Origin of the sequence: Pseudomonas sp. PS01300, from assembly GCF_029960155.1 — a bacterium.
GTDB classification, from domain to species: Bacteria; Pseudomonadota; Gammaproteobacteria; order Pseudomonadales; family Pseudomonadaceae; genus Aquipseudomonas; species Aquipseudomonas palmensis.
Genome location: NZ_JASCPN010000001.1, coordinates 167,664 through 224,581 on the forward strand (window position 1 = coordinate 167,664; position 56,918 = coordinate 224,581).

Below are 56,918 nucleotides of genomic sequence, written 5' to 3' on the forward strand. Positions count from 1 at the left end.
CGGAGCGCAGCAGCAGTCGCCTGAACAGGCCCCAGCCGCGGGCGCCCTCCTTGTCTGCGCGCCACATCTCACCAGACAGACCGCCCAGCAATGCCAGGACGATCACCAGCCAGATCGGCATTTCCAGCAACGTCTGTTGCTCGTTTGTCATGCTCGTGCTCCCTTGTTGAACAGCCGATCACTCGGCATTCCAAAAAGCCCGGTCGCCCAGGCTTTTCAGTAATGCGTTGTCGGACCGCCGGCCACTGCTGGTGCGCCGTGCGATCCCGCCTCAAATTTTTCCTCCGACCGCGGCCGCCTGCCCGCCGGATAACTGCTTACGGTGCTTTACGCTGCACACCCGGGTCAGTTGCCAACCCTCTGAACAGTTCAGGCCTGTTCATCGCTGCCTTTGCCACTGCCGGTGTCTGACCGGCTTGAGACAAAGGTTATGCATCAATGCATATGCAGTCAATGCATTTTTGGAAATATTTATGCACGCGGTTTTGCGCTAACGCATGAAAGCCTTGCCCTGCTTGCGCTGCAGTGCTGTCTTGAGGGGTAGATTTTTTGCAGGAACCGGCCTTGCCGGTGAAGGATTCAGTGGAATTGCCGCAAATATTTGGTGCGATCATTCGCCGGCAAGGCCGTCCCCTGCAGGCATTTGCAGGCACAAAAAAACCCGCCGAGGCGGGTTTGATGTAGCGACAGAACCTAGCGGGCGTACATGCCCCACCAGAACACATGCCCGAGGATGCTGATCTGCTCCTCCTGCATCTGCTGGAAGGTGTAGTCCTCGTCCGGGTGCTCGTCGCGGTTGAAGCTGCGCAGGCGGATACCCGTGGGCAGGCGATACAGCTGTTTCACGCGCAACTGGCCATTGTGGTTGATGGCATACAGGTCGCCGTCGACAATGTCGCCGATGCCGCTCTTGCCCGCATTCACCCCCACCGTGGCGCCATCACGCAGCACCGGCAGCATGCTGTTGCCGCGCACCGTCACGCACTTGGCCTGGTCGAACTGCACGCCGTTGTGACGCAGGCTGCGCTTGCCGAAGCGCAGGCTGGCCTTCTCGCTTTCCTCGATGACGAATCGTCCTGATCCTGCTGCCAACTCGACCTCACGAAGAAACGGAATGGACACCTCGTCGTCCTCGACGGGGGTGTCGTCATCCCACAGGCTGATGTCCTGCAGCTGCACGTCGGCGCGCGGAGCGTTCGCCGGGCGGGTAACGCCCAGGTCGGCACGGCCGCGCAACTGATCGGTGCTCACGCCGAAGTACTCGGCGATCTTCGACACATGCTTGTCGGAAGGATCGACGATCTTCTCGCTGAGAATCCGCGACAGGGTGGATTGGGGCACGCCGGTGCGACGGTGAAGCTCCGTGGGGGAGATCCCGTGGCGGTCGAGCAATGCTCTCAAGACGGTAGCTACGTTGCGTTTTTGCATAACGTGCATAGTACTCATCTCGTGCGCAAATGCAAATTCAAATATGCATTAACACAATGCCAGGGGCAAAAGGTCGCTGCGCAGCGTTAGGCCCGGCAACGGGGAAAAAATCCCTGTACCATTGCCCGCTGCCTTTGGTCTAAACGACACTGCGAGCCAAGTTTCTGTAATGAGCGATCTTTCCGCACACACCCCGATGATGCAGCAGTACTGGAAGCTGAAGAACCAGCACCCGGACCAGCTGATGTTCTACCGCATGGGCGATTTCTACGAGATCTTCTACGAAGACGCGAAGAAGGCCGCCAAACTGCTGGATATCACCCTGACCGCCCGCGGGCAGTCGGCGGGCCAGTCGATCCCCATGTGCGGTATCCCCTACCACGCCGCCGAAGGCTACCTGGCCAAGCTGGTGAAGCTGGGTGAATCTGTGGTGATCTGCGAGCAGATCGGCGACCCGGCCACCAGCAAGGGCCCGGTGGAACGCCAGGTGGTGCGCATCATCACCCCAGGCACGGTCAGCGACGAAGCCCTGCTCGACGAGCGCCGCGACAACCTGATCGCCGCCGTACTGGGTGACGAACGCCTGTTCGGCCTGGCCGTGCTGGATATCACCAGCGGCAACTTCACCGTGCAGGAGTTCAAGGGATGGGAAAACCTGCTGGCCGAGCTCGAGCGGGTCAACCCCGTGGAGCTGCTGATCCCCGACGACTGGCCCCAGGGCCTGCCCGCCGAGAAGCGCCGTGGCTCGCGCCGCCGCGCGCCGTGGGACTTCGACCGTGACTCGGCGCGCAAGAGCCTGTGCCAGCAGTTCGCAACCCAGGACCTCAAGGGCTTCGGCTGCGAGAAGCTGACCCTGGCCATCGGCGCCGCCGGCTGCCTGCTCGCCTACGCCAAGGAAACCCAGCGCACCGCCCTGCCGCACCTGCGCAGCCTCAAGCACGAGCGGCTGGACGACACCGTGGTGCTAGACGGCGCCAGCCGGCGCAACCTGGAGCTGGACGTCAACCTGGCCGGGGGCCGCGACAACACCCTGCAATCGGTGATCGACCGCTGTCAGACCGCCATGGGCAGCCGCCTGCTGACCCGCTGGCTGAACCGGCCGCTGCGTGACCTGAAGGTGCTGCAGGCCCGCCAGAGCTCGATTCGCTGCCTGCTCGACGGCTACCGCTTCGAGAAGCTGCAACCGCAACTGAAGGACATCGGCGATATCGAGCGGATTCTCGCCCGTATCGGCCTGCGCAACGCTCGCCCACGGGACCTGGCGCGCCTGCGCGACGCGCTTGGCGCGCTGCCTGAACTGCAGAACGCCATGGCCGAGCTGGAGGCACCGCATCTGGCGCGCCTGGCGGCCATCGCCGGTACCTACCCGGAACTGGCCGACCTGCTGCAGAAGGCGATCATCGACAACCCGCCTGCGGTGATCCGTGATGGCGGCGTGCTCAAGGTCGGCTATGACGCCGAGCTCGACGACCTGCTGTCGATGAGCGAGAACGCCGGGCAGTTCCTGATCGACCTCGAAGCCCGCGAAAAGGCCCGCACGGGCCTTGCCAACCTCAAGGTCGGCTACAACCGCGTGCATGGCTACTTCATCGAGCTGCCGAGCAAGCAGGCCGAACAGGCGCCGGCCGACTACATCCGCCGCCAGACCCTCAAGGGCGCCGAGCGCTTCATCACCCCCGAGCTCAAGACGTTCGAAGACAAGGCGCTGTCGGCCAAGAGCCGCGCCCTGGCGCGCGAGAAGATGCTCTACGATGCGTTGCTCGAAACCCTGATCGGCCACCTGGCCCCGCTGCAGGACACCGCCGCGGCGCTGGCCGAACTGGATGTGGTCAGCAACCTGGCCGAGCGTGCGCTGAACCTTGACCTCAACTGCCCGACATTCGTCGACGAACCGTGCATGCGCATCAGCCAGGGTCGCCACCCGGTGGTCGAGCAGGTGTTGACCACGCCGTTCGTGGCCAACGACCTGGGCCTGGACGACAACACGCGCATGCTGGTGATCACCGGCCCGAACATGGGTGGTAAGTCCACCTATATGCGCCAGACCGCACTGATCGTGCTGCTGGCGCATATCGGCAGCTTCGTGCCGGCCGCCAGCTGCGAGCTGTCGCTGGTGGACCGCATCTTCACCCGTATCGGTTCCAGCGACGACCTGGCCGGTGGGCGCTCTACCTTCATGGTGGAGATGAGCGAAACCGCCAACATCCTGCACAACGCCACAGAACGCAGCCTGGTGCTGATGGACGAAGTGGGCCGCGGCACCAGTACCTTCGACGGCCTCTCGCTGGCCTGGGCCGCCGCCGAGCGCCTGGCCCAGCTGCGCGCCTACACGCTGTTCGCCACGCACTACTTCGAACTGACCGTGCTGCCCGAAAGCGAGCCGCTGGTGGCCAACGTGCACCTGAACGCTACCGAGCACAACGAACGCATCGTGTTCCTGCACCATGTGCTGCCAGGGCCTGCCAGCCAGAGCTACGGCCTGGCAGTGGCACAACTGGCAGGCGTGCCGGCACCGGTGATCCAGCGAGCCCGCGAGCACCTGGGCCGCCTGGAAACCAACAGCCTGCCCCACGAAACCGCGCCAGCAAGCCCGGGAGCGCCCAGCACGCCGCACCAGAGCGACCTGTTCGCCAGCCTGCCGCATCCGGTGATCGAGAAGATCGGCAAGCTCGACGTGGACAACCTGACGCCACGCCAAGCTATCGAAATGCTCTATACACTAAAGACTCTGTTATAACGCCCCATCGCACAAACTGATAGAATCCCGCGCGGTTCGGCGGGGCAGCGAGTTATTAGCCTGGCTCGCTGCCGACCTACCGAACCGAGCGGCCCTGTCTGGAAGGGAACGCTGCCGTCGCCTGAGGAGAAAATTAGAAATGACCTTCGTCGTCACCGACAACTGCATCAAGTGCAAGTACACCGACTGTGTAGAAGTCTGTCCGGTGGACTGCTTCTACGAAGGCCCGAACTTCCTGGTCATTCACCCGGATGAGTGCATCGACTGTGCACTGTGCGAGCCTGAGTGCCCCGCCGTTGCGATCTTCTCGGAAGATGAAGTGCCGGCCGGCATGGAAAACTTCATCGAGCTCAACGCCGAGCTGGCCGAAATCTGGCCGAACATCACCGAGAAGAAGGATTCGATGCCAGACGCTGCAGAGTGGGATGGCAAGCCGGGCAAGATTGCAGATCTGGAGCGTTGATCGACGCCGGATCAATGAAAAAGGCCCTTCGGGGCCTTTTTTATGTTCGCTGCAGGGCCAGCCACTTTTTCGCAGGCAAAAAAAAGGGGCGGTATGACCCGCCCACATTTTTTTCCGTAGTCCCTGTATTCCCTATCATCATCCTGATGAATCGCATCCCGCGATGTCCTTGGCGCTCATCCTTGAGAACCTGTGTCAGTCCGTAGACACAGTTCAGATACTATCCCCCGCAGCCGGCAGAGCAACTGCTAAAAGCTCTCAAAAAAAGTCCGGAAGGTGACGTCACCTCACAATAAACTCTTTCAATATCAACTGGTTAGATAAAATACCACGTCAAAGCCGACTGAAATTTACACCCTCTTGATGTAAAGGCTTACGGATCTTGTAAGCGATAACCTACAAATCCAATAACAATACGCAACCGGGAAAGGTTGCCGCTGTGGAATCGGTGTTTCTGCGCGTGTCTGAGCGCTTGAGACAGCCACGAACAAAAACGCCTCGACTGGGTCGAGGCGCCTTTTCACAGCCGTCGCAGTTACTGGAACAGCGACTCGCTGGACAGACCGTTCTTCTCCAGGATCTCCCGCAGCCGCTTGAGGCCCTCCACCTGGATCTGACGTACCCGCTCCCGGGTAAGACCAATCTCCAGGCCGACATCCTCCAGGGTGCTGCTCTCATGCCCGCGCAGGCCAAAGCGGCGAATCACCACCTCACGCTGCTTGTCGGTCAGTTCGCTCAGCCACAGGTCGATGCTCTGGGACAGGTCGTCGTCCTGCAACAGCTCGCAAGGGTCGGTGGGACGATCGTCGGTGAGGGTATCGAGCAGGGTCTTGTCCGAGTCCGGGCCCAGTGAAACGTCCACCGAAGACACGCGCTCGTTCAGGCCGAGCATGCGCTTGACCTCGCCTACGGGTTTTTCCAGCAGGTTGGCGATCTCTTCCGGTGACGGCTCGTGATCGAGTTTCTGGGTCAGCTCGCGTGCTGCGCGCAGGTAGACGTTCAGTTCCTTGACCACATGGATCGGCAGGCGAATGGTGCGCGTCTGGTTCATGATGGCGCGTTCGATGGTCTGCCGGATCCACCAGGTGGCGTAGGTCGAGAAACGGAACCCACGCTCGGGGTCGAACTTCTCGACTGCGCGAATCAGGCCCAGGTTGCCCTCTTCGATCAGGTCGAGCAGCGATAGACCGCGGTTGACGTAGCGGCGCGCAATCTTCACCACCAGGCGCAGGTTGCTTTCGATCATGCGTTTGCGCCCGGCAGGGTCGCCACTTTGCGACAGACGCGCAAAATGAACTTCTTCTTCCGGGGAAAGCAGGGGCGAAAAGCCGATTTCGTTGAGGTAGAGCTGAGTTGCATCAAGTGCTCGAGTGTAATCGATGTACTTGTGCTGTTTGAGCGGTGAGCCTTGTTTGGCCCGGGTCCGAACCGGAGATACAGCAGGTTCGTCTGACACCACATCCGTTTCCAAAACGATGCCGGTTTCCATAAGGAGCACCTCATCGTCGATGTCAAACTCCGGCACTTCTTTACTGAGAGCCATTGTTATAGTCCTTTGCTGAGTTCGAACTCAGACTCAAGCGGCGCCTTTATCCTTGGCAACGCTGAGCCTGTCCCCACTACGCGAAGGAACAGGCCGGGTACATGCTTATCAACGACGTGGCAGGAATTGCAACGGATCTACAGGTTTGCCCTGGCGGCGAATCTCGAAGTGAAGCTTCACCCGGTCGGTGCCCGTGGACCCCATTTCGGCAATTGTCTGCCCAACCTTGACCTGCTGTCCCTCCCGAACCAACAGCCTGCGGTTGTGACCGTAGGCACTGACGTAGGTATCGCTGTGCTTGATGATTACCAGTTCGCCGTAGCCCCGCAAGCCACTTCCGGCGTACACAACGGAACCATCCGACGCAGCAAAAACAGGCTGTCCCAAATCACCGGCGATATCAATGCCTTTATTCAAACTACCGTTTGAAGCGAATTTTCCAATCAGCACACCGTTGGCCGGCCATGCCCAGCCACCGGCCGAACGCTCCGAAGCCGGCACCTGGACAGGGGTGGTGGCGACGACGGGCGGCGCGCTGGTACCGCCTGAAGACGTGGTTTTTGCCGGTGCCGGGGTACCTGCCGGACGACGGGTGACCGTGGTCTTGCTGGAGGGCGAGGTGGAGGTGACGACCCGCGAGCCGCTGCTGGTAGCCGTGCCGGAGCCGAAGCGGATCGCCTGGCCGGGCCGGATGGTATAGGGCGCCGGGATACCGTTGCGCGCAGCGAGCTCCTTGTAGTCCCAGCCGTAGCGAAAGGCAATCGAGAACAGCGTATCGCCCGGGCGAACCACGTACTGCCCTGTAGTGACCACCGGGCGCTTGGGCGCGGCGCTGTTGCGGTCGACCACCCGCACGCTGCTCGAAGATGAACTGGAACACCCTGAAACCAGGGTTCCCAAGGCGAGTGCAATCACCAGAAGCTTTAAGCTCGATAGACCCATGCGCTGCCGAATGACTGTGTGACTCACCCGCCGCTCCCTTATGTGGTGACCGATGTAGGAATGCAATATTGTTGCAATTATAACCGAGCGCACAGGCAATGCAGATCAACTGCTTGCCAGGTTGTGCGATCGTTCAAGAAACCGCACGCCCCATAGACCCGGCAATGCACCGGGAATTCGACGCCCGCGAAAAAAATCGACTCAGCTCAATGTGCCATTGAGCAACGGCACGAAGCGTACGTCGCACAGTTTGCGCCGCGAGAAGCCCTGTTCTTCGCGCACGATCAACAGCAATTGCTGTGTCTCGCCACTGGCGCCCACCGGTATCACCATGCGCCCGCCCGGTGCCAGCTGGTCGAGCAAGGCCTGGGGCACTTCGGGTGCGCCGGCGGTGACGATGATGCCATTGTAGGGGGCCAGTGCCGGCCACCCCTCGAAACCGTCGCCCCAGCGGAACACCTGGTTGCGCAGGTTCAACTCGACCAGCCGTTCCTTGGCGCGGTCCTGCAGGGGCTTGATGCGCTCTACCGAGAACACCCGCTCCACCAGCCTGGACAGCACTGCGGTCTGGTAGCCAGACCCGGTGCCGATCTCCAGCACCTTGTCCAGCGGACCGTCCTCCAGCAGCACCTCGCTCATGTACGCGACCATGAACGGCTGCGAGATGGTCTGGTTGTTGCCGATGGGCAGCGCGGTATCTTCATACGCACGGTGCGACAGCGCCTCGTCGACGAACATGTGCCGCGGGATGTTGCGCAAGGCCTCGAGCACCCGCTGGTCCTTGATGCCTTCCTCGATCAAACGCTGGATCAGCCGTTCACGGGTTCGCTGCGAAGTAAAACCGATACCATGGCGCATCAGATCCTCCGGCTCTCGCATCAGAGCAGCCCCTCCAGCCAACCCTCGAGACGGTCGAAGGCATCGTTGAAGGTGCGGTCAAGCTGTAGCGGGGTGATCGAGACATAGCCCTGCATCACCGCGTGAAAATCGGTACCCGGGCCGCCATCCTCGGCGTCGCCGGCCACCGCGATCCAGTAGCCTTCCTTGCCGCGCGGGTTGACCACCTTGGTCGGCGCCGCCGCACGTGCACGATGCCCCAGGCGTGTCAGCTGGATGCCACGGATGTGCTCCAGCGGCAGGTTGGGAATGTTCACATTGAGTACGGTGCGCGGTGGCAGCTCAAGGCTTGCATGCGCCTCGACCAGCTTGCGCGCGAAATAGGCGGCAGTGGGCAGGTTGTCCGGCAGGCGCGAGAGCAACGAGAAGGCAAACGAGGTGCCCCCCAGGAATCGACCTTCCAGCGCCGCGGCGACCGTGCCCGAATACAGCACGTCATCGCCCAGGTTGGCGCCCAGGTTGATACCCGAGACGACCATGTCCGGCGGATGCTCCAGCAGCCCGTTCAGGCCCAGGTGCACGCAATCGGTCGGTGTACCGTTGAGGCTGATGTAGCCGTTGGCCAGGGTCTGCGGATGCAGCGGGCGGTCGAGCGTCAGCGAACTGCTGGCGCCGCTCTTGTCCTGGTCCGGGGCAATCACCACGCACTCGGCATAATCCGCCAGCGCAGCATGCAGCGCGGCGAGACCGGGTGCGGTGACCCCGTCGTCGTTCGAAATCAGAATACGCATGGGCTGTCCGTCTGCCCTGCCGGCACCAGATCGACGAGTTCGCGCACCACCACGGTGGCGAAGCATCCGGCCGGAAGGACGAATTCCAGTTGCAGGATATCAGGCTCGGGATAATGCCACGTCAAGCCGCCAATGGGCAGCCGCAGAATGCGCCGTTCCTGTTTGAGGTTGGCATTGCCCAGCCATTGGCACAGGGCTGCCTCCTGTTCGGCCACGCGTTGCTCGATCGCACCGCCTGCCCCACTGGTGGCCGGCAGGCCCTCGCCCCACAGCGGCCCGGTAGGGTGCAGGTCGAGTATTGCCAGGCGCGGATCGCTGCACTCGGCCTCGCCCGCCGCGAAAAAGCTGCGGCTGTCGGTGAACGCCAGCAGGTCGCCGACCTGAGCCTGTTGCCAGCTGCCATCGGCAACCCGCTCGGCCAGCACCCGGTTGAACAGGTAGCTGCGTGCGCTGGACAGCAGCCGCGAGCGCACATTGCGCTGCTCGGGCAGGGCCTTGCGCTCGGCCCACTGGCGCGCATCGTGCACGTTGCCGCCCGCAAAGCCAAATCGCTGGCTGCCGAAGTAGTTGGGCACGCCTTGTATGCGCAATTGCTCGAGGCGTGCGTCCAGGGCCTGGTGATCGGCGCTGAGCGCTGTGAGGCGCAGGGTGAAGCCGTTGGCCGAGTGCGCGCCACGCTGGAGTTTGCGCGAGTGGCGGGTGTGTCTGAGGATGCTCAGGGTTTCGTTTTCAGCCGCGCTCAGGTCAGGGTCGGCCTTGCCCGGCAGGTGCAGGCTGAACCATTGGCGAGTCAGCGCCTGACGGTCCTTGAGGCCGGCATAGCTCACGGTGCGCAGCGGTACGCCGGCGGCGCGGGCCAGGCGGCGGGCGGCCTCCTCGGTATTGAGGTCGCGTTTCTCGACCCACAGCCACAAGTGCTCGCCTTCACCCGACAGGGGAATATCGAGCACTTCATCGACCTGGAAATCTTCGGCCGTGGCCTTGAGGATGGCGCTGCCCAGCGCCGGCCCGGCTGCCTGCGGGCCGAGCAGTTCGAGTTCGGTCATGCGCGCAGCAACAACGCGACGGCGTGAACGGCGATGCCTTCTTCACGGCCGGTGAAGCCGAGCTTCTCTTCGGTGGTGGCCTTGACGTTGACCTGGTCGAGCTCGACCTGCAGGTCCTGGGCGATCAAGGTACGCATGGTTTCGATGTGCGCGGCCATCCGGGGTGCCTGGGCCACGATGGTGGCGTCGACGTTGCCCACCTTCCAGCCCTTGGCATGGATGATCGACAGGATGTGGCGCAGCAGCACGCGGCTGTCGGCGCCCTTGAACTGCGGGTCGGTATCGGGGAAATGCTTGCCGATGTCACCCAGCGCGGCGGCGCCCAGCAGTGCATCGCTCAGCGCGTGCAGCAGCACATCGCCGTCGGAATGGGCCAGCAGGCCGAACTTGTGCGCAATGCGCACCCCACCCAAGGTGATGAAATCGCCTTCCGCGAAGCGGTGCACATCGTAGCCGTGGCCAATACGCATAAAAAAACGCCCTGATTGAGTCAGGGCGTGATTCTACCTGCTTTGCCGGGGGTTTGGCTTATTTGTAGGACTAGCCCTACGCCCGCCCCAGTGCCGCCGCATGATGGCGCAGGTGGTCATCGATGAAGCTGGCGATGAAGTAGTAGCTGTGGTCGTAGCCAGGCTGCAGGCGCAACGTCAGCGGGTAGCCAGCCGCCTGCGCGGCCTGGGCCAGCACTTCGGGCTTGAGCTGGGTTTGCAGGAAGTCGTCGCGATCGCCCTGGTCGACCAGCAGCGGCAGCGTTTCCTGCGCCTGCGCGATCAGCACGCTGGCATCCCATTCGCGCCAGCGCGAACGCTCCTCGCCCAGGTAGCGACTGAACGCCTTCTGGCCCCACGGGCAGTCCATCGGGTTGCCGATGGGCGAGAACGCCGACACCGACACATAGCGCCCGGGGTTGCGCAAGGCGCACACCAGCGCGCCGTGCCCACCCATGGAGTGACCGCTGATGCTGCGCGCAGCGGAGGCCGGGAAATGCGCCTCCACCAGTGCCGGCAGCTCATCCACCACGTAGTCGTGCATGCGGTAGTGCTCGGCCCACGGCTGTTCGGTGGCATTGAGGTAGAACCCCGCGCCCAGGCCGAAGTCCCAGGCGCCGTCCGGGTCGTCCGGTACCTGTGGCCCGCGCGGGCTGGTGTCTGGCGCCACGATGATCAGGCCGAGCTCGGCGGCAAGCTTGTGCGCGCCGGCCTTCTGCATGAAGTTCTCGTCGGTGCAGGTCAGCCCGCTCAGCCAGTACAGCACCGGCAGCTTGCCGCCCTGCTCCGCCTGCGGCGGCAGGTAAACGGCAAACACCATGTCGCACCCCAGCACGCTGGAGCGGTGCCGGTAGCGCTTGTGCCAGCCGCCGAAGCTCTTCTGGCAGGAGATGTTTTCCAGGCTCATGGCAGACCTCAGAAGTGGATGACGCTGCGGATGCTCTTGCCTTCATGCATCAGGTCGAAGGCCTTGTTGATGTCTTCCAGGCCCATGGTGTGGGTAATGAAGGTGTCCAGCGGGATCTCGCCCTGCTCGGCCATGTCCACATAGCTTGGCAGCTCGGTGCGACCACGCACGCCACCGAATGCCGAGCCGCGCCAGACGCGGCCGGTGACCAGCTGGAACGGACGCGTTGCGATCTCCTGGCCGGCACCGGCGACGCCGATGATCACCGACTCGCCCCAGCCCTTGTGGCAGCACTCCAGGGCCGCACGCATCAGTTGCACGTTGCCGATGCACTCGAACGAGAAGTCCACGCCGCCATCGGTCAGGTCCACGATCACTTCCTGGATCGGGCGATCGTAGTCCTTGGGGTTGATGCAGTCGGTGGCACCCAGCTGGCGTGCGATCTCGAACTTGGCCGGGTTGATGTCGATGGCGATGATGCGGCTGGCCTTGGCCTTGACCGCACCGATCACGGCCGACAGGCCGATGCCGCCAAGGCCGAAGATGGCCACGGTGTCACCCGGCTTGACCTTGGCGGTATTGAGTACCGCACCGATGCCGGTGGTCACGCCGCAACCAAGCAGGCACACCTTCTCCAGCGGGGCCTCTTTCTGGATCTTGGCCACGGAAATTTCCGGCAGCACGGTGTATTCGGAGAAGGTCGAGGTGCCCATGTAGTGGAACAGCGGCTGACCCTTGTAGGCAAAACGGGTGGTGCCGTCGGGCATCAGGCCCTTGCCCTGGGTCGCGCGGATGGCCTGGCACAGGTTGGTCTTGCCCGACTTGCAGAACTTGCACTGGCGACATTCCGGGGTGTAGAGCGGGATCACGTGATCGCCCACCGCCACCGAGGTCACGCCCTCACCGATGGCCTCGACGATGGCGCCGCCTTCATGGCCCAGGATGGACGGGAAGATGCCTTCCGGGTCGGCGCCCGACAGCGTGTAGGCGTCGGTGTGGCAGACGCCGCTGGCGACCACGCGCAACAGCACTTCGCCGGCCTTGGGCATGGCCACGTCGACTTCGACGATCTCCAGCGGTTTCTTGGCTTCGAAGGCAACGGCAGCACGGGACTTGATCATCAAGGTTCTCCACAAAGGTTTCAGTTCAGGCGTGAAGTGTAATTCATCGTCTTTTGATTAATAATCGAGTCAAACACAAAACATTATTGCCATGCAGGGATAATCGATGAGCAGCCGCTGGGAAGGGATCGACGAATTCGTCGCGGTGGCCGAATCGGGCCAGTTCACCGCAGCAGCCGAGCGCCTGGGGGTATCGTCGTCGCACGTGAGCCGTGCGGTGGCGCGCCTGGAAGATCGCCTGCAGACGCGCCTTTTGTACCGCAGCACGCGCAAGGTGACCTTGAGCGAGGCCGGGCAGACCTTTCTTCAGCACTGCCAGCGCCTGCAGGATGGCCGCGAAGAGGCCCTGCGCGCCATAGGCGACCTGACCAGCGAGCCCAAGGGGCTGCTGCGCATGACCTGTGCGGTGGCCTATGGCGAGCGCTTCATCGTGCCGCTGGTCACCCGCTTCATGGCGCAGTACCCGCAGTTGCGGGTGGACATCGAGCTGACCAACCGCACCCTCGACCTGCTGCACGAAGGCATGGACATGGCGATTCGCCTGGGTCGGTTGCAGGAGTCACGCCTGGTGGCGGCACGCCTGGCCCCACGGCGCATGTACCTGTGCGCCTCGCCAGCGTACCTGGAGCGCTATGGGCGGCCCCACAGCGTGTCGGAGCTGGCGCGGCACAACTGCCTGATCGGCAGCACGGATATCTGGGCCTTGCAGCAGGAGGGCCGGGAAATCAGTCAGCGGGTGCAGGGCAACTGGCGCTGCAACAGCGGGCAGGCGGTGCTGGATGCGGCGCTGCAGGGGATGGGCCTGTGCCAGTTGCCGGACTACTACGTGCTGGAGCATCTGGGCAGTGGCGCGCTGGTGTCGCTGCTTGAAGCGCATCAGCCGCCGAATACGGCGGTGTGGGCGTTGTACCCGCAACAGCGGCACCTGTCGCCGAAGGTGCGCAAGCTGGTGGATTATCTACGGGAGAAGTTGGGACAGCTGCCTGAGTACCGCAGCGTGTAGAAAACGTCGCGGGCTCCCACAGGCAGTTCACCAGCCCCTGAACGTGCTGCAGTCCCTTGTGTGGGCTGGCTTGCCAGCGAATGGGCCACCGCGGTCAATTGCCGCGATGAGCCCAGCGCTGTCTCAGCCACTCCAGGTCTTCCGGTCGCGTCACCTTGATATTGTCGTTGCGCCCTTCGACCAGGCGCGGCGCCTGCCCCGACCATTCGATGGCAGACGCCTCGTCGGTGATCGCCACGTCCGCCACCAGGCTGTCTGCCAGCGCACGGTGCAATGCCCCCAGGCGGAACATCTGCGGGGTGTACGCCTGCCACACCGTGCTGCGGTCGATAGTGGCGCTTACCCGCCCGTTGGCATCGGCACGCTTGAGCGTGTCGCGCGCCGGCACCGCCAGCAGCCCGCCCACCGGATCATTCGCCAGCTCGCCCAGCAGGCGGTCAAGGTCGTCGCGCGCCAGGTTCGGCCGCGCCGCATCGTGCACCAGCACCCAGTCGTTGTCGGCCGCGCCCTGGGCGTGCAGCAGCAGCAAGGCGTTGAGCACCGAATCGGCACGCTCGCGCCCACCTGCCGCACGCTGGATGCGCGTATCGCTGGCGCAGGCCAGGCCCGGCCAGTAAGGGTCGTCGGCAGCAATGCTGACCACCACGCCCTTGAGGCATGGATGGTCGAGAAAACAGTCGAGGCTATGCTCGAGAATCGTCCGCCCGCCCAGTTGCAGGTACTGCTTGGGACGGTCGGCCGCCATGCGGGCACCAACACCCGCGGCAGGAATCACTGCCCAGAAGGCAGGCAGGGACGCCGTCATTGGGCCAACTGGTAGAGGGTTTCACCCTCCTTGACCATACCCAGCTCATGACGAGCGCGTTCTTCGACGGTTTCCATACCTTTCTTCAACTCCAGCACTTCGGCATCAAGCACGCGATTACGCTCCAGCAGACGCTCGTTTTCAGCGTGCTGGTCGGCGATCTGCTGCTTGAGGTCGGCAACCTGGGCCAGGCTGCCGTTGCCCACCCACAGACGGTACTGCAGGCCACCCAGCAACAGGAGCAAGACGAGGAACAACCAATAGGGACTACGCATCAGGGTATCCACTGGAAAAAGGCCGCCCGTGCACAAGGGGCTGATGGCACGAAGCCTGACCGAAGCCAGGCTTTGTGGGGAAAGCACTTGCTGCACAGGGTTGCTGAAAGATTAGCTGCGTCTTTCAGCCTCACACTGCGGCCTTTTTACCATCTCTGGCTTAGCCGCGAAACTCGCCGCGACCACGGTACACAGCCTTGCTGCCCAGTTGCTCTTCGATACGCAGCAATTGGTTGTACTTGGAGACGCGGTCGGAGCGGCACAGCGAACCGGTCTTGATCTGGCCGGCAGCGGTACCCACGGCCAGGTCGGCAATGGTCGAATCTTCGGTTTCGCCCGAACGGTGCGAGATCACCGCGGTGTAACCGGCGGCCTTGGCCATCTGGATGGCTTCCAGGGTTTCGGTCAGGGTGCCGATCTGGTTGAACTTGATCAGGATCGAGTTGGCGATCTTCTTGTCGATGCCTTCCTTCAGGATCTTGGTGTTGGTCACGAACAGGTCGTCACCGACCAGTTGCACCTTGTCGCCGATCTTGTCGGTCAGGATCTTCCAGCCAGCCCAGTCGGACTCGTCCAGGCCGTCTTCGATCGAGATGATCGGGAAACGCTCGGTCAGGCCCTTGAGGTAGTCGGCAAAACCGGCTGCGTCGAACGACTTGCCTTCACCGGACAGGTTGTACTTGCCGTCCTCGTAGAACTCGCTGGCCGCACAGTCCAGCGCCAGGGTCACGTCGGTGCCCAGGGTGTAGCCGGCGTTGGCGATGGCTTCGGCGATGGCCGACAGCGCGTCTTCGTTGGAAGCCAGGTTAGGTGCGAAACCACCCTCGTCACCCACGGCGGTGTTCAGGCCACGGGCCTTCAGTACTGCCTTGAGGTGGTGGAAGATCTCGGTGCCCATGCGCAGCGCGTCGGAGAAGGTCTTGGCGCCGACCGGCTGCACCATGAACTCCTGGATGTCGACGTTGTTGTCGGCGTGCTCGCCGCCGTTGATGATGTTCATCATCGGGACCGGCATCGAGTACTGGCCAGGGGTGCCATTGAGGTTTGCGATGTGCGCGTACAGCGGCAGGTCCTGGTCCTGTGCAGCGGCCTTGGCGGCAGCCAGGGACACGGCGAGGATGGCGTTGGCGCCCAGGTTGCCTTTGTTTTCAGTACCGTCGAGCTTGATCATCGCCAGGTCGAGCGCTTTCTGCTCGACCGGGTCCTTGCCCAGCAGCAGGTCGCGGATCGGGCCGTTGATGTTGGCGACGGCCTTCAGTACGCCCTTGCCCATGTAACGGCTCTTGTCGCCATCACGCAGCTCCAGCGCTTCGCGCGAGCCAGTGGAAGCACCCGACGGCGCACAGGCGCTGCCGATGATGCCGTTGTCGAGCAGTACGTCCGCTTCGACGGTAGGGTTACCGCGCGAATCGAGAACTTCACGACCTTTGATGTCGACGATTTTTGCCATTGTTGTAAGCACTCCAGAATTGACGAAAACAACGCAGCTGAGAAAAAAACCGGGTCCGTCACAGGCGGTCGGCGCACGGGCAGGCCTGACGAGGACAAGCCCCTGACCCGGGGGTCAGGGGATGAACGGGCGGTACTTTACCGGAGAATCGAGGTTTACGCGGTTTCTACCGTCGGAAAACTCTTGACCAGTTCGTCCAATTGCTTGAGCTGGGCCAGGAATGGCTCCAGTTTGTCCAGGCGCAGGGCGCACGGGCCGTCGCACTTGGCATTGTCTGGGTCCGGGTGGGCCTCGAGGAACAGGCCCGCCAGCCCCTGACTGAGGCCGGCCTTGGCCAGGTCGGTGACCTGGGCACGGCGGCCACCTGCGGAATCGGCGCGACCACCCGGCATCTGCAGGGCATGGGTCACGTCGAAGAACACCGGGTACTCGAACTGCTTCATGATGCCGAAGCCGAGCATGTCCACCACCAGGTTGTTGTAGCCGAAGCTCGAACCACGCTCGCAGAGGATCAGTTGGTCGTTGCCGGCCTCTTCGCACTTGCTCAGGATGTGCTTCATCTCCTGGGGTGCGAGGAACTGCGCCTTCTTGATGTTGATCACCGCGCCGGTTTTGGCCATCGCGACAACAAGATCAGTCTGGCGCGACAGGAAGGCCGGCAGCTGGATGATGTCGCACACGTCGGCCACGGCCTGCGCCTGGTGCGGCTCGTGCACGTCGGTGATCACCGGCACGTTGAAGGTGCGCTTGATCTCTTCGAAGATCTTCATCCCCTCTTCCAGGCCAGGGCCGCGGTAGGAGTTGATCGACGAACGGTTGGCCTTGTCGAAGCTGGCCTTGAACACGTAGGGGATACCGAGCTTCTCGGTAACCCGCACGTACTCTTCGCAGACCTTCAGGGCCAGGTCACGGGATTCCAGCACGTTCATGCCGCCGAACAGGACGAACGGCTTGTCGTTGGCGATCTCGATGTTACCGACGCGAATGATCTTCTGGGTCATGGATCAGGCCTTGTTCTTTTGAGCCAATGCAGCTTTGACGAAGCCGCTGAACAGCGGGTGGCCGTCACGCGGGGTAGAGGTGAACTCCGGGTGGAACTGGCAGGCCACGAACCACGGATGGTCCTTGGACTCGACCACTTCGACCAGTGCGCCGTCGCCGGAACGACCCGAGACCACCAGGCCCGCCTCGATCAGTTGCGGCAGCAGGTTGTTGTTGACCTCGTAGCGGTGACGGTGACGCTCGACGATCACGTCCTTGGCGTAGCAGTCGTGCACCTTGGAGCCGCTTTGCAGCTGGCACTCCTGGGCGCCCAGACGCATGGTGCCGCCAAGGTCCGAGGCTTCGGTACGGGTCTCGACCGCGCCGGTGGCATCTTCCCACTCGGTGATCAGGCCCACCACCGGGTGACCGCTGGCGCGATCGAACTCGGTGGAGTTGGCGTCCTTCCAGCCCATCACGTTGCGGGCGAATTCGATGACCGCCACCTGCATGCCCAGGCAGATACCCAGGTAAGGCACCTTGTTCTCGCGAGCGTATTGAACGGCAGTGATCTTGCCTTCCACGCCGCGCAGGCCGAAACCGCCCGGTACCAGGATGGCGTCCACGCCTTCGAGCAGGCCGGTGCCCTGGTTCTCGATGTCTTCGGAGTCGATGTAGCGCAGGTTGACCTTGGTGCGGTTGCTGATGCCGGCATGGCTCATCGCTTCGATCAGCGACTTGTAGGCATCGAGCAGTTCCATGTACTTGCCGACCATGGCGATGGTGACTTCGTGCTCGGGGTTGAGCTTGGCATCGACCACCGCGTCCCACTCGGACAGGTCGGCGCTGCCGCACTGCAGGCCGAAACGCTCGACGACGAAGTCGTCCAGGCCCTGGGAGTGCAGGATGCCCGGGATCTTGTAGATGGTGTCGGCGTCTTCCAGCGCGATCACCGCACGTTCTTCAACGTTGGTGAACTGCGCGATCTTGCGGCGCGACGAGCTGTCGATCGGGTGATCGGAACGGCACACCAGCACGTCCGGCTGCAGGCCGATGGAGCGCAGCTCCTTGACCGAGTGCTGGGTAGGCTTGGTCTTGGTCTCGCCGGCGGTGGCGATGTACGGCACCAGGGTCAGGTGCATCAGCATCGCGCGCTTGGCGCCCACTTCGAAGCGCAGCTGGCGGATGGCCTCAAGGAACGGTTGCGACTCGATGTCACCCACGGTACCGCCGATCTCGACCATGGCCACGTCGGCATCGCCGGCGCCCTTGATGATGCGGCGCTTGATTTCGTCGGTGATGTGCGGGATCACCTGGATGGTGGCACCCAGGTAGTCACCACGGCGCTCCTTGCGCAGCACGTGCTCGTACACGCGGCCGGTGGTGAAGTTGTTGTTCTGGGTCATGGTCGTGCGGATGAACCGCTCGTAGTGGCCCAGGTCCAGGTCGGTCTCGGCGCCGTCGTGGGTGACGAACACTTCACCGTGCTGGAACGGGCTCATGGTGCCCGGGTCGACGTTGATGTACGGGTCCAGCTTGAGCATGGTGACCTTGAGCCCCCGCGCCTCCAGGATGGCCGCCAATGAAGCCGAGGCAATGCCTTTCCCCAATGAAGAAACAACACCGCCCGTGACGAATATGTAGCGCGTCATGAAAAACCCTAGAAGTCTGCGTTAAAGCGGTCAGTGCCGCCGGGGAAAGCGAAGGAAGGCCGAAGCCCCCGATCACCTGCGTCAATCACAGTGCATCTTAAAAAACTGCCGCGCCTGGTCAGACCGGGGGTTGAAAACCCGGTAAGGAGCTCGCTAAACATTTTTAGAATCGCCCAGCAAAAAACTGCTTGGTAATCGGCAACTGCCGTGATTCAGATGAAGTCACAGAAGTTGTATCAAGAAGGGAGCGTAGTCTACCGGAATGTCCCTTTCATCTCAAACCTTGCGCGCTTGTCGGTACGCACCAGTGCAGTTGCCCGTCGGCAAGCCCCAGCCCCGGCAGGTTGGCCACCGCCAGCAACTGCCCGTCGCGGTACAGCAGCGGCACGCGCTGGCGGGCGAACAAGGGTAGCTGGCGCTCGTTGAGCAACCGCTTGAGGTCGCGATGGCCTCTGCCCTCGACCGCCATCCTCTCGCCGCCCTGGCGATAGCGCACCTGCAGCGGGCCCTGCGGCAACCTGCCGCTGAGTGTCAACTGGCCATTACCGGGCAGTGCAAGCGGCTGGCGCGGGTCGAGCCAAGGCACCGGCTGCGCCGGCGGCGTGAGCCAGTGCGCATCCAGCCAGTAGATGCGCAGGCCACTGCGGTGCAGCTCGCCATCGGCCAGGCGCCATACAGGACGCCCTTCGCCGCCGGCATCGCGCACGTCTTCCCAACCCGACCAGTGGCGGGTGTCCGGCAGGCGCGTGCGCGCCGCCAGCCAGTACTGCAGGGCGTTGCGCTGGCGTGCCGGGGACAGTTGGCGCAGCACCTCCAGATCCAGCGACGGGCAGCCCAACCAGGCGAAGGCATCAGGGGTCGAGGCTTGTGCGAGGTCCTGCTGCGCCACTTCATCGAGCAGGCCCTGCGCCTCGGCCAGGTGCGCGGCGCTGCGCGCCAGGCTGCGCGACGCCTGGGGCCAGCGTCGGGTCAGCGCCGGCAGCACCTGGTGGCGCAGGTAGTTGCGCGAGAACTGGGTGTCATCGTTGCTGGGGTCTTCTATCCAGTGCAGGCCATGCGCGGTGGCGTAGGCCAGCAGTTCATCACGCGGGGTATCCAGCAAGGGTCGCAGCAGGCTGCCCTGCCCCAGCGCCCGCTGCGCCGGCATCCCCGACAGGCCACGCAGGCCGGCCCCGCGCAACAGCCGAAACAGCAGCGTCTCGGCCTGGTCGTCGCGGTGCTGGCCGGTCAGCAGCAGTTCGCCCGGGCGCAGGGCCTGGGCGAAGGCTGCATAGCGCGCGTCCCGGGCGCCCTGCTCCAGGCTGGCGCCAGGGGCGACGTGCACATGGATGATGTCCAGCGGTACGCCCAGGCTGTCGCACAGGCGCTGGCAGTGGGCCGGCCACGCATCGGCAGCGGCTTGCAGACCGTGGTGGACATGGAGGGCACGAAGGGGCGCAGCCGGCTGTTGGGCCAGCAGGTGCAGCAGCACGGTGGAGTCGAGGCCGCCAGAGAGGGCGACGCACCAGCCGGTAGCTTGGTGCCAGGGGGACAGGGTGTTGCGCAGGTCGATCATCGGTGGCCCTTCGCCGGCAAAGCCGGCTCCTACAGAAGCGAAAGGGCCACCGATGAGTTCAGATCAGAGCCCGTAGCTCATCAGGCGATCATAACGGCGCTTGAGCAGCGCGTCGTTGTCGAACGCCTTGAGCATGTCCAACTGCTCGATCAGCGAAGCGCGGATGTTGGCCGAGGCCGCCGCCGGGTCACGGTGTGCGCCGCCCAGTGGTTCGCCGATCACCTTGTCGACGATACCCAGGCCCTTGAGGCGCTCGGCCGTGATGCCCATCGCTTCGGCTGCGTCAGCAGCCTTCTCGGCAGTCTTCCACAGGATCGAGGCGCAGCCTTCCGGCGAAATCACCGCGTAGGTGGAGTACTGCAGCATGTTCAGCTGGTCGCAAACGCCGATGGCCAGTGCACCGCCCGAACCGCCTTCGCCGATCACGGTGGCGATGATCGGCGTTTTCAGGCGAGCCATCACGCGCAGGTTCCAGGCAATCGCTTCGCTCTGGTTGCGCTCTTCGGCGTCGATGCCGGGGTAGGCGCCCGGGGTGTCGATGAAGGTCAGGATCGGCATCTTGAAGCGTTCGGCCATTTCCATCAGGCGGCACGCCTTGCGGTAGCCTTCAGGGCGTGGCATGCCGAAGTTGCGGCGTACCTTCTCGCGCACTTCACGGCCTTTCTGATGACCGATCACCATCACCGGCTGGTCGTCCAGGCGGGCGATGCCGCCAACGATCGCGGCGTCGTCGGAGAAGTGGCGGTCGCCATGCAGCTCGTCGAACTCGGTGAAGATGTGGTCGATGTAGTCCAGGGTGTACGGACGACGCGGGTGACGCGCCAGGCGCGCGATCTGCCAGCTGGTCAGGTTGCCGAAAATGCTCTCGGTCAGCGTGCTGCTCTTGTCTTGCAGACGGGCGATTTCATCGCCGATGTTCAGCGAGTTGTCATTGCCGACCAGGCGCAGCTCTTCGATCTTGGCTTGCAGGTCAGCAATCGGCTGTTCGAAATCCAGAAAATTCGGGTTCATAGGCATCCGTCTTGGGTCGACGGCCAGGCGGCCGGCCGGTTGATCCGTTTGGCGCCCTACCTTAAGGGATCAGGCGCATTCAGGTCGAGATTAAAAATTCATCAATTCATCGATATTGCAGGAAGACGTTCTCACGCCCGAACTGGTCACGCAGGGCCTGAATCAGTCCGTCCGCGGGGTCGATGCGCCAACCTTCGCCAAACTGCAGCAGGGCGCGCGCATCGTTGCCGGTGTATTCCATGCTGATCGGGCACGCGCCGCGATGGCGCTTGAACAGCTCGCCCAGCCACGCCAGGCGGTCGCCCTTGAGGGCGTCGGCATGGATCTTCAGGCGCAGGCTTTCGGCCAGGTTGGTACGTGCATCTTCCATGCTCATCACACGCTTGACCCGCAGGCGCAGGCCACCGGAGAAGTCGTCATTGCTGACCTCCCCTTCGACCACCACCATCGCGTCGGTCTGCAGCAACGGCTGCGCGGCCATGAACGCATCGGCAAACAGCGACGCCTCGATGCGCCCGGAGCGGTCGTCGAGGGTCACGAAGCCCATCTTGTCGCCCTTCTTGTTCTTCATCACGCGCAGCGCAATGATCATGCCGGCCACGGTCTGGGTATCGCGGGCCGGCTTGAGGTCGATGATGCGCTGACGGGCGAAACGGCGGATCTCGCCTTCGTACTCGTCGATCGGGTGGCCGGTCAGGTACAGGCCCAGGGTGTCCTTCTCGCCGCGCAGGCGTTCCTTGAGGGTCAGCTCGCGGGCGTTGCGGTGGTTGGCATAGACGTCGGCGTCGGCCTCCACGAACAACCCGCCGAACAGGTCCGAGTGCCCGCTGTCGTGGGTGCGTGCGGTCTGTTCGGCCGACTTGATCGCCTCTTCCATCGCCCCCAGCAGCACCGCGCGATTACGGTCGATGTTGGCCTGGTAGGCCTTGATTTCGTCGTGGAAGAACGGCCCCAGGCGGTCCAGCGCACCGCTGCGGATCAATGCATCGAGGGTGCGCTTGTTGATGCGTTTGAGGTCGACCCGCTCGCAGAAGTCGAACAGGTCTTTGAACGGCCCGCTGCTGCGCGCCTCGACGATCGCGTCGACAGGGCCCTCGCCCACGCCCTTGATCGCGCCCAGGCCATACACGATGCGGCCGTCGTCGTTGACCGTGAACTTGAAGTCGGAGGTGTTCACATCCGGTGCATCGAGGCGCAGCTTCATGCTGCGCACTTCCTCGATCAGGGTCACCACCTTGTCGGTGTTGTGCATATCCGCCGACAGTACCGCAGCCATGAACGCGGCCGGGTGATGGGTCTTGAGCCAGGCGGTCTGGTACGACACCAGGCCGTAGGCGGCGGAGTGGGACTTGTTGAAGCCGTAACCGGCGAACTTTTCCACCAGATCGAAGATGTTGCCCGCCAGGTCCGGGTCGATGTTGTTGGTGGCGCAGCCTTCGATGAAACCGCCACGCTGCTTGGCCATTTCCTCGGGCTTCTTCTTGCCCATCGCCCGGCGCAGCATGTCCGCACCGCCAAGGGTGTAGCCGGCCATCACCTGGGCGATCTGCATCACCTGTTCCTGGTACAGGATGATGCCGTAGGTCGGCGCCAGTACCGGCTTGAGGCCTTCGTACTGGTAGTCGGAGTGCGGGTAGGCCAGCTCGGCGCGGCCGTGCTTGCGGTTGATGAAGTCGTCCACCATGCCCGATTGCAGTGGGCCCGGGCGGAACAGTGCCACCAGTGCGATAAGGTCTTCCAGGCAGTCGGGCTTGAGCTTCTTGATCAGCTCCTTCATGCCGCGCGACTCGAGCTGGAATACCGCAGTGGTCTCGGCCTTCTGCAGCAGGTCGTAGGTCTTCTTGTCGTCCAGCGGGATGAAGTCGATGTTCAGGTCCGGCAGGCCGGCTTTGGCCTGCTCGCGGTTGATCGTCTCCATTGCCCACTTGATGATGGTCAGGGTACGCAGGCCGAGGAAGTCGAACTTCACCAGGCCGGCCGCCTCCACGTCATCCTTGTCGAACTGGGTTACCAGGCCGCCGCCCTCTTCGTCACAGGCAATCGGCGAGAAGTCGGTGAGTTTGGTCGGCGCGATGACCACGCCACCGGCGTGCTTGCCGGTGCCCCGGGTAACGCCCTCGAGCTTGAGGGCCATGTCCCAGATTTCCTTGGCATCCTCGTCGGTCTTGAGGAAGTCGCGCAGCATTTCCTCCTGCTCGTAGGCCTTCTCCAGGGTCATGCCGACTTCGAACGGAATCATCTTCGACAGGCGGTCGGCCAGGCCGTAGGACTTGCCCTGCACCCGCGCCACGTCACGCACCACCGCCTTGGCCGCCATGGTGCCGAAGGTGATGATCTGGCTCACCGCATTGCGCCCGTAGGCGTCGGCCACGTACTCGATCACGCGGTCGCGACCGTCCATGCAGAAGTCGACGTCGAAGTCGGGCATCGAGACCCGTTCAGGGTTGAGGAAACGTTCGAACAGCAGGTCGTAGGCCAGCGGGTCGAGGTCGGTGATCTTCAGCACGTAGGCCACCAGCGAGCCGGCACCCGACCCCCGGCCCGGACCTACCGGCACGCCGTTGTTCTTGGCCCACTTGATGAAGTCCATAACGATCAGGAAGTAACCGGGGAAGCCCATCTGGATGATGATGTCCAGCTCGAACTTCAGCCGGTCGAGGTAGACCTGGCGCTTCTCTTCATAGTTGGGCGTGGTGTCCTTGGGCCAGAGCACCGCCAGGCGCTCTTCCAGGCCTTCATGGGACACATGGCGCAGGTATTCGTCGATGCCCATGCCGTTGGGCGTGGGGAAGTCGGGCAGGAAGTGCTTGCCCAGCTGCACCTCGATGTTGCAGCGCTTGGCGATCTCGACCGTGTTGGCCAGGGCGTCGGGCAGGTCGCTGAACAGCTCGGCCATTTCTTCCGGGCTTTTCAGGTACTGCTGGTCGCTGTAGTTGCGCGAACGCCGCGGATCGTCCAGGGCACGGCCTTCGCCGATGCACACCCGGGTTTCGTGGGCGTCGTAGTCGGTCTGCTTGATGAAGCGCACGTCGTTGGTGGCCACCAGCGGCGCGCCCAGGCGGTCGGCAAGGGCCACGGCGGCGTGCAGGTACTCTTCGTCGCCGCTGCGGTTGGTGCGCTGCACCTCGACATAGAAGCGATCGGGGAACATCGCCATCCAGTCGCGCAGCAGGGCCTCGGCTTCCTGCGGGTTGTTGCCCAGCAGTGCCATGCCGATATCGCCTTCCCTGGCCGCCGACAAGGCGATCAGGCCCTCGCTGGCCGGGGCGATCCACTCGCGTTCGATGACCACCACGCCATTGCGCTGGCCGTCCATCCAGCCACGGGAGATCAGCTCGGTGAGGTTGCGGTAGCCCTTGGCGTTCATCGCCAACAGGCAGATGCGCGACAGCGGCAGGTCGGGGTCGGCGTTGGACAGCCACAGGTCGGCCCCGCAGATCGGCTTGATCCCGCTGCCCATGGCGGTCTTGTAGAACTTGACCAGCGAGCACATGTTGCTCTGGTCGGTGACGGCCACCGCCGGCATGTTCATCCCGGCCAGGGCCTTGACCAGCGGCTTGATCCGCACCAGGCCATCGACCAGCGAGAATTCGGTGTGCAGGCGAAGATGAACGAAAGAAGCCGACATGATGATCCTATAGCAGCACAAAACAACAAGGCCCGGATTGTACCGGGCCTCGATCAAAACTACAGCCTGCGCGGGAGTGGTCAGGCTGAACGGGGGTTGCCTCTACACCGGCAACAGGCCGTTGGCCTGCAGGCCACGGGCCTCGAATGCAGCCCGTACCGGGGCGAACGAGCGCCGGTGAATCGGCGTAGGGCCAAGCCGGGCCAGGGCTTCAAGGTGCAGCGGGGTCGGGTAGCCCTTGTGCCCGCCGATGCCGTAGCCAGGGTAGATCAGCTCGAAGGCAGCCATTTCCCGGTCACGGGTCACCTTGGCCAGGATAGAGGCCGCAGCGATGGCCGGCACCTGGCTGTCACCCTTGACCACCGGCGCCGATGGCACGTTGAGCTTGGGGCAACGGTTGCCGTCGATCAGTGCCAGCTTGGGCGTGATGTGCAGGCCTTCGACCGCGCGCTGCATGGCCAGCATGGTGGCATGCAGAATGTTCAACTGGTCGATCTCGTCGACCTCGGCGCGGGCGATGTGAAAGCTCAGGGCCTTCTCGCAGATCTCGTCGAAGAGCTTTTCGCGGCGCGCCTCGGTGAGCTTTTTCGAATCGTTCAGGCCCAGGATCGGCCGGCTCGGGTCGAGGATCACGGCAGCGGTCACCACCGCGCCACACAGCGGGCCGCGGCCGACTTCGTCAACCCCGGCGACCAGGTCTTCGACCAGGTTGAAATCCAGTCCGATTTGCATTTATCGATGTTCCAGCAAGGCCAGTACCGCGTCGGCTGCCTGGTTGGAGGCATCGCGGCGCAGGGTACGGTGAATCTGATCGAAGCTCTCGGTCTGCTGCTCGCCACCATTCACCAGTGGTGCCAGGGTCTGCGCCAGGGCCTCGCTGGTGGCGGCCTCCTGCAGCAGTTCGGGCACCAGCAGGCGCTGGGCCAGCAGGTTGGGCAGCGATACATAAGGGCTTTTGACCAGGCGCTTGAGAATCCAGTAGGTCACCGGGGCCACGCGGTACGCCACCACCATGGGTCGCTTGAACAACAGCGCCTCCAGGGTAGCGGTGCCCGAGGCGATCAATACCGCATCGCAGGCCGCCAGGGCCTGGTGCGACTGGCCGTCGAGCAGGGTCAGTGGCAGGTCGCGGCCTTCGAGCATCTGTTCGAGCTGGGCACGGCGCACCGGGTTGGCGCAGGGCGAGACGAAGCGCACCCCCGGCACCAGCTCGCGAAGCCGCTGTGCGGTATCCAGAAACAGTGCACCCAGGCGCCCTACTTCGCCGCCACGGCTGCCTGGCATCAGGGCCACCAAGGGTCCGTCGGGCAGGCCCAGCGCTTCACGCGCTGCAGTGCGGTCGGCCTGCAGCGGGATGGTATCGGCCAGCGGGTGGCCGACGAAACGCACCGGCACGCCCTGCTCTTCATAGAACCGCGCCTCGAACGGAAACAGCGTGAGCATCAGGTCGCAGCCTTCGCGGATCTTCAGCACACGCTTCTGCCGCCAGGCCCATACCGAAGGGCTGACGTAGTGCACGGTCTTGATGCCGGCCTGGCGCAGTTTCAGTTCGATGTTGAGGGTGAAGTCGGGCGCATCGATACCGATGAACACGTCCGGCTTCTGCTCGATCAGCGTCTGGATCAGCAGCTTGCGGCGCTTGAGCAGCTCGCGCAGGCGACCCAGCACTTCGACCAGGCCCATGACGGCCAGGCGCTCCATGGGAAAGTAGGAGCTCAGCCCCTCGGTTTCCATCAATGGGCCGCCGACGCCGATAAAGCGTACCTGCGGATGGCGGGCCTTGAGTGCACGCATCAGGCCGGCGCCAAGAATATCGCCGCTGGCTTCGCCTGCCACCAGCGCTACACAGAGTTGCGCCATGTCAGCGGGTGATGCCGCGGGCAGAGTTCTGGATCGACTTGACGAACAGGTCGACCTCGGGGAACTGCTGGGCGGGCTCGGCCAGTTCGGCGATGGCCTGGTCGACCGTCAGGTTCTGGCGATACACCACCTTGTAGGCGCGGCGCAGGGCATGGATAGCTTCATCGCTGAAACCGCGACGGCGCATGCCTTCGAAGTTCATGCTGCGCGCCTCGGCCGGGTTGCCGAACACGGTGACGAAGGCCGGCACATCCTTGCCGATGGCGGTACCCATGCCGGAAAAGCTGTGGGCGCCGATATGGCAGAACTGGTGCACCAGGGTAAACCCGGACAGTATCGCCCAGTCGCCCACATGCACATGCCCGGCCAGCGCGGTGTTGTTGACCAGGATGCAGTGGTTGCCGATCACGCTGTCGTGCCCGATATGGGCATAGGCCATGACCAGGTTGTGATCACCCAGGGTGGTTTCGCTACGGTCCTGCACGGTGCCACGGTGAATGGTCACGCCTTCGCGGATCACGTTGTGGTCGCCGATCACCAGGCGCGTCGGTTCACCCTTGTACTTGAGGTCAGGGGTGTCTTCGCCGACAGAGGCGAACTGGTAGATGCGGTTGTGCTTGCCGATGCGGGTCGGCCCTTTGAGAATCACATGCGGACCAATCACGGTCCCTTCCCCGATCTCGACCCCGGCACCGACGATCGACCATGGGCCGACCTCGACGCCGTCGGCAATCTTTGCCGATGGATCGATGATTGCCCGAGGGTCAATCAAACTCATAGTTTGCGTTCCGCGCAGATGATCTCGGCCGAGCATACCGGCTTGCCGTCCACCGACGCCTGGCACTCGAACTTCCAGATCTGGCGCTTGCAGCTGATGAACTTGGCTTCGAGGATCAGTTGATCACCCGGCAGCACCGGCTGGCGAAAGCGCAACTTGTCGGAACCGACGAAGTAGTACAGGGTACCGTCCGCGGGTTTGACGTCCAGCATCTTGAACCCGAGGATGCCGGCTGCCTGGGCCATCGCTTCGATGATCAGCACGCCGGGCATGATCGGGTGCGCCGGGAAGTGACCGTTGAAGAAAGGCTCGTTGATGCTGACATTCTTGTAGGCACGAATGCGCTGGGCCTCTACGTCCAAGTCCACCACCCGGTCCACCAGCAGGAACGGGTAACGGTGAGGCAAATATTCGCGAATCTCGTTGATGTCCATCATTTCGGGGGGAAGCCTGTAGTAAAGATAGGGAGCGCGCACGTTCAAGCGGCGCTCCTTTAGCAAATCAAGGAGCGCAGTCTAGCGGCTGGGCGCTCTTGATCAGGAAATGGTATCAGCCTTCTGATGAAGCTTTGTCGCCCGAGGTCACGGCCTCGAGTCGCTTTTCCACTTGTTGAAGACGTTTGGCCATCTCATCCAGCTGGCGAATGCGCGCGGCACTCTTGCGCCACTCACCCAGCGGCTGCATGGCCGTACCGGACGAATAGGCACCTGGCTCGGTGATGGAACGGGTGACCATGGTCATCCCGGAGACGAACACCCCATCACACACATCAATATGCCCGACCATGCCGACACCGCCGGCGATGGTGCAATGCTTGCCGATCTTGGTGCTGCCGGAAATACCGACACACGCGGCCATTGCCGTGTGGTCGCCGACCTGTACGTTATGGGCGATCTGGATCTGGTTGTCGAGTTTCACGCCATTGCCGATACGGGTATCGGCCAGTGCACCGCGGTCGATGGCGGTGTTCACGCCGATCTCGACATCGTCGCCGATGCTCACGCCGCCGATCTGGGCAATCTTCTGCCATACGCCCTTTTCATTGGCGAAACCGAAACCCTCCCCCCCCAGCACGGCGCCGGACTGGATCACCACACGCTTGCCGATATGCACATCGTGGTACAGCGTGACGCGCGGGGCCAGCCAGCCGCCTTCGCCGATCACGCTGCGCGCACCGATGAAGCAGTGGGCACCGATGGTCACGCCAGGGCCGATCTGCACCCCGCTTTCGATCACTGCACAGGCACCGATGCTGGCGCTGGCATCGACCTGTGCGTCTGCAGCCACCACGGCGCTGGGATGAACTCCCGCCACAGCCCTGGGCTTTGGATCGAACAGGTGGGAAACACGTGCGTAGGCCAGGTAGGGATCTGCAACGATCAGCGCGTGACCGGCAAAGCCTTCGGCATCGGCAGCCTTGAGCAGGACCGCAGCGGCCTTGCTCTCAGGCAGGAATTTGCGGTACTGCGGGTTGGCCAGGAAACTCAGTTGTCCCGGGCCAGCCTCGTGCAGGGTCGCAAGGCCAGTGATGTCGAGCTCCGCCGGGCCACTGAGGGTGGCCCCGAGGAACTCGGCCAGCTGGCCGAGTTTCATGGTCGCAGTCATGTTCAACGGGACTGGTTCATGCGCTCGATGACCTGGCGGGTGATGTCGTACTGAGGCTTGACATCAATGACCGCGCCACGCTCGAGTACCAGGTCGAAAGCACCCTTCTTGATCACTTCCTCCACTGCGCCGTCGAGCTTGGGCTTGAGCTGCTTGAGCATCTCGCGGTCGGCAACGGCCTTGGCTTCGTTCAGCTCCTTGGACTGGAACTGGAAGTCACGGGCCTTTTGCTTGAATTCAAGCTCCAGACGCTCGCGCTCGCCCTGGGCCATCTTGTCGCCACCCTTGACCAGACGGTCCTGGATGCCCTTGGCGCTGCTTTCCAGGTTTTTCAGCTTGGTCAGTTGCGGGCCGAATTTCTTCTCCGCATCGACCGCGTACTTCTTGGCCGCGTCCGATTCCAGCAGCGCCATCTGATAGTTCAGGACGGCAATTTTCATCTCGGCAAATGCCGGGGTCGCGATCAGGGTCGCAGCCAGTACAGCCAGTTGAGTCAACTTACGCACGATGCACTCCTACAGAATCCGTTGTCGTTTACGCGGGGCAGACCCTTAGAAGGTCTGGCCCAGAGAGAATTGGAACACCTGGGTATCGGCATCGTCCGGCTTCTTGACCGGCATCGCCAGGCTGAAGCTCAACGGGCCCAGTGCAGTAATCCAGGTCACGCCCAGGCCGACCGAACTGGCCAGGCCGCTGAGGCCGACCTTCTCGCAATCCGGCTTGGAGCCGCAGTTGGTGTCGAACACGTTACCCACGTCCCAGAAAACCGAGGTGCGCAGCGAACGCTGGTCCTTGACGAACGGCAGTGGGAACAGCAGTTCCACGCCGCCCTGCACCAGCACGTTGCCGCCGAACGGCAGTGGATCCTGGTCCGGGTCACGCGCAGTGCCAGGGTTGTTGCCTTTACTCGGGGTACTGCGCGGGCCCAGGCTGCTGTCCTTGAAGCCACGCACGGAGTTGAAGCCACCGGCGTAGTAGTTCTCGTAGAACGGCAGGCCCGAGGTGCTGCCGAAGCCGTCGCCGTAGCCCAGCTCGGTGTGCAGACGCAGGGTGTAGTCGTTGTTGATCGGCTTGAACAGCTGGCCACGGTAGTCAAGCTTGAAGAACGACAGGTCGCTGCCCGGGGTGGTCGCCTCGAGCACCAGGCTCTGGGAGTGACCACGGGTAGCCAGCACGCCCTTGTTCAGGGTGGACTCCGACCAGCCGGCCGATGCCTTGAAGTTCAGGTAGTTGTCGCCTTCCTTTTTGACGAAGTCGAAGATCTCGTCAACGGTGTAGCGACCGGTCTTGATCTTGTCCTGCTGGGCGGTGAGGCCGAAGGTCAGGCGCGAAGTCTCGCTGATCGGGTAGCCGACGCTGACGCCCGCACCCAGGCTGTCCACCGCATAGCTGGCCACGTCGACGTCGAGGTCGTCGTAGTCGGTGGTGCGGTAGAAGGCGTTGTAGCCAAGGCTCACGCCATCGGCAGTCCAGTAGGGGTCCACGAAGCCGAAGTTGTAGCGGCTCTGGTATTCGGAACGGGTCAGGCCGATGGAGACCTTGTTACCGGTACCCAGGAAGTTGTTCTGGCTGATCGAACCACCCAGGATCAGGCCGGCGCTCTGCGCGAAACCGACGCTGGCGGTGATCGAACCCGATGCCTGCTCTTCGACGCTGTAGTTCACGTCGACCTGGTCGTCGGTGCCCGGCACGGCAGGGGTCTCGACGTTGGCTTCCTTGAAGAAGCCCAGGCGCTCGAGGCGGGTCTTGGACTGGTCGATCAGGTAGGTCGATGCCCAGCCACCTTCCATCTGGCGCATCTCGCGGCGCAGCACTTCGTCCTCGGACTTGGTGTTGCCACGGAAGTTGATGCGGTTGACGTAGGCACGCTTGCCCGGGTCGACGACGAAGGTGATGTCGACGGTGTGGTCGTCATCGTGAGGCTGCGGCACGCCGTTGACGTTGGCGAAGGTATAGCCTTCGTTGCCCAGGCGGCGGGTGATCAGCTCGGAGGTGGTGGTCATCACCTTGCGCGAGAACACCTGGCCAGGCTGCACCAGCATCAGTGCCTTGACCTGGTCTTCCGGCACCTTCAGGTCGCCGGACAGCTTGACGTCACGAACGGTGTACTTCTCGCCCTCGTTGACGTTCACGGTGATGTAGACGTGCTTCTTGTCCGGGGTGATCGACACCTGGGTGGAGGCGATGTCCATGTTGATGTAGCCGCGGTCCAGGTAGTAGGAGCGCAGGCGCTCGAGGTCACCGGACAGTTTTTCGCGGGCATACTTGTCGTCGTTCTTGAAGAACGACAGCCAGTTGGTGGTCTTGAGTTCGAACAGGCTGGCCAGCTCGTCGTCGCTGAACTTGGTGTTGCCCACCACGTTGATGTGCTGGATGGCAGCGACGGTGCCTTCGTTGATCTTGATTTTCAGACCTACGCGGTTGCGCGGTTGCGGCACCACCTCGGCGTCGACCTCGGCCGAGTAGCGGCCCTGGGCCACGTACTGGCGCTGCAGCTCGTTGCGCACACCTTCGAGGGTGGCACGCTGGAAGATTTCACCTTCGGCCAGGCCCGACTGCTTCAGACCCTTCATCAGGTCTTCGGTGCTGATGGCCTTGTTGCCTTCGATCTCGATGCTCGAGACGGAAGGACGCTCGACCACGGTGATGATCAGGACGTTGCCGTCGCGACCCAGTTGGATGTCCTGGAAGAAGCCGGTCTTGAACAGCGCACGGGTGGAATCCACCAGGCGCCGATCATCGGCCTCGTCCCCAACGTTCAATGGCAAGGCGCCGAACACGCTGCCCGCGGAAACCCGCTGCAGACCATTGACACGAATATCGGAGATGGTGAAGGACTCGGCGTGAACTTCAGCGATCATCAGTACGGCGAGAACCGCAGTTAGCAGCAGACGTTTCATGAAGTCCTTTCTTATTCCAACTGGCAATAAACGACCCACCGCGGGACGCGGCAGGTTCGCAATTGAGCGAAGCGTTACAGTCGACCCAAATCGTTGATCAGGGCAAGCAACATCACCCCGACTACCAAACTGATACCGATCTGGACCCCCCAACCTTGCACCCGATCCGAAAGCGGACGACCACGCGCCCATTCGATCAGGTAAAACAGCAAATGCCCCCCATCCAGTACAGGAATGGGCAGCAAATTAAGAACCCCCAGGCTAATGCTCAGGTAGGCGAGGAAATTCAGGAAATCCCCAACGCCGGACTGGGCCGAAGCGCCCGCCACTTTAGCAATGGTTATCGGTCCGCTCAAGTTTTTTACCGAGAGCTCGCCGAACAGCATTTTCTTCAGCGAATCGAGGGTCAGCACGCTCATGTTCCAGGTGCGCGAAACACCCTCGCCCAGGCCCTGCAGCGGGCCATAACTGACCTCGCGCAACATGGCCGCAGGCCACTCCACCGGCGCCACGCCCGCCCCCAGGTAGCCACTGGCATTCTGGCCTTCGCCACGGCTGGCGAGGGTTACCGGCAACTCCAGCGTCGCCCCGTCACGCGCCACGCTCAGCACGATGCGGCTGCCGGCACGGCCGCGCACGGTGTCCACCACCTGCTGCCAATCGTCAAGCGCCTTGCCATCGAGTGCCAGCAGGCGGTCGCCGGTTTTCAGACCGGCGGCCTGGGCCGGCCCCTTGGGATCAAGTTCGGCCAGCACCGGCACCAGCGCCGGGCGCCATGGGCGGATGCCCAGGGAGCGGATCGGGTCGGGCTCGTCGGCACCCTTGAGCCAGGCATCGAGCTTGAGCACATGACTGCTGTCGGTGCCGGCACCCTCTTCACGCACGCTGACCTGCAGCGCACCGCTTTCACCCAGCCGGCGCACCAGCTGCAGGTTGACCGCTGCCCAGCCGTTGGTCGGCTTGCCGTCGACCGCGACGATCTCCTGGCCGGCGCTAAGGCCTGCGGCGGCCGCCAGGCTGCCAGCCTCGACCGCGCCGATGACCGGCCGCGCCTGCTGGCTGCCAAGCATGGCCAGTGCCCAGAAGAACACGATGGCCAGCAGAAAGTTGGCGATGGGGCCGGCGGCGACGATAGCGATGCGCTGGCGCACGCTCTTGCGGTTGAACGACTGCTCCAGCTGGTCGGCAGGCACTTCGCCTTCGCGCTCGTCGAGCATCTTCACGTAGCCGCCCAGGGGAATGGCGGCCACCACGAACTCGGTGCCATGGCGGTCATGCCAGCGTACCAGCGGCATGCCGAACCCTACGGAAAACCGCAAAACCTTGACGCCGCAGCGCCGCGCCACCCAGAAGTGACCGAACTCGTGAAAGGTGACCAGCACGCCCAATGCGACCAGGGTGCCGATAATCATGTAGAGCGCACTCATGTCTTTCTCCGAATAGCGTTCAGCGGGAGCGGGCGCAACCCGTGGCGACGTCGCACCTCAGACCCCGTGACGATCCAACCAGTGCCCGGCCAGGCTGCGTGCACGCTGGTCGGCTGCAAACACCGCCTCCAGCGTCGGCACGGCAACGACCGCTTCCTGGTTGAGCACGTGCTCGATGATACTCGGGATCTGCGGGAAGCGGATGCGCCGCTGAAGAAATGCCTCGACGGCCACTTCATTGGCCGCATTGAGCATCGCAGGGGCACTGTTGCCGGCGTCCGCCGCTTCACGCGCCAGGCGCAGACACGGAAAGCGCTGCTCGTCCGGCGCCTGGAAATCCAGGCGGGCAACGGCGAACAGGTCCAGCGGCGCCACACCCGAGTCGATGCGCTGCGGCCAGGCCAGGGCGTTGGCGATCGGCGTGCGCATGTCGGGGTTGCCCAACTGTGCCAGCACCGAACCATCGACGTAGTCGACCAGCGAGTGAATCACGCTTTGCGGGTGGACCACCACCTCGACCTGGGCAGGCCTGGCATCGAACAGCCAGCACGCCTCGATCAGCTCCAGGCCCTTGTTCATCATGCTGGCCGAGTCGACGGAGATCTTGCGCCCCATGGACCAGTTCGGGTGCGCACAGGCCTGCTCCGGGGTGACGTGCTCCAGCTCGGCCTGCGGCGTTTCACGAAACGGACCACCGGAGGCGGTCAGCAGGATGCGCCGCACACCCACCTGGGCCAGGCCGCGGGCATAGTCCCCAGGCAGGCACTGGAAGATCGCGTTGTGCTCGCTGTCGATCGGCAGCAGTACCGCACCACTGCGCTGCACGGCCTGCATGAACAGGGCGCCGGACATCACCAGCGCCTCCTTGTTGGCCAGCAGCACCTTCTTGCCCGCCTCCACTGCGGCCAGGGTCGGACGCAACCCCGCCGCACCGACGATGGCCGCCATCACCGCATCCACCTGCGGGTCGGCCGCCACCTGGCACAGGCCCTGCTCGCCCACCAGCACCTCGGTACTCGACCCCGCAGCACGCAGGTCGGCCTGCAACTGCTGCGCGGCCTCATCGCCCGGCACCACGGCAAACACCGGAGCATGGCGCAGGCACAGGGCCAGCAGCTCGCCCAGGCGCGAATAGCCGCTCAGGGCATAGGCCTGGTAGCGCTCGGGGTGACGGGCAATCACGTCCAGTGTGCTCAGGCCAATGGAGCCTGTAGCGCCCAGCACCGTGATCCGTTGCGGGCGGCTCACAGCGCGCCCCAGTTGGCGGCCCACAGCAGCACGGCAAACAGCGGGATGGCAGCCGTGAGGCTGTCGATGCGATCCAGTACCCCACCGTGCCCCGGCAGCAGGTTGCTGCTGTCCTTGATCCCGGAACGGCGCTTGAACATGCTTTCGGTCAGGTCGCCGACCACCGACACCAGTACCACGACGGCGGCACCGAACAGACCGAGGATCAGCTCGCCGGCGCTCCACTCGCGGGTCACGCCCACCACCGCCGTGATCACCAGGCTCAGCGCCAGGCCACCGTAGACACCTTCCCAGCTCTTGCCGGGGCTGACCTGCGGCGCCAGCTTGCGCTTGCCAAAGGCCCGGCCCGAGAAGTAGGCGCCGATATCGGCGCCCCATACCAGGACCATCACCGCCATGATCAGCCAGTTGCCCAGGGGCCAGTGCTTGATCAGCACCAGGCCTTGCCAGGCCGGCAACAGCACCAGCAGGCCGATCAGCAGGCGGCAGGCCACACTGGCCCACAGCTCGCTGGTACGCGGGTAGGTCAGCACCAGCCAGGTGGCCAGCGCCCACCACAGCACCGAAACGCCCAGCACCCAGGGTGCCAGCTCCGGCATCAGGTGCAGCAGCATCAGCAGGCCGGCGACCACCACGGCATAGGCAACCCGCAGGCCCTGGGCGATCAGCCCGGCCAGGCGGGCCCATTCCCAGGCCCCGAGGGTGACCACCAGGCCGATGAACAAGGCAAAGTTCGCCCCGTCGAGCAGGAAAAACCCGCACAGGGCAATCGGCAACAGAATCAGCGCAGTGATGATGCGTTGTTTAAGCATTAAGCACGGGCTCCAGCCTCGACCTGCTCGCTGGTTTTACCGAAGCGGCGCTGGCGCGAAGCGAAATCGGCCAATGCAGTGCGCATGGCCTCGTGTTTGAAGTCCGGCCAGAACAGGTCGGAGAAATACAGCTCGGCGTACGCCAGCTGCCACAGCAGGAAGTTGCTGATGCGGTGCTCGCCACCGGTGCGGATGCACAGGTCGGGCAACGGCAGATCGCCTGTCGCCAGGCACGGCTGCAGCAACTCGGGGGTGATGTCTTCCGGGCGCAGATGCCCGGCCTGCACTTCACGCGCCAGGCGCTGGGCGGCCTGGGCGATATCCCACTGACCACCGTAGTTGGCGGCGATCTGCAGGATGAAGCGATTGCTGCCTGCGGTCAGCGCCTCGGCCTCGCGCATGGCAGCCTGCAACTCAGGGTGAAAGCGTGAGCGATCACCGATGATGCGCAGGCTGATGTTGTTCTCGTTGAGCCGCCTGGCCTCGCGACGCAGCGCCGAGAAGAACAGCTCCATCAGCGCACCGACCTCGTCGGCCGGGCGCTGCCAGTTCTCGCTGGAGAACGCGAACAGGGTCAGGACCTCGACCTTGGCCTCGGCGCACACCTCGATGACCGCGCGCACCGCATCCACGCCTGCCTTGTGCCCGGCAACGCCGGGCAACAGGCGCTTCTTCGCCCAGCGATTATTTCCATCCATGATGATCGCGACATGGCGCGGCACCGATGGAGGCACACCCTGCTTGGTCTTTTCCATTGAAAAAAGTCCCGGCCCTTAAACGGCCATCAGGTCCTTTTCTTTCTCTTCGGTGGCCTTGGTGATCTGGGCCTCGGTATCTTTGGTCAGCTTGTCGATATCAGCGATGGCGCGACGCTCTTCGTCTTCACTGATTTCCTTGTCCTTGACCAGCTTCTTCAGTTCACCCAGAGCATCGCGGCGAATGTTGCGCACAGCAACGCGCGCGTCTTCGGCTGCACTGCGCGCCTGCTTGGTGAAGCCCTTGCGGGTTTCTTCGGTCAGGGCTGGCATGCTGATCAGCAGCAGCTCACCCAGGTTGGTCGGATTGAGATTCAAGCCGGCGCTCTGGATGGCCTTGTCGACGGCAGCGAGCATGTTGCGCTCGAAAGCCACGACCTGCAGGGTGCGCGAATCTTTCACGGTGACGTTGGCCACGCCGCTGATCGGGGTGTCGGTACCGTAGTAAGGCACCATCACGCTTGCCAGGATGCTGGGGTGTGCCTTGCCGGTACGAATCTGGCCGAACGCATAAGCCAGAGACTCCAGGGATTTCTGCATACGCGCTTGGGCGTCTTTCTTGATTTCGTTGATCATTTTTGAACTTCCTCGATCAGGGTCCCTTCAGCGCCACCATGCACGATGTTCAGCAGGGCGCCAGGCTTGTTCATGTTGAAGACGCGCAACGGCATCTTGTGGTCTCGGCACAGACAGATAGCTGTCAGGTCCATCACGCCCAGCTTGCGATCCAGCACTTCATCGTAGGTAAGATGATCGAACTTCTCGGCATGCGGGTCTTTGAATGGGTCTGCAGTGTATACACCATCGACCTTGGTTGCCTTCAATACCACGTCGGCATCGATTTCGATGGCGCGCAGGCAGGCGGCGGAGTCGGTGGTGAAGAACGGGTTGCCGGTACCGGCCGCGAAAATTACCACTTCTTTCGAGTTCAGGTGGCGCATGGCCTTGCGGCGATCATAGTGATCGGTCACGCCTACCATGGAGATCGCCGACATGACGATGGCGGTGATGTTGGCGCGCTCCAGCGCATCGCGCATGGCCAGCGCATTCATTACCGTGGCCAGCATGCCCATGTGGTCGCCGGTAACGCGATCCATGCCCGCTGCGCTGAGCGCCGCGCCACGGAACAGGTTGCCGCCACCGATCACCAGGCCGACCTGCACACCGATACCGACCAGTTGGCCGACTTCCAGCGCCATGCGATCCAGCACCTTGGGGTCGATGCCGAACTCTTCCGAGCCCATCAGGGCCTCGCCGCTAAGCTTGAGTAGAATGCGTTTATAGCGAGCCTGATAACCACTGCCCTGCTGAGCCATTGCGAATCTCTCCTGCGGCGTTTTGAAAAAAAATCTGGGCGGGCTGTTTTCAGCCTGCTAACTGTAGCGTGGCGCAGCGACTGCGCCAGCGAAAGGGCGGCGTTGTAAACCGCCCCCGCTTTGACAAAGAGGCTGCGCGCGTGAGCGGGCAGCCTCTTTGGGGCGACAGAGGTGACTCTGTCTTACTGCTTGGCAGCAGCCAGCTGTGCAGCAACTTCTTCAGCGAAGTTGTCGACTGGCTTCTCGATGCCTTCGCCTACCTTGAAGTAGGTGAAGGAAACGATTTCGGCACCGGCTTTCTTGGCCAGCTCGCCGACCTTGATTTCCGGGTTCATGACGAAGGCTTGCTCGACCAGGCTGGCTTCGGCCAGGAACTTCGAGATACGGCCTTTGACCATGTTCTCGACGATGTTCTCAGGCTTGCCTTTGATCTTCTCTTCGTTCAGCTGCAGGAACACGGCTTTTTCGCGCTCGATCGCTTCAGCCGAAACTTCCGACGGCAGCAGGAACTCAGGGTTGCTTGCCGCCACGTGCATGGCGATCTCTTTGGCCAGTTGGACGTCGCCGCCCTTCAGGACCACTGCAACACCGATCTTGTTGCCGTGCAGGTAGGTACCGACAACGTCACCTTCAACGCGCACCAGGCGACGGATGTTGACGTTTTCGCCAACCTTGGCCACCAGGGCTTCACGAGCAGCTTCACGCGCAGCGATCAGCGGCGCAGCGTCGGTCAGTTTTTCAGCGAAGGCTTGCTCGACGCTTTCGGCGACGAAGGCCTTGAAGTCGTCTTGCAGGGCCAGGAAGTCGGTCTGCGAGTTCACTTCCAGCAGGACAGCGGACTTGTCGTCGGCCTTGATGGCGATGGCGCCTTCAGCGGCAACGTTGCCAGCTTTCTTGGCTGCCTTGATGGCACCCGAAGCGCGCATGTCGTCAATGGCTTTTTCGATGTCGCCGCCAGCCTTTTCCAGGGCTTTCTTGCAATCCATCATGCCTTCGCCGGTACGCTCGCGCAGTTCTTTTACCAGCGCTGCAGTAATTGCTGCCATTTCAAATTCCTCTTGGATAGGTTTTCAACCATTCCACCCGATACCTGACGGGCGTTCAATTCTGGAAATCCACTGCCAGAGCACATGCAGTTCGCAATGATGCAACGGCGACGCTGACAAGAGGATTTCAAGGTGGCAAAAAGGGGGCCAAGCCCCCTTTTTGCGTGCCGAGTCGACGCTAAGCGTCAGCTACTCAGGCTTCGGCAGCCGGTGCAGCTGCTTCTTCTGCGAACACTTCGGTGCCGCCGGCAACGTTGTTGCGACCACGGATAACGGCGTCAGCCATCGAACCCATGTACAGCTGGATGGCGCGAATGGCGTCATCGTTGCCTGGGATGATGTAGTCAACGCCTTCCGGGCTGCTGTTGGTATCGACAACGCCGATGACCGGGATACCCAGCTTGTTGGCTTCGGTGATAGCGATGCGCTCGTGGTCAACGTCGATCACGAACAGGGCATCAGGCAGGCCGCCCATGTCCTTGATACCACCCAGGCTGCGGTCCAGTTTTTCCAGATCGCGGGTGCGCATCAGCGCTTCTTTCTTGGTCAGCTTGGTGAAGGTACCATCTTCGGCCTGGGTTTCCAGGTCGCGCAGACGCTTGATCGAAGCACGGATGGTCTTGTAGTTGGTCAGCATGCCGCCCAACCAGCGGTGATCGACGTACGGCGAACCGCAACGTGCTGCTTCTTCAGCAACGATCTTGCCAGCGGAACGCTTGGTGCCGACGAACAGAATCTTGTTTTTGCCCTGGGCCAGGCGCTCTACGAAGGTCAGTGCCTCGTTGAACATCGGCAGGGTTTTTTCAAGGTTGATGATGTGGATCTTGTTGCGCGCGCCGAAAATGTACTTGCCCATTTTCGGATTCCAGTAACGGGTTTGGTGACCGAAGTGCACACCGGCCTTCAGCATATCGCGCATGTTGACTTGGGACATGATAGTTCCTTGATAAGTCGGGTTGGGCCTCCACGTATCCCAATGACCAACCCCGAAACCGAAGTCAGGGGCACCCAGGCCATCGTGTCGACACGTGTGTGGGTTTGAGCAGACGGGGCTATCCCCGAAAGCGGCGCATTTTATACCACACAAGTGAGCCGAGCGAAACCGAAAAAACAGACGACACCCGAGGGTTGCACCCGCCCTGCTCACGCAGCGACCGATGCAATCAACATAAATAGTAGGCAATGCCCCGCAGCCCAGGCCCCAGCCCGCCGCCTCGCTCTGTTAGAATCACGCCTTTCCCGTTTCATTTGCGCCTGCGCGCGCCGTAGAGAGCCTGCAATGACCGTCACTATCAAAACCGCCGAAGACATCGAAAAGATGCGCGTCGCCGGCCGCCTGGCCGCCGAAGTCCTGGAGATGATCGAAGAACACGTCAAGCCCGGTGTCACCACCGAGGAACTCGACCGCCTGTGCCACGACTACATCGTCAACGTGCAGCAGGCCATCCCCGCGCCCCTGAACTACAAGGGCTTCCCCAAGTCGATCTGCACCTCGGTCAACCACGTGGTGTGCCACGGCATCCCGGGCGACAAGCCGCTCAAGGATGGCGACACGCTGAACATCGACGTGACCGTGATCAAGGACGGCTACCACGGCGACACCAGCCGCATGTTCCACGTCGGCACCGTGCCGGTATGGGCCGAGCGCCTTTCCCAGGTCACCCAGGAGTGCATGTACAAGGCCATCGAGCTGGTCAAGCCGGGCTGCCGCCTGGGCGACATCGGCGAAGTGATCCAGAAGCACGCCGAAAAGAACGGCTTCTCGGTGGTGCGCGAGTTCTGCGGCCACGGCATCGGCAAGGTGTTCCATGAAGAGCCGCAGATCCTGCACTACGGCCGCGCCGGTACCGGCATGGAACTCAAGGAAGGCATGACCTTCACCATCGAGCCGATGATCAACCAGGGCAAGGCCGACACCAAGGTGCTGGGCGACGGCTGGACCGCCATCACCAAGGACCGCAAGCTCTCGGCGCAGTGGGAACACACCCTGGTGGTCACCGCCACCGGCTACGAGATCTTCACCCTGCGCAAGGACGACACGATCCCGCGCACTTCGGCCTGACCCTCACAGGAACGTCATCGATGCCCCAGGTGGACCCCGAGCTGTTCGACCGCGGCCAGTTCCAGGCGGAACTGGCCCTCAAGGCCAGCCCCATAGCGGCCTTCAAGAAAGCCATCCGCCAGGCCGGCGAGGTGCTCGACGGGCGCTTTCGCAGCGGCCGCGAGATCCGCCGACTGATCGAGGACCGCGCCTGGTTCGTCGACAACATCCTGCAACAGGCATGGAACCAGTTCAGCTGGAGCGAAGCCGCCGACATCGCCCTGATCGCCACCGGCGGCTACGGGCGCGGCGAGCTGCACCCCTACTCCGACATCGACCTGCTGATCCTGCTCGATGACGCCGACCACGAGGTGTTTCGCGACTCGATCGAGCGCTTTCTCACCCTGCTCTGGGACATCGGCCTGGAAGTCGGCCAGAGCGTGCGCTCGGTGGACGAATGCGCCGAACAGGCGCGCGCCGACCTCACGGTGGTCACCAACCTGATGGAAAGCCGCACCATCTGCGGCCCCGAACACCTGCGCCAGCGCATGCTCGAGGTCACCAGCACGGCGCACATGTGGCCGAGCAAGGAATTCTTCCTGGCCAAGCGCGCCGAGCAGAAGGCGCGCCACCACAAGTACAACGACACCGAGTACAACCTGGAACCCAACGTCAAGGGCTCCCCCGGTGGCCTGCGCGACATCCAGACCGTGCTCTGGGTAGCGCGCCGCCAGTACGGTACGCTCAACCTGCATGCGCTGGCCGGCGAAGGCTTCCTGCTGGAGAGCGAGAACAACCTGCTGGCCTCGTCCCAGGAGTTTCTGTGGAAGGTGCGCTACGCCCTGCACATGCTCGCTGGGCGCGCCGAAGACCGCCTGCTGTTCGACCACCAGCGCAGCATCGCCACGTTGCTGGGCTTTACCGACGACAACCCCAAGCGCGCCATCGAACAGTTCATGCAACAGTACTACCGGGTGGTGATGAGCATCGCCGAGCTCAGCGACCTGATCATCCAGCACTTCGAGGAAGTCATCCTCGCCGATGACAGCGCCAGCAGCACCCAACCGCTGAACCCACGCTTCCAGCTGCATGACGGCTACATCGAGGCGGTGCGCAGCAACGTGTTCAAGCGCACCCCGTTCGCCATGCTCGAGATCTTCGTGCTGATGGCCCAGCACCCCGAGATCAAGGGCGTGCGTGCCGACACCATCCGCCTGCTGCGCGAGCACCGGCACCTGATCGACGACGAGTTCCGCAACGATATCCGCAACACCAGCCTGTTCATCGAGCTGTTCAAGTGCGAGATCGGCATCCACCGCAACCTGCGCCGCATGAACCGCTACGGCATCCTGGGGCGCTACCTGCCCGAGTTCGGCCTGATCGTGGGGCAGATGCAGCACGACCTGTTCCACATCTATACGGTCGATGCGCACACCCTGAACCTGATCAAGCACCTGCGCAAACTGCAGTACACCCCTGTGTCCGAGAAATTTCCGCTGGCCAGCAAGCTCATGGGGCGCCTGCCCAAGCCCGAGCTGATCTACCTCGCCGGCCTGTACCACGACATCGGCAAGGGGCGTCAGGGCGACCATTCCGAGATCGGTGCGGTGGACGCCCAGGCATTCTGCAGCCGCCACCAGCTGCCCGCCTGGGACAGCCGTTTGATCGTGTGGCTGGTACAGAACCACCTGGTGATGTCGACCACTGCCCAGCGCAAGGACCTCTCCGACCCGCAGGTGATCCACGACTTCGCCCAGCTGGTCGGCGACCTGGTGCACCTGGACTACCTCTATGTGCTCACCGTGGCCGACATCAACGCCACCAACCCGAGCCTGTGGAACTCCTGGCGCGCCAGCCTGTTGCGCCAGCTCTACACCGAAACCAAGCGGGCCCTGCGCCGCGGCCTGGAAAACCCGCTGGAACGCGAAGAGCAGATCCGCCAGACCCAGAGCGCAGCTCTGGACATCCTGGTACGCGAAGGCACCGACCCGGACGACGTCGAACAACTGTGGTCGCAACTGGGCGATGACTACTTCCTGCGCCACACCGCTGCGGACGTGGCCTGGCACTCCGACGCGATCCTGCAGCAGCCGGCCGACGGCGGCCCGCTGGTGCTGATCAAGGAGACCACCCAGCGCGAGTTCGAGGGCGGTACGCAGATCTTCATCTATGCCCCCGACCAGCACGACTTCTTCGCCGTGACCGTGGCCGCGATGGACCAGCTCAACCTGAACATCCACGACGCACGCATCATCACCTCCAGCAGCCAGTTCACCCTCGACACCTACATCGTGCTCGACAACGACGGCGGCTCGATCGGCGACAACCCGCAGCGCGTCAAGGAAATCCGTGAAGGCCTCACCGAAGCCCTGCGCAACCCCGACGACTACCCCACCATCATCCAGCGTCGGGTACCGCGCCAGCTCAAGCACTTCACCTTCGCGCCCCAGGTGACCATCCTCAACGATGCCCAGCGCCCGGTGACCATCCTCGAGCTCAGCGCCCCGGACCGCCCGGGCCTGCTGGCACGCATCGGCAAGATCTTCCTGGAGTTCGACCTGTCGCTGCAGAACGCCAAGATCGCCACCCTGGGCGAGCGGGTGGAAGACGTGTTCTTCATCACCGACGCCGACAACCAGCCGCTGTCCGACCCTGAACTGTGCCGCCGCCTGCAGGCCGAGATCGTCGAGCAGTTGCGCGTCGACCAGGCCACCGGCGTCGAGATGACCCGCCTCACCCTTTGACCGATTGACGAGACCCAGCGCCAATGAACAACGCTTTGAACCAGCTTCAGCCCTACCCGTTCGAGAAACTGCGTGCCCTGCTCGATGGCGTGACGCCGGCCGCAGACAAGCGCGCCATCGCCCTGTCGATCGGCGAGCCCAAGCACGCCTCGCCGGCATTCGTGGCCAAGGCGCTGGCCGACAACCTCGACAAGATGGCGGTGTACCCCACCACCCTGGGCCTGCCCGCGCTACGCGAAAGCATCGTGCACTGGTGCGAGCGCCGCTTCGGTGTACCGGCCGGCTGGCTGAATGCCGCACAGCACGTGCTGCCCGTCAACGGCACCCGCGAGGCGCTGTTCGCCTTCACCCAGGCGGTGGTCAGCCGTGGTGAGGACGCGCTGATCGTCAGCCCCAACCCGTTCTACCAGATCTACGAAGGTGCCGCGTTGCTCGCCGGCGCCCAGCCGCACTACCTGCCGTGCCTGGACAGCAACGGCTTCAACCCGGACTTCGACGCGGTGCCAGCCGAGATCTGGCAGCGTTGCCAGATCCTGTTCCTGTGCTCGCCAGGCAACCCGACTGGCGCACTGGTGCCGCTGGACACCCTGAAAAAACTCATCGCACTGGCCGACGAGCACGACTTCGTGATCGCCGCCGACGAGTGCTACAGCGAGCTGTACTTCGACGAGCAGGCCCCGCCACCCGGCCTGCTCAGCGCCTGCGTGGAACTTGGCCGCAGCGACTTCAAGCGCTGCGTGGTGTTCCACAGCCTGTCCAAGCGCTCCAACCTGCCAGGCCTGCGTTCGGGCTTCGTGGCCGGCGATGCCGAGATTCTCAAGGCCTTTTTGCTCTACCGCACCTATCACGGTTGCGCGATGCCGGTACAGACCCAGCTGGCGAGCATCGCCGCCTGGAACGACGAGGCGCATGTATTGGAGAACCGCGACCTGTATCGCGAGAAGTTCGACGCCGTGCTGCAGGTGCTGGCCCCGGTAATGGATGTACAAAAGCCCGACGGCGGTTTCTACCTGTGGCCGAAGGTCCCCGGCGATGACGCGCAGTTCTGCCGCGACCTGTTCGAACAGCAGCACGTGACCGTGGTGCCGGGCTCGTACCTGTCTCGCGAGGTGGAGGGCTTCAATCCGGGGGCCGGGCGCGTGCGCCTGGCGCTGGTGGCCCCGCTTGCCGAATGTGTCGAGGCGGCCCAGCGCATCCGCGCATTCGTCGAAGGCTGAGCCGGTACGCCTGGTCGGCCGACCGATAGATAAGTAACGCCCAAGGCCCGGTCGGCCCGCCAATCATGGAGCTCCACTCAACAGGAGCTCCAGCATGGACATACCAACCTTGTGCAAGGTCACCCAGGTGGCCGATCAGCAGCAATCCTACGAAACAGCCCTGAAAGAAAACCCGCTCAACGCCCCGCAGCCCTCGCGCTCGGGTCGTCAGAAACGCGGCGTTGCCTACCACAGCCGCCTGTGGGCGCCGGGCCGCACCCTGCTCATCGCCTTCGCGGCCGACGTACCGGAACAGACGCAACAGAGCATCTTCGAGGTTGCCTGCCAATGGCTGGCGTACGCCAACCTCAAGTTCCAGCGCACCGCCGACTGGGCCGAAGCACAGATCAGGATCGAGATGAAGCCAAGCGGCACGGGGATCAACCATTCACTGGTCGGTACCGACGCCTTGCTCCGCGAAGACAGCACCATGACCCTCAGCGACTGGCCTGGCGATGAGCAGTTCCAGCGCAGCGTGCTGCATGAGTTCGGGCACGCGCTGGGCCTGGACCATGAACATCAGCACCCGGATGCGGACATCCAGTGGAACCTGGCCAAGCTGCTGGAATACGCCGAAAAGGTCGGCATGCCCATGGAAGAGATTGCTGAAAACTTCCTGAACAGGATCGAGCGCACGCAGGCATTGCACAACGCCTACGACCCGGGTTCGGTCATGCACTACCCTATTCCGGCCACCTTCACCCTGAACAATGTGGCCTTCACCGGCTCGGCGCAGCTCAGTGACGGCGACAAGGCGCTGGCGGGCAAGGCCTACCCCTTCACCCCGGTACACCGGTGAAGTACACCCCGCCCAGCCCGGCAGCGGGCGAGACCTGGGCGCCAGCATGCGCCTGACCTGTCCGCGCGACTGACCCTCAGCGCGGGGCCGCCATGCGACCCCGAGCACTTCACTTGACCGGCCCCAGGTTGGCCTCGCTCATGTCCAGCTCACCCAGCACCTGGCGTACCACGTCATCACCGATCTGGTGCTGGCGGTGCAGGCTGTACAGCTCCAGGCGCTGCGCCCGCAGCGCCCGCAGGCGCAGGCGTCGCTCCAGCTGATCCATCTGCGCGGCCAGCGCCTGGGCCTCGGCACTGTCGTTGAACACGTCCAGTTGCTGCCGGTACTCGGCCATCAGGCGCGCCTTCAACTCGGCGGCCAGTGCGGCCTGGGAGGCATCCTGGGGCGCGCCGGGCTCCACCAGTTCCTCGGCCTCCAACGCATGGATCGCCGCCTCGGCGGTGCGCCGCCAGGCCTCGCGCGCCTCCTGGCGCAGGGTATCGTCGGGGCTCTTCTCCACCCCGCGCAGCAGCAACGGCAAGGCAATGCAGGCCGATACCAGCGACAGCAGAATCACCCCTGCGGCAATGAAGATCAGCAGGTCGCGTTCGGGGAACGCCTTGCCCGCGCCGATCAGCAGCGGCACCGACATCACGCCCGCCAGGGTCACCGCCCCGCGCACGCCGCCCACGGTCAGCAGCCAGCACGAACGCGCGTTGGGCACCAGCACCAGGTCTTCCTTGCCGCGCCAGCGCCGGATCACCCCGATCAGGCGCCAGATGCTCTGCACCCAGATGAACCGCAGCGCCAGCAACACCAGGAAGATCGCCACCACATCCAGGCAGCGGTACAGCAGGGTTGGCCACAGCGATGCCTCATGGCTGGTCACCGCCTTGGCGATATCGGGCAGTTGCAGGCCCAGCAGCAGGAAGATCAGGCCGTTGAAGGCGAACTCCAGCAGCGACCACACACTGCGGTTGAGCAGGCGCGTGCTGGTCTGGCGCGGCAGCAGGTCAAGCCAGCTCTGCATCATGCCCGCCGCCACCGCCGAGAGAATGCCCGAGGCGCCCAGGCGCTCGGCCAGCACATAGGCGGCGAACGGCAGCAACAGCATGAATACCACGTGGGTGGCCGGGTCGTCCCAGCCGCGCGCGATCATCCACACCCGCAGGCGCCCCACCAACCAGCTCAGCGCCACGCCGATGGCCAGGCCACCCACGGCCACCAGCACAAAGGTCACACTGGCCTCGGCCAGCGAAAACACCCCGGTGATCGCCGCCACCAGCGCAAACTTGAACGTCACCAGGCCCGAGGCATCGTTCATCAGCGCCTCACCCTGCAGCATGTGCATCAACGGGGTGGGCAGGCGATCCTGGCTGATTGCCGACACCGCCACCGCGTCGGTGGGCGACAGCACAGCGGCCAGGGCAAAGGCCACCGGCAGCGGTATGCTCGGCAGGATCCAGTGGATGAAATAGCCGGCCCCCACCACCGTGAACAGCACCAGCCCCACCGCCAGGGTCAGGATCGGCCCGCGCAGGCGCCAGAACTCGCGCTTGGGCATGCGCCAGCCATCGGAGAACAGCAACGGGGGCAAGAATAGGAACAGAAACAGCTCAGGGTCCAGGGCCACGTGCAGGCCCAGGGTCGGCCAGGCCAGCAGCGCACCGGCACCAATCTGCACCAGCGGCAGTGGCAGCGGGATCAATCGCCCCACCAGTTTCGAGACACTGACCAGCATCAGCAGGATGAGAACGGTATAGGCTGACTGCATACGGCGTGTTTTTCCTGTTCAGTTTCAAATACGCTCAACGGCCAGGGTTATGCCATTGAAACAACATGTTACCGGGATCTGCATGAACACAACCGCTCCACCTAAGTCGCAGACCCGCCGGCAATCTGTAACACAATGCTACAAAAGAGGAGCCTCGCATGATCACCCCCGCGTCGACCCTATTGACCCACGATAGCCCCAACCGTGCGCTGCTGGTCATCGATGTGCAAAACGATTTCATCCCCGGCGGCGCCCTGGCGGTGCCCGGTGGCGACGAGATCGTGCCGCTGGTCAACCAGCTCGGCCGCCAGTTCGAGCGCGTGGTGCTGGCCCAGGACTGGCACCCGGCCGGGCACGCCTCGTTCGCCTCGAGCCACCCGGGCAAGAATCCGTTCGAGGTCATCGAACTGTCATACGGGCCGCAGACACTCTGGCCCGACCACTGCATTCAAGGGAGCCCCGGCGCACAGTTTCACCCGGACCTGAACATTGCCCACGCACAGCTGATCGTGCGCAAGGGCGGCAACCGCCAGGTCGACAGCTACTCGGCGTTCACCGAAGCCGACCAGACCACCCCCACCGGCCTGGCCGGCAACCTGCGCGAGCGCGGCATCGACACGCTGTTCCTGTGCGGCCTGGCCCTGGACTTCTGCGTGGCCTGGACGGCACTGCACGCACGCCGCGAAGGGTTCGCCACCTATGTGGTGCTGGACGCCTGCCGCGCCATCGATACCGCAGGCTCCTGCGCGGCGGCGATGGCACAGATGCAGGCTGCCGGGGTGCAGTTCATTCAGGCGCGGCAACTGGGCGGCGCCAGCCGTGGCGCCCTGCCCGATGTTGTCGCATAATCCAGCCCACCCATTCTTCGAGGAGTTTCGGGGCGGCTGCGGGAACGCCCGCGCGCCCTTAACGTTCAATGGCTTATATTCTCTTCGGCATCAAAGCCTGTGACACGATGAAGAAAGCCCGTACCTGGCTTGAAGAACACCACATCCAGTACGACTTTCACGACTACAAGACCCAGGGTATAGACCGGGACCACCTGAACCGCTGGTGCGACGAGCACGGCTGGCAGGTGGTACTCAACCGCGCAGGCACCACCTTCCGCAAGCTCGATGACGCGCAGAAGGCCGACCTCGACCAGGCCAAGGCCGTCGAGCTGATGCTGGCACAACCCTCGATGATCAAGCGCCCGGTGCTCGACCTGGGCGGCAAGACCCTGGTCGGTTTCAAACCGGACCTGTACGCGGCAGCCCTGCGCTGAACCGCGACGCCTTCACTCAATTTCGCAAGAGGTAACCGCATGTCCACTTCACTGTTCAGCCTGGCCTTCGGCGTCGGCACTCAAAACCGTCAAGGCGCCTGGCTGGAAGTCTTCTACGCACAGCCACTGCTCGCCCCGAGCGCCGAGCTGGTCGCAGCCGTCGCCCCGATCCTGGGCTATGAAGGCGGCAACCAGGCCATCGCGTTCAGCAACGCCCAGGCCGCGCAACTGGCTGAAGCCGTCAAGGGCGTCGACGCCGCCCAGGCTGCACTGCTGACCCGCCTGGCCGAAAGCAACAAGCCGCTGGTGGCCACGCTGCTGGCCGAAGACGCCACCCTGAGCTCCACCCCTGAGGCCTACCTCAAGCTGCACCTGCTGTCGCACCGCCTGGTCAAGCCCCACGGCCTGAGCCTGGCCGGCATCTTCCCGCTGCTGCCGAACGTGGCCTGGACCAGCCAGGGCGCCATCGACCTGGCCGAACTGGCCGAGCAGCAACTCGAAGCCCGCCTCAAGGGCGAGCTGCTGGAAGTGTTCTCGGTCGACAAGTTCCCGAAAATGACCGACTACGTGGTGCCGAGCGGCGTGCGTATCGCCGACAGCGCCCGCGTGCGCCTGGGTGCCTATATCGGCGAAGGCACCACCATCATGCACGAAGGCTTCGTCAACTTTAACGCCGGCACCGAAGGCCCGGGCATGATCGAAGGCCGCGTTTCGGCGGGCGTGTTCGTCGGCAAGGGTTCGGACCTGGGCGGCGGCTGCTCCACCATGGGCACCCTGTCGGGCGGCGGCAACATCGTCATCAAGGTCGGCGAAGGCTGCCTGATCGGCGCCAACGCCGGTATCGGCATCCCGCTGGGCGACCGCAACACCGTCGAAGCCGGCCTGTACATCACCGCCGGCACCAAGGTGAACCTGCTCGACGAGAACAACGAGCTGGTCAAGGTGGTCAAGGCCCGCGACCTGGCTGGCCAGACCGACCTGCTGTTCCGCCGCAATTCGCTAAACGGCGCGGTCGAGTGCAAGACCCACAAGTCGGCCATCGAGCTGAACGAAGCGCTGCACGCCCACAACTAAGTGGTACGATCGGGTCTGGCCCTCTGCCAGACCCGATATCAGGCCCTACACATCATGTTCCAGCCCTCTCCCTGGCGCGCAGACTTCCCTGCCATCGCCGCCCTGCAACGCCAGCACCAGACCTACCTGGACAGCGCTGCCACCACGCAGAAACCCCAGCACCTGCTCGACGCCCTGAGCCACTACTACACCCAGGGTGCGGCCAACGTGCACAGGGCCCAGCACCTGCCCGGCGCACTCGCCACCCAGGCCTTCGAGGCCAGCCGCGAAAAAGTCGCCGCCTGGCTCAATGCCGCCGATGCGCAGCAGATTGTGTTCACCCATGGCGCCACCTCGGCGCTCAACCTGCTGGCCTATGGCCTGGAATGGCGCCTGGAGGCGGGCGACGAGATCGCCGTCAGCGCCCTGGAGCACCACGCCAACCTGCTGCCCTGGCAGCAGTTGGCCCAGCGCCGCGGCCTCAGGCTGGTGATCCTGCCGCTCGACGCCGACGGGCATATCGACCTGGAGGCGGCCCTGCAACTGATCGGCCCGCGTACCCGCGTGCTGGCGGTGAGCCAGTTGTCGAATGTGCTCGGCACCTGGCAGCCGCTGCAACCGTTGCTCGACCACGCCCGCGCCCAGGGCGCCCTCAGCGTGGTCGATGGCGCCCAGGGCGTTGTGCACGGGCGTCACGATGTACAGCAACTGGGCTGCGACTTCTATGTGTTTTCCAGTCACAAGCTGTATGGCCCGGACGGCCTTGGCGTGCTCTATGGGCGCCGCGAGGCGTTGGGCCTGCTGCGTCACTGGCAGTTCGGCGGCGAGATGGTGCAACTGGCCGGCTACCAGCAGTCGAGCTTTCGCCCCGCCCCGCTGGGTTTCGAGGCCGGCACGCCGCCGATCGCCAGCGTGATCGGGCTGGGTGCCAGCCTGGATTACCTGGCCAGCCTCGACGCCACCAGCGTGGTCGAACATGAAGCCGCCCTGCACCGCCATCTGCTGCGCGGCCTCAACGATCGTGAAGGGGTGCGGATACTGGGCGCGCCGCAACTGGCCCTGGCCAGCTTCGTGGTCGAGGGCGTGCACAATGCCGACCTTGCGCACCTGCTGACCGAACAGGGCATCGCCGTGCGCGCCGGTCATCACTGCGCCATGCCGCTGGTCAACAGCCTGGGCCTGGACGGCGCGATCCGCGTGTCGCTGGCGCTGTACAACGATTCCCACGACCTGGAGCGCTTCTTCAGCGCCCTGGACCAGGCCCTGGAGCTGCTGCGATGAGCCTGCCCGACGCCGCCCGCGAGGCGCTGGATGTATTCGAACAGGCTGCCGGCTGGGAGCAGCGCGCCCGCCTGCTGATGCAATGGGGCGAGCGCCTGGCCCCCCTGGACGCGACGCAGCAGTGCGAGGCCAACCGCGTGCACGGTTGCGAAAGTCAGGTGTGGCTGGTGGCCGAGCAGGTCGAAGGTCGCTGGCACTTCAAGGCCGCCAGCGATGCGCGGCTGCTGCGCGGCCTGCTGGCGCTGCTGCTGGTGCGGGCCGACGGCTTGACCGGCAGCCAGCTGCAGCAGCTGGACCTGCCCGCCTGGTTCACCGCCCTGGGCCTTGGCCGACAGCTCTCGCCGTCCCGCAGCAACGGCCTGAACGCCGTGCTGCAGCGCATGGCTCAGCTCGCCGCCGGCGCCTGAGCCGCTACGCGATCGGCCGGGCGGCGCTTGCCACCCACCAGTTTCTCCACGGCCTTGCTGGCAGCCACCATGCCGAAGGTCGCCGTCACCATCATCACCGCGCCGAAACCGCCCGAGCAGTCGAGCTTGACCCCGTCCCCGACGAAGCTCTTCTGCAGGCAGATACCGCCATCGGGCAGCGGATAGCGCAACTGCTCGGTGGAGAACACGCACGGCACCCCGTAGTTGCGGCTCACGTTGCGCGAAAACCCGTGGTCGCGGCGCAGCGTCGAACGCACCTTGGAGGCCAGCGGGTCGTTGACCGTGCGGTTGAGATCGGCCACCTGGATCTGCGTGGGGTCGAGCTGCCCGCCCGCACCGCCGGTGCAGATCACCTGGATCTTGCGCCGCTTGCACCAGGCAATCAGCGCAGCCTTGGCCATCACGCTGTCGATGCAGTCGATCACGCAGTCGATATGGTCGGTGATGGTCTGGGCCAGGTTGTCGCGGGTGACGAAGTCCACCACCGCGTGCACCTTGCAGTCCGGGTTGATTGCGCGCAGGCGCTCGGCCATCACCTCGACCTTGGGCTTGCCCACGTTGCCCTGCAGCGCATGCAACTGGCGATTGGTGTTGCTCACGCACACGTCATCCAGGTCGAACAGCGAAATTTCGCCAACGCCGCTGCGGGCCATGGCCTCGGCCGCCCACGAGCCGACACCGCCGATGCCGACGATCGCCACATGCGCCTCGCGCAGGCGTTGCAAGCCCTGCTGGCCATACAACCGGGCAACACCGGCAAAGCGTGGATCTTCTGTACTCATGGCCCAACCCTGAAAAAACCGGCGCGCATTATAGGCCCCACAACGCAGGATGACAGCCCGCAACCGACGCACTGATTGCCATGAATTGGTAAACCTGGCGCCAACCCTGCTTTAATGACCGGTGCAAACCCTGCTTTGGACGGCAATTGTACGGGCTTCAGAACTTCAGCATCTGAGGAAAATCCAAGCGCTACATGCACCCGTTTCCTATACCACGCTACCTGCCTGGTGCGTAGGATCCGTGCCCGCCGGCGCTTGCCCGTTCCACTTTTCGGAACCCGAAATATCTATGTCATCGCGTAAATTTGGTATCAACCTGGTGGTCGTCATGGCGATTGCCGCGCTATTCACCGGGTTCTGGGCACTGATCAACCGCCCGGTGTCCGCCCCCGACTGGCCGGAGCAGATCTCCGGCTTCTCGTATTCGCCTTTTCGCCTGGGCGAAAGCCCGCAAAAGGGCCAGTACCCGACCGAAGCCGAGCTGCGCGAAGACCTCGAGCAACTGAGCAAGCTGACCGACAGCATCCGCATCTATACGGTGGAAGGCACCCAGGCGCTGATCCCGCGTCTGGCCGAAGAGTTCGGCCTGCGCGTGACCCTGGGTGTGTGGATCAGCCCCGACCTGGAACGCAACGAGCGCGAAATCGAGACCGCCATCCAGTTGGCCAACACCTCGCGCAGCGTGGTGCGGGTGATGGTCGGCAACGAGGCGCTGTTTCGCGAAGAGGTCACCCCCCAGGCCCTGATGGACTACATGGACCGCGTGCGCGCCGCAGTGAAGGTGCCGGTCACCACCAGCGAACAGTGGCACATCTGGAAGGAAAACCCCGAGCTTGCCGGGCACGCCGACCTGATCGCCGCGCACATCCTGCCCTACTGGGAATTCATCCCGGTGAGCCAGGCCGAGCAGTTCGTGCTCGACCGCGCCCGCGAGCTCAAGCAACTGTTCCCGCGCAAGCCGCTGCTGCTGTCCGAGGTCGGCTGGCCCAGCAATGGCCGCATGCGCGGCGGTGCCGACGCCACCCAGGCGGATCAGGCCATCTACCTGCGCAGCCTGGTCAACCTGCTCAACCGCCAGGGCTACAACTACTTCGTGATCGAAGCCTACGACCAGCCCTGGAAAGCCAGTGACGAAGGTTCGGTGGGCGCCTACTGGGGCGTGTTCAATGCCGCGCGCCAGCAGAAATTCAACTTCGAGGGCCCGGTGGTGGCCATTCCGCAGTGGCGCGTGCTGGCCGTGGGCTCGGTGGTGCTGGCGATGCTGTCGCTGACCCTGTTGCTGATCGACGGCTCGGCGCTGCGCCAGCGCGGGCGCACCTTCCTGACCTTCATCGCGTTCCTGTGCGGCTCGGTGCTGGTATGGATCGGCTATGACTACAGCCAGCAGTACAGCACCTGGTTCAGCCTCACCGTGGGTTTCCTGCTGGCGCTCGGCGCGCTGGGGGTGTTCATCGTGCTGCTGACCGAGGCCCATGAACTGGCCGAGGCGGTATGGACGCACAAGCGCCGCCGGCTGTTCCTGCCGGTGGAGGCCGACAGCGCCTATCGGCCCAAGGTGTCGGTGCATGTGCCGTGCTACAACGAGCCCCCGGAGATGGTCAAGCAGACCCTCGATGCCCTCGCGGCGCTGGACTACCCGGACTTCGAAGTGCTGATCATCGACAACAACACCAAGGACCCGGCCGTGTGGGAACCGCTCAAGGCCCATTGCGAGCTGCTGGGCGAGCGCTTCAAGTTCTTCCATGTGGCACCGCTGGCAGGTTTCAAAGGTGGTGCGCTGAACTACCTGATCCCGCACACCGCCAAGGACGCCGAAGTGATCGCGGTGATCGACTCGGACTATTGTGTCGACCGCAACTGGCTCAAGCACATGGTGCCGCACTTTGCCGACCCCAAGATCGCCGTGGTGCAATCGCCGCAGGACTACCGCGACCAGAACGAAAGCACCTTCAAGAAGCTCTGCTACGCCGAGTACAAGGGCTTCTTCCATATCGGCATGGTCACCCGCAACGACCGTGACGCAATCATCCAGCACGGCACCATGACCATGACCCGGCGCTCGGTGCTCGAAGAGCTCGGCTGGGCCGACTGGTGCATCTGCGAAGATGCCGAACTGGGCCTGCGCGTGTTCGAGAAGGGTTACTCGGCGGCGTATTCCCACGAGAGCTACGGCAAGGGCCTGATGCCCGACACCTTCATCGACTTCAAGAAGCAGCGCTTTCGCTGGGCCTACGGCGCGATCCAGATCATCAAGCGCCACACCTCCAGCCTGCTGCGCGGCAAGGACACCCAGCTGACCCGCGGCCAGCGCTACCACTTCCTGGCCGGCTGGCTGCCGTGGATCGCCGACGGCATGAACATCTTCTTCACCGTGGGTGCGCTGCTGTGGTCGGCGGCCATGATCATCGTGCCGCAGCGGGTCGACCCGCCGCTGCTGATCTTCGCGATCCCGCCGCTGGCGCTGTTCGTGTTCAAGGTGGGCAAGATCGTGTTCCTGTACCGCCGCGCGGTAGGGGTCAACCTCAAGGACGCATTCTCGGCGGCGCTGGCAGGGCTGGCGTTGTCGCACACCATTGCCAAGGCGGTGCTGTACGGGTTCTTCACCAGCAGCATTCCGTTCTTCCGCACGCCGAAGAACGCCGACAGCCACGGGCTGCTGGTGGCACTGGCAGAGGCCCGCGAGGAGCTGTTCATCATGCTGCTGCTGTGGGGCGCGGCGCTGGGCATCTACTTGGTGCAGGGCCTGCCGAGCAACGACATGCGCTTCTGGGTGACCATGCTGCTGGTGCAATCGCTGCCGTACCTGGCGGCGCTGATCATGGCCATGCTGTCGTCGCTGCCCAAGCCTGCGGATGCCACGCAGCCCGCACCTGCCGCCCGATAAACCGCCATCGCGGGTCAAGCCCGCTCCCACAGGGATTGCGCAGTACCTTGTGGGAGCGGGCTTGACCCGCGATAGGCCCGCACAGACAGCACAGATCCACAGTCCCTTCCCCGCACTTTTGCTATAAGATAACGCCCCTTCTTTTTGCCCCAGCCTTGCACCCCGGAGTCCTTCATGACGGCCCCAGCCGACCTCTCGCCTACCCTTGAACTGGCCTGCGACCTGATCCGTCGTCCCTCGGTGACCCCGCTGGACTTCGACTGCCAGAAACAGATGATGCAGCGCCTGGGCGATGCCGGCTTCATGCTCGAACCGATGCGCATCGAAGACGTCGACAATTTCTGGGCCACCCACGGCAGCGACGACGGCCCGGTACTGTGCTTTGCCGGCCACACCGACGTGGTGCCCACCGGCCCGGTGCAGGCCTGGGCCAACGACCCGTTCGACGCCCTGATCGACGCCGACGGCATGCTCTGCGGGCGCGGCGCGGCCGACATGAAGGGCAGCCTGGCCGCCATGATCGTGGCCACCGAGCGCTTCGTCGCCGACTACCCGAACCACAAGGGCAAGGTCGCCTACCTGATCACCAGCGACGAGGAAGGCCCGGCCCATCACGGCACCAAGGCCGTGGTCGAACGCCTGGCGGCGCGCAACGAACGCCTGGACTGGTGCATCGTCGGCGAGCCGTCGAGCACCACCCTGGTCGGTGACGTGGTCAAGAACGGCCGTCGCGGCTCGCTTGGCGCCAGGCTCACCGTGCGTGGCGTGCAGGGCCACGTGGCCTACCCGCACCTGGCGAAGAACCCGATCCACCTGGCCGCCCCGGCCTTGGCCGAACTGGCCGCCGAGCACTGGGACGAGGGCAACGATTTCTTTCCCCCCACCAGCTTCCAGATCTCCAACCTCAACTCGGGGACCGGCGCCACCAACGTGGTGCCAGGCGAGCTGACCGCACTGTTCAACTTCCGCTTCTCCACCGAGTCGACCGTCGAAGGGCTGCAGGCCCGCGTGGCGGCGATCCTCGACAAGCACGGCCTGGACTGGCAGGTGGACTGGGCGCTGTCGGGCCTGCCGTTCCTCACCGAACCGGGCGACCTGCTCGACGCGGTGTCGGCCAGCATCAAGGCCGTGACCGGCCGCGACACCCAGGCCTCCACCAGCGGCGGCACCTCCGACGGGCGCTTCATCGCCACCCTGGGTACCCAGGTGGTCGAACTGGGCCCGGTCAACGCCACCATTCACCAGGTCAACGAGCGGGTCCTGGCCAGCGACCTGGACGTGCTGACCGAGATCTACTACCAGACCCTGACCCGGTTGCTCGTCTGATGCTCATCTGCCCCATCTGCAGCGCCGCGCTCGGCGCCCTGGACAACGGTGTCGGCTGCCCTGCCGGGCACCGCTTCGACCGGGCGCGCCAGGGCTACCTGAACCTGTTGCCGGTGCAGCACAAGAACAGCCGTGACCCTGGCGACAACCAGGCCATGGTCGAGGCACGTCGCGACTTCCTCAATGCCGGGCACTACGCCCCGGTGGCACGGCGCCTGGCCGAGCTTGCGGCCGAGCGCGCCCCCGCGCGCTGGCTGGACATCGGTTGCGGCGAAGGCTACTACACCGCGCAACTGGCCGACGCCCTGCCCCAGGCCGACGGCTATGCCCTGGACATCTCCCGCGAGGCGGTCAAGCGTGCGTGCCGGCGCAACCCGGCACTCACCTGGCTGGTGGCGAGCATGGCCCGGGTGCCACTGGCCGATGCCAGCTGCCAGTTCCTGGCCAGCGTGTTCAGCCCGCTGGACTGGCAGGAAGCCAGGCGCCTGCTCAGCCCCGGCGGCGGCCTGATGCGGGTCGGCCCCACCCGCGGTCACCTGATGGAACTGCGCGAACGGCTGTACGATGAAGTGCGCGACTATGCCGACGACAAGCACCTGGCACTGGTGCCCGAGGGCATGCACCACGCCCACGGCGAAGTGCTGGAGTTTCGCCTGAGCCTGGCGGCCCCGGCCGACCGCGCCAACCTGCTGGCCATGACCCCCCATGGCTGGCGCGCCAGCGCAGAAAGACGCGCGGCCGTCATCGATCACCCCGAGCCCTTAGAGGTGACGGTATCGATGCGTTACGATTACTTTGTGCGCCAAGACTGAGCCGCACCCGGAGAGCCCCATGCGCCAACCCGATATCGAGATTTACCTGAAGGACGCCGACGTCGATCACAAGCAGATCGCC

General features: G+C 63.8%; 51 protein-coding genes (2 of these 51 cut by a window edge). 16 read left to right on the forward strand and 35 right to left on the reverse strand.

All coding sequences use genetic code 11. From position 1 onward, the window contains the following. Positions 1-151, reverse strand: partial view of a phage holin family protein gene (locus QMX96_RS00855; protein WP_100633082.1) — the 5' end (the start) only. The gene continues 233 nt to the left of window position 1, outside the view; the window shows 151 of its 384 coding nt (coding positions 1-151); it begins with the start codon at positions 149-151; its stop codon lies beyond the left edge, outside the window. A 542-nt stretch (positions 152-693) separates the two neighbouring features. After that, complete coding sequence (locus tag QMX96_RS00860; RefSeq protein WP_282360730.1) at positions 694-1,428, reverse strand: XRE family transcriptional regulator; 735 nt, start codon at positions 1,426-1,428, stop codon at positions 694-696. 169 nt (positions 1,429-1,597) lie between these two features. Here QMX96_RS00860 and mutS point away from each other — a divergent pair, with 169 nt between their 5' ends. Both mutS and fdxA read left to right on the forward strand, forming a co-directional pair. Beyond that, positions 1,598-4,165, forward strand: a complete 2,568-nt coding sequence (gene mutS, locus QMX96_RS00865) for a DNA mismatch repair protein MutS (protein ID WP_054914991.1) — start codon at positions 1,598-1,600, stop codon at positions 4,163-4,165. 139 nt (positions 4,166-4,304) lie between these two features. Continuing rightward, complete coding sequence (gene fdxA / locus QMX96_RS00870) at positions 4,305-4,628, forward strand: ferredoxin FdxA (protein ID WP_043863281.1); 324 nt, start codon at positions 4,305-4,307, stop codon at positions 4,626-4,628. A gap of 535 nt (positions 4,629-5,163) precedes the next feature. On the opposite strand, the gene rpoS is transcribed toward fdxA, so the two are convergent. From rpoS to QMX96_RS00910, 8 genes are all read right to left on the reverse strand, one after another. Further along, a complete protein-coding gene (gene rpoS, locus QMX96_RS00875; protein WP_054914992.1) occupies positions 5,164-6,171 on the reverse strand; it encodes an RNA polymerase sigma factor RpoS in 1,008 nt (335 codons plus the stop codon). Positions 6,172-6,279: 108 nt separating this feature from the next. Next, positions 6,280-7,140, reverse strand: coding sequence for a peptidoglycan DD-metalloendopeptidase family protein (locus tag QMX96_RS00880; protein ID WP_088514535.1), 861 nt, complete (start codon positions 7,138-7,140; stop codon positions 6,280-6,282). Positions 7,141-7,314: 174 nt separating this feature from the next. Beyond that, on the reverse strand, positions 7,315-7,992 hold the full coding sequence (locus tag QMX96_RS00885; RefSeq protein WP_162484879.1) for a protein-L-isoaspartate(D-aspartate) O-methyltransferase: 678 nt from the start codon (positions 7,990-7,992) through the stop codon (positions 7,315-7,317). Further along, positions 7,992-8,741 carry a 5'/3'-nucleotidase SurE gene (gene surE, locus QMX96_RS00890; protein ID WP_043863278.1) on the reverse strand — a complete coding sequence of 250 codons (750 nt, stop codon included), beginning with the start codon at positions 8,739-8,741 and terminating at the stop codon, positions 7,992-7,994. Before surE ends, QMX96_RS00885 begins: the two co-directional genes overlap by 1 nt. Continuing rightward, positions 8,729-9,787 carry a tRNA pseudouridine(13) synthase TruD gene (gene truD / locus QMX96_RS00895; protein ID WP_043863277.1) on the reverse strand — a complete coding sequence of 353 codons (1,059 nt, stop codon included), beginning with the start codon at positions 9,785-9,787 and terminating at the stop codon, positions 8,729-8,731. Before truD ends, surE begins: the two co-directional genes overlap by 13 nt. After that, positions 9,784-10,257, reverse strand: a complete 474-nt coding sequence (gene ispF, locus QMX96_RS00900; RefSeq protein ID WP_043863276.1) for a 2-C-methyl-D-erythritol 2,4-cyclodiphosphate synthase — start codon at positions 10,255-10,257, stop codon at positions 9,784-9,786. The genes truD and ispF overlap by 4 nt, the downstream gene beginning before the upstream one ends. Positions 10,258-10,333: 76 nt before the next feature. Further along, positions 10,334-11,182, reverse strand: a complete 849-nt coding sequence (gene fghA / locus QMX96_RS00905) for an S-formylglutathione hydrolase (protein WP_043863275.1) — start codon at positions 11,180-11,182, stop codon at positions 10,334-10,336. A gap of 8 nt (positions 11,183-11,190) precedes the next feature. Then, a complete protein-coding gene (locus QMX96_RS00910; protein WP_043863274.1) occupies positions 11,191-12,303 on the reverse strand; it encodes an S-(hydroxymethyl)glutathione dehydrogenase/class III alcohol dehydrogenase in 1,113 nt (370 codons plus the stop codon). Positions 12,304-12,409: 106 nt separating this feature from the next. Between QMX96_RS00910 and QMX96_RS00915 the strand changes: the two genes are divergently transcribed. After that, positions 12,410-13,306 (forward strand): LysR substrate-binding domain-containing protein, encoded by an 897-nt coding sequence (locus tag QMX96_RS00915; protein WP_043863273.1) that lies wholly within the window; start codon positions 12,410-12,412, stop codon positions 13,304-13,306. 94 nt (positions 13,307-13,400) lie between these two features. On the opposite strand, the gene ispD is transcribed toward QMX96_RS00915, so the two are convergent. The 23 genes from ispD to rpsB all read right to left on the reverse strand — a co-directional run bounded on the left by ispD (position 13,401) and on the right by rpsB (position 39,344). Further along, positions 13,401-14,111 carry a 2-C-methyl-D-erythritol 4-phosphate cytidylyltransferase gene (ispD, locus tag QMX96_RS00920; RefSeq protein WP_282360584.1) on the reverse strand — a complete coding sequence of 237 codons (711 nt, stop codon included), beginning with the start codon at positions 14,109-14,111 and terminating at the stop codon, positions 13,401-13,403. Continuing rightward, positions 14,108-14,386: a cell division protein FtsB gene (gene ftsB / locus QMX96_RS00925; RefSeq protein ID WP_043863271.1), complete on the reverse strand. Its 279-nt coding sequence runs from the start codon at positions 14,384-14,386 to the stop codon at positions 14,108-14,110. Before ftsB ends, ispD begins: the two co-directional genes overlap by 4 nt. A 160-nt stretch (positions 14,387-14,546) precedes the next feature. After that, positions 14,547-15,836 carry a phosphopyruvate hydratase gene (gene eno, locus QMX96_RS00930; protein WP_043863270.1) on the reverse strand — a complete coding sequence of 430 codons (1,290 nt, stop codon included), beginning with the start codon at positions 15,834-15,836 and terminating at the stop codon, positions 14,547-14,549. A 155-nt stretch (positions 15,837-15,991) separates the two neighbouring features. After that, entirely contained in the window at positions 15,992-16,837 is an 846-nt protein-coding gene (gene kdsA, locus QMX96_RS00935; RefSeq protein ID WP_043863269.1) for a 3-deoxy-8-phosphooctulonate synthase, read from the reverse strand. A 3-nt stretch (positions 16,838-16,840) separates the two neighbouring features. Beyond that, positions 16,841-18,469 carry a CTP synthase gene (locus QMX96_RS00940; RefSeq protein ID WP_043863268.1) on the reverse strand — a complete coding sequence of 543 codons (1,629 nt, stop codon included), beginning with the start codon at positions 18,467-18,469 and terminating at the stop codon, positions 16,841-16,843. A 271-nt stretch (positions 18,470-18,740) separates the two neighbouring features. Next, positions 18,741-20,024 carry a tRNA lysidine(34) synthetase TilS gene (gene tilS, locus QMX96_RS00945; RefSeq protein ID WP_058541491.1) on the reverse strand — a complete coding sequence of 428 codons (1,284 nt, stop codon included), beginning with the start codon at positions 20,022-20,024 and terminating at the stop codon, positions 18,741-18,743. Between the two features lie 63 nt (positions 20,025-20,087). Continuing rightward, the gene (locus tag QMX96_RS00950; protein WP_043863266.1) at positions 20,088-21,035 is read right to left on the reverse strand and encodes an acetyl-CoA carboxylase carboxyltransferase subunit alpha; all 948 of its coding nucleotides are present in this window, start codon (positions 21,033-21,035) and stop codon (positions 20,088-20,090) included. A gap of 106 nt (positions 21,036-21,141) precedes the next feature. Then, on the reverse strand, positions 21,142-24,663 hold the full coding sequence (gene dnaE, locus QMX96_RS00955) for a DNA polymerase III subunit alpha (protein WP_058541490.1): 3,522 nt from the start codon (positions 24,661-24,663) through the stop codon (positions 21,142-21,144). Positions 24,664-24,765: 102 nt separating this feature from the next. Then, the gene (rnhB, locus tag QMX96_RS00960) at positions 24,766-25,395 is read right to left on the reverse strand and encodes a ribonuclease HII (protein ID WP_054914999.1); all 630 of its coding nucleotides are present in this window, start codon (positions 25,393-25,395) and stop codon (positions 24,766-24,768) included. After that, positions 25,396-26,523 (reverse strand): lipid-A-disaccharide synthase, encoded by a 1,128-nt coding sequence (lpxB, locus tag QMX96_RS00965; RefSeq protein ID WP_282360596.1) that lies wholly within the window; start codon positions 26,521-26,523, stop codon positions 25,396-25,398. A 1-nt stretch (position 26,524) separates the two neighbouring features. Then, positions 26,525-27,301, reverse strand: a complete 777-nt coding sequence (lpxA, locus tag QMX96_RS00970) for an acyl-ACP--UDP-N-acetylglucosamine O-acyltransferase (RefSeq protein ID WP_043863262.1) — start codon at positions 27,299-27,301, stop codon at positions 26,525-26,527. Continuing rightward, positions 27,298-27,738 (reverse strand): 3-hydroxyacyl-ACP dehydratase FabZ, encoded by a 441-nt coding sequence (gene fabZ, locus QMX96_RS00975; RefSeq protein WP_038613986.1) that lies wholly within the window; start codon positions 27,736-27,738, stop codon positions 27,298-27,300. The genes lpxA and fabZ overlap by 4 nt, the downstream gene beginning before the upstream one ends. Positions 27,739-27,850: 112 nt before the next feature. Beyond that, positions 27,851-28,906 (reverse strand): UDP-3-O-(3-hydroxymyristoyl)glucosamine N-acyltransferase, encoded by a 1,056-nt coding sequence (gene lpxD / locus QMX96_RS00980; protein ID WP_043863261.1) that lies wholly within the window; start codon positions 28,904-28,906, stop codon positions 27,851-27,853. 2 nt (positions 28,907-28,908) lie between these two features. After that, positions 28,909-29,412 carry an OmpH family outer membrane protein gene (locus QMX96_RS00985; protein WP_043863260.1) on the reverse strand — a complete coding sequence of 168 codons (504 nt, stop codon included), beginning with the start codon at positions 29,410-29,412 and terminating at the stop codon, positions 28,909-28,911. 45 nt (positions 29,413-29,457) lie between these two features. Continuing rightward, positions 29,458-31,806 carry an outer membrane protein assembly factor BamA gene (gene bamA / locus QMX96_RS00990; protein WP_275730922.1) on the reverse strand — a complete coding sequence of 783 codons (2,349 nt, stop codon included), beginning with the start codon at positions 31,804-31,806 and terminating at the stop codon, positions 29,458-29,460. A gap of 74 nt (positions 31,807-31,880) precedes the next feature. Further along, positions 31,881-33,233: an RIP metalloprotease RseP gene (gene rseP / locus QMX96_RS00995; protein WP_282360602.1), complete on the reverse strand. Its 1,353-nt coding sequence runs from the start codon at positions 33,231-33,233 to the stop codon at positions 31,881-31,883. Positions 33,234-33,290: 57 nt separating this feature from the next. Continuing rightward, on the reverse strand, positions 33,291-34,481 hold the full coding sequence (ispC, locus tag QMX96_RS01000) for a 1-deoxy-D-xylulose-5-phosphate reductoisomerase (RefSeq protein ID WP_043863257.1): 1,191 nt from the start codon (positions 34,479-34,481) through the stop codon (positions 33,291-33,293). Continuing rightward, positions 34,478-35,293: a phosphatidate cytidylyltransferase gene (locus QMX96_RS01005; protein ID WP_054915002.1), complete on the reverse strand. Its 816-nt coding sequence runs from the start codon at positions 35,291-35,293 to the stop codon at positions 34,478-34,480. Before QMX96_RS01005 ends, ispC begins: the two co-directional genes overlap by 4 nt. Continuing rightward, the gene (gene uppS, locus QMX96_RS01010; protein ID WP_043863255.1) at positions 35,293-36,048 is read right to left on the reverse strand and encodes a polyprenyl diphosphate synthase; all 756 of its coding nucleotides are present in this window, start codon (positions 36,046-36,048) and stop codon (positions 35,293-35,295) included. The genes QMX96_RS01005 and uppS overlap by 1 nt, the downstream gene beginning before the upstream one ends. A gap of 18 nt (positions 36,049-36,066) precedes the next feature. Then, entirely contained in the window at positions 36,067-36,624 is a 558-nt protein-coding gene (frr, locus tag QMX96_RS01015; RefSeq protein WP_043863254.1) for a ribosome recycling factor, read from the reverse strand. Then, positions 36,621-37,364: a UMP kinase gene (gene pyrH, locus QMX96_RS01020; RefSeq protein ID WP_038614006.1), complete on the reverse strand. Its 744-nt coding sequence runs from the start codon at positions 37,362-37,364 to the stop codon at positions 36,621-36,623. Before pyrH ends, frr begins: the two co-directional genes overlap by 4 nt. A gap of 182 nt (positions 37,365-37,546) precedes the next feature. Beyond that, complete coding sequence (gene tsf / locus QMX96_RS01025; protein ID WP_043863253.1) at positions 37,547-38,410, reverse strand: translation elongation factor Ts; 864 nt, start codon at positions 38,408-38,410, stop codon at positions 37,547-37,549. Between the two features lie 193 nt (positions 38,411-38,603). Next, positions 38,604-39,344 (reverse strand): 30S ribosomal protein S2, encoded by a 741-nt coding sequence (gene rpsB / locus QMX96_RS01030; RefSeq protein ID WP_043863252.1) that lies wholly within the window; start codon positions 39,342-39,344, stop codon positions 38,604-38,606. Between the two features lie 345 nt (positions 39,345-39,689). Here rpsB and map point away from each other — a divergent pair, with 345 nt between their 5' ends. The 4 genes from map to QMX96_RS01050 all read left to right on the forward strand — a co-directional run bounded on the left by map (position 39,690) and on the right by QMX96_RS01050 (position 45,250). Beyond that, positions 39,690-40,472: a type I methionyl aminopeptidase gene (gene map / locus QMX96_RS01035; protein ID WP_043863251.1), complete on the forward strand. Its 783-nt coding sequence runs from the start codon at positions 39,690-39,692 to the stop codon at positions 40,470-40,472. Between the two features lie 20 nt (positions 40,473-40,492). Next, a complete protein-coding gene (locus tag QMX96_RS01040; protein WP_282360611.1) occupies positions 40,493-43,195 on the forward strand; it encodes a [protein-PII] uridylyltransferase in 2,703 nt (900 codons plus the stop codon). A 23-nt stretch (positions 43,196-43,218) separates the two neighbouring features. Continuing rightward, a complete protein-coding gene (gene dapC / locus QMX96_RS01045; protein WP_054915003.1) occupies positions 43,219-44,412 on the forward strand; it encodes a succinyldiaminopimelate transaminase in 1,194 nt (397 codons plus the stop codon). 94 nt (positions 44,413-44,506) lie between these two features. Further along, positions 44,507-45,250 (forward strand): M12 family metallopeptidase, encoded by a 744-nt coding sequence (locus QMX96_RS01050; RefSeq protein ID WP_282360612.1) that lies wholly within the window; start codon positions 44,507-44,509, stop codon positions 45,248-45,250. A 109-nt stretch (positions 45,251-45,359) separates the two neighbouring features. Here the strand turns inward: QMX96_RS01050 and QMX96_RS01055 are convergent, their stop codons facing one another. Beyond that, complete coding sequence (locus QMX96_RS01055) at positions 45,360-47,006, reverse strand: Na+/H+ antiporter (protein ID WP_043863248.1); 1,647 nt, start codon at positions 47,004-47,006, stop codon at positions 45,360-45,362. A 158-nt stretch (positions 47,007-47,164) separates the two neighbouring features. Between QMX96_RS01055 and pncA the strand changes: the two genes are divergently transcribed. The 5 genes from pncA (at position 47,165) to QMX96_RS01080 (ending at position 51,011) form a co-directional block, all read left to right on the forward strand. Then, complete coding sequence (gene pncA / locus QMX96_RS01060; protein WP_116053055.1) at positions 47,165-47,854, forward strand: bifunctional nicotinamidase/pyrazinamidase; 690 nt, start codon at positions 47,165-47,167, stop codon at positions 47,852-47,854. 68 nt (positions 47,855-47,922) lie between these two features. Next, positions 47,923-48,270 carry an ArsC family reductase gene (locus QMX96_RS01065; RefSeq protein WP_043863246.1) on the forward strand — a complete coding sequence of 116 codons (348 nt, stop codon included), beginning with the start codon at positions 47,923-47,925 and terminating at the stop codon, positions 48,268-48,270. Between the two features lie 39 nt (positions 48,271-48,309). Continuing rightward, a complete protein-coding gene (gene dapD, locus QMX96_RS01070; RefSeq protein ID WP_043863245.1) occupies positions 48,310-49,344 on the forward strand; it encodes a 2,3,4,5-tetrahydropyridine-2,6-dicarboxylate N-succinyltransferase in 1,035 nt (344 codons plus the stop codon). A gap of 54 nt (positions 49,345-49,398) precedes the next feature. Continuing rightward, the gene (locus tag QMX96_RS01075; protein ID WP_282360617.1) at positions 49,399-50,604 is read left to right on the forward strand and encodes a cysteine desulfurase; all 1,206 of its coding nucleotides are present in this window, start codon (positions 49,399-49,401) and stop codon (positions 50,602-50,604) included. After that, the gene (locus tag QMX96_RS01080; RefSeq protein WP_100633075.1) at positions 50,601-51,011 is read left to right on the forward strand and encodes a SufE family protein; all 411 of its coding nucleotides are present in this window, start codon (positions 50,601-50,603) and stop codon (positions 51,009-51,011) included. Before QMX96_RS01075 ends, QMX96_RS01080 begins: the two co-directional genes overlap by 4 nt. Here the strand turns inward: QMX96_RS01080 and tcdA are convergent. Further along, entirely contained in the window at positions 50,990-51,814 is an 825-nt protein-coding gene (tcdA, locus tag QMX96_RS01085; protein WP_058541484.1) for a tRNA cyclic N6-threonylcarbamoyladenosine(37) synthase TcdA, read from the reverse strand. The two genes, QMX96_RS01080 and tcdA, sit on opposite strands and share 22 nt — an antisense overlap. A gap of 289 nt (positions 51,815-52,103) precedes the next feature. On the opposite strand from tcdA, the gene QMX96_RS01090 reads away from it, so the two are divergent. The 4 genes from QMX96_RS01090 to QMX96_RS01105 all read left to right on the forward strand — a co-directional run. Continuing rightward, entirely contained in the window at positions 52,104-54,698 is a 2,595-nt protein-coding gene (locus QMX96_RS01090) for a glycosyltransferase (protein WP_282360620.1), read from the forward strand. 174 nt (positions 54,699-54,872) lie between these two features. After that, on the forward strand, positions 54,873-56,024 hold the full coding sequence (dapE, locus tag QMX96_RS01095; protein ID WP_043863240.1) for a succinyl-diaminopimelate desuccinylase: 1,152 nt from the start codon (positions 54,873-54,875) through the stop codon (positions 56,022-56,024). After that, positions 56,024-56,836, forward strand: a complete 813-nt coding sequence (locus QMX96_RS01100) for a putative RNA methyltransferase (RefSeq protein WP_054915009.1) — start codon at positions 56,024-56,026, stop codon at positions 56,834-56,836. The genes dapE and QMX96_RS01100 overlap by 1 nt, the downstream gene beginning before the upstream one ends. 19 nt (positions 56,837-56,855) lie before the next feature. Then, on the forward strand, positions 56,856-56,918 hold the beginning of the coding sequence (locus tag QMX96_RS01105) for a hypothetical protein (protein WP_043863238.1). 315 nt of this gene lie beyond the right edge of the window; 63 of the gene's 378 nt are visible here — the first part of the coding sequence; its start codon is at positions 56,856-56,858; its stop codon lies beyond the right edge, outside the window.

What these genes read in the sequence shown, in the direction of transcription:
- QMX96_RS00860 (WP_282360730.1), bottom strand. Translation starts at nt 1,428, where the DNA reads ATGCAAAAACGCAACGTAGCTACCGTCTTGAGAGCATTGCTCGACCGC.
- mutS (WP_054914991.1), top strand. Translation starts at nt 1,598, where the DNA reads ATGAGCGATCTTTCCGCACACACCCCGATGATGCAGCAGTACTGGAAG.
- fdxA (WP_043863281.1), top strand. Translation starts at nt 4,305, where the DNA reads ATGACCTTCGTCGTCACCGACAACTGCATCAAGTGCAAGTACACCGAC.
- rpoS (WP_054914992.1), bottom strand. Translation starts at nt 6,171, where the DNA reads ATGGCTCTCAGTAAAGAAGTGCCGGAGTTTGACATCGACGATGAGGTG.
- QMX96_RS00885 (WP_162484879.1), bottom strand. Translation starts at nt 7,992, where the DNA reads ATGCGAGAGCCGGAGGATCTGATGCGCCATGGTATCGGTTTTACTTCG.
- surE (WP_043863278.1), bottom strand. Translation starts at nt 8,741, where the DNA reads ATGCGTATTCTGATTTCGAACGACGACGGGGTCACCGCACCCGGTCTC.
- truD (WP_043863277.1), bottom strand. Translation starts at nt 9,787, where the DNA reads ATGACCGAACTCGAACTGCTCGGCCCGCAGGCAGCCGGGCCGGCGCTG.
- ispF (WP_043863276.1), bottom strand. Translation starts at nt 10,257, where the DNA reads ATGCGTATTGGCCACGGCTACGATGTGCACCGCTTCGCGGAAGGCGAT.
- fghA (WP_043863275.1), bottom strand. Translation starts at nt 11,182, where the DNA reads ATGAGCCTGGAAAACATCTCCTGCCAGAAGAGCTTCGGCGGCTGGCAC.
- QMX96_RS00910 (WP_043863274.1), bottom strand. Translation starts at nt 12,303, where the DNA reads ATGATCAAGTCCCGTGCTGCCGTTGCCTTCGAAGCCAAGAAACCGCTG.
- QMX96_RS00915 (WP_043863273.1), top strand. Translation starts at nt 12,410, where the DNA reads ATGAGCAGCCGCTGGGAAGGGATCGACGAATTCGTCGCGGTGGCCGAA.
- ispD (WP_282360584.1), bottom strand. Translation starts at nt 14,111, where the DNA reads ATGACGGCGTCCCTGCCTGCCTTCTGGGCAGTGATTCCTGCCGCGGGT.
- ftsB (WP_043863271.1), bottom strand. Translation starts at nt 14,386, where the DNA reads ATGCGTAGTCCCTATTGGTTGTTCCTCGTCTTGCTCCTGTTGCTGGGT.
- eno (WP_043863270.1), bottom strand. Translation starts at nt 15,836, where the DNA reads ATGGCAAAAATCGTCGACATCAAAGGTCGTGAAGTTCTCGATTCGCGC.
- kdsA (WP_043863269.1), bottom strand. Translation starts at nt 16,837, where the DNA reads ATGACCCAGAAGATCATTCGCGTCGGTAACATCGAGATCGCCAACGAC.
- QMX96_RS00940 (WP_043863268.1), bottom strand. Translation starts at nt 18,469, where the DNA reads ATGACGCGCTACATATTCGTCACGGGCGGTGTTGTTTCTTCATTGGGG.
- tilS (WP_058541491.1), bottom strand. Translation starts at nt 20,024, where the DNA reads ATGATCGACCTGCGCAACACCCTGTCCCCCTGGCACCAAGCTACCGGC.
- QMX96_RS00950 (WP_043863266.1), bottom strand. Translation starts at nt 21,035, where the DNA reads ATGAACCCGAATTTTCTGGATTTCGAACAGCCGATTGCTGACCTGCAA.
- dnaE (WP_058541490.1), bottom strand. Translation starts at nt 24,663, where the DNA reads ATGTCGGCTTCTTTCGTTCATCTTCGCCTGCACACCGAATTCTCGCTG.
- rnhB (WP_054914999.1), bottom strand. Translation starts at nt 25,395, where the DNA reads ATGCAAATCGGACTGGATTTCAACCTGGTCGAAGACCTGGTCGCCGGG.
- lpxB (WP_282360596.1), bottom strand. Translation starts at nt 26,523, where the DNA reads ATGGCGCAACTCTGTGTAGCGCTGGTGGCAGGCGAAGCCAGCGGCGAT.
- lpxA (WP_043863262.1), bottom strand. Translation starts at nt 27,301, where the DNA reads ATGAGTTTGATTGACCCTCGGGCAATCATCGATCCATCGGCAAAGATT.
- fabZ (WP_038613986.1), bottom strand. Translation starts at nt 27,738, where the DNA reads ATGATGGACATCAACGAGATTCGCGAATATTTGCCTCACCGTTACCCG.
- lpxD (WP_043863261.1), bottom strand. Translation starts at nt 28,906, where the DNA reads ATGACTGCGACCATGAAACTCGGCCAGCTGGCCGAGTTCCTCGGGGCC.
- bamA (WP_275730922.1), bottom strand. Translation starts at nt 31,806, where the DNA reads ATGAAACGTCTGCTGCTAACTGCGGTTCTCGCCGTACTGATGATCGCT.
- rseP (WP_282360602.1), bottom strand. Translation starts at nt 33,233, where the DNA reads ATGAGTGCGCTCTACATGATTATCGGCACCCTGGTCGCATTGGGCGTG.
- QMX96_RS01005 (WP_054915002.1), bottom strand. Translation starts at nt 35,293, where the DNA reads ATGCTTAAACAACGCATCATCACTGCGCTGATTCTGTTGCCGATTGCC.
- uppS (WP_043863255.1), bottom strand. Translation starts at nt 36,048, where the DNA reads ATGGAAAAGACCAAGCAGGGTGTGCCTCCATCGGTGCCGCGCCATGTC.
- frr (WP_043863254.1), bottom strand. Translation starts at nt 36,624, where the DNA reads ATGATCAACGAAATCAAGAAAGACGCCCAAGCGCGTATGCAGAAATCC.
- pyrH (WP_038614006.1), bottom strand. Translation starts at nt 37,364, where the DNA reads ATGGCTCAGCAGGGCAGTGGTTATCAGGCTCGCTATAAACGCATTCTA.
- tsf (WP_043863253.1), bottom strand. Translation starts at nt 38,410, where the DNA reads ATGGCAGCAATTACTGCAGCGCTGGTAAAAGAACTGCGCGAGCGTACC.
- rpsB (WP_043863252.1), bottom strand. Translation starts at nt 39,344, where the DNA reads ATGTCCCAAGTCAACATGCGCGATATGCTGAAGGCCGGTGTGCACTTC.
- map (WP_043863251.1), top strand. Translation starts at nt 39,690, where the DNA reads ATGACCGTCACTATCAAAACCGCCGAAGACATCGAAAAGATGCGCGTC.
- QMX96_RS01040 (WP_282360611.1), top strand. Translation starts at nt 40,493, where the DNA reads ATGCCCCAGGTGGACCCCGAGCTGTTCGACCGCGGCCAGTTCCAGGCG.
- dapC (WP_054915003.1), top strand. Translation starts at nt 43,219, where the DNA reads ATGAACAACGCTTTGAACCAGCTTCAGCCCTACCCGTTCGAGAAACTG.
- QMX96_RS01050 (WP_282360612.1), top strand. Translation starts at nt 44,507, where the DNA reads ATGGACATACCAACCTTGTGCAAGGTCACCCAGGTGGCCGATCAGCAG.
- QMX96_RS01055 (WP_043863248.1), bottom strand. Translation starts at nt 47,006, where the DNA reads ATGCAGTCAGCCTATACCGTTCTCATCCTGCTGATGCTGGTCAGTGTC.
- pncA (WP_116053055.1), top strand. Translation starts at nt 47,165, where the DNA reads ATGATCACCCCCGCGTCGACCCTATTGACCCACGATAGCCCCAACCGT.
- QMX96_RS01065 (WP_043863246.1), top strand. Translation starts at nt 47,923, where the DNA reads ATGGCTTATATTCTCTTCGGCATCAAAGCCTGTGACACGATGAAGAAA.
- dapD (WP_043863245.1), top strand. Translation starts at nt 48,310, where the DNA reads ATGTCCACTTCACTGTTCAGCCTGGCCTTCGGCGTCGGCACTCAAAAC.
- QMX96_RS01075 (WP_282360617.1), top strand. Translation starts at nt 49,399, where the DNA reads ATGTTCCAGCCCTCTCCCTGGCGCGCAGACTTCCCTGCCATCGCCGCC.
- QMX96_RS01080 (WP_100633075.1), top strand. Translation starts at nt 50,601, where the DNA reads ATGAGCCTGCCCGACGCCGCCCGCGAGGCGCTGGATGTATTCGAACAG.
- tcdA (WP_058541484.1), bottom strand. Translation starts at nt 51,814, where the DNA reads ATGAGTACAGAAGATCCACGCTTTGCCGGTGTTGCCCGGTTGTATGGC.
- QMX96_RS01090 (WP_282360620.1), top strand. Translation starts at nt 52,104, where the DNA reads ATGTCATCGCGTAAATTTGGTATCAACCTGGTGGTCGTCATGGCGATT.
- dapE (WP_043863240.1), top strand. Translation starts at nt 54,873, where the DNA reads ATGACGGCCCCAGCCGACCTCTCGCCTACCCTTGAACTGGCCTGCGAC.
- QMX96_RS01100 (WP_054915009.1), top strand. Translation starts at nt 56,024, where the DNA reads ATGCTCATCTGCCCCATCTGCAGCGCCGCGCTCGGCGCCCTGGACAAC.